Raw genomic sequence first — 57,671 nt, forward strand, 5'->3', positions numbered from 1 at the left:
TAACCGTTGTGCCGAGCGAAGGGCAGATTGACCATCTTATCGGTGAAATCAATAAAGAGGCAGATAAGGGAAATAAAGTGCTTGTCACTACCCTCACAAAAAAGATGGCAGAAGCTTTGACTGACTATCTGAAAAATGCAGGCATCAGAGTGAGGTATCTTCACAGCGAGGTGGACACCTTGGAGCGTCTTGAGATTATCAGGGATTTGAGAATGGATCAGTTTGATGTGCTGGTGGGTATCAATCTGCTGAGGGAAGGCTTGGATATTCCAGAGGTGAGTCTGGTGGCGATATTGGACGCGGATAAGCAAGGATTTTTGCGTAATGAAACTTCTTTGATTCAGACCGTGGGAAGAGCTGCGAGAAACGCTGAAGGTCGCGTTATCATGTATGCCGATGAAATAAGTCCTGCAATGAGGGCTGCAATTGATGAAACTAAGAGAAGAAGAGAGATACAGCAGAAATACAATAAGGAACACGGTATTACTCCAAAGACTATAAAGAAATCCGTAAGAGATGTCATAGAAGCTACAAAACCGGCGGAGGAGGATATGTCGGATAAGAAACCTGTTGAAATGACAAAGAAAGAGCTTATGGATTATGTAAAGAAGCTGGAAAAGGAAATGAAAAAAGCTGCTGCAGACCTGCAGTTTGAAAGAGCTGCTATGCTCAGAGATATGGTATTTGAGTATAGAGCAAAAATGTAAGGGGAAAGAAAGTAAATGCAAAAGGATTTGATAATAAAAGGAGCAAATGAAAATAACCTTAAAAATGTAGATTTGGTAATTCCAAGGGACAAATTTGTTGTGCTGACAGGACTTTCCGGCTCAGGTAAAAGTTCTCTAGCCTTTGATACTATTTATGCGGAAGGTCAGAGAAGATATGTGGAAAGCCTTTCCGCCTATGCAAGGCAGTTTCTAGGACAGATGGACAAACCGGATGTGGAATATATAGAAGGACTTTCGCCTGCCATATCAATCGACCAAAAGACTACAAGCAAGAATCCAAGATCGACGGTGGGAACCGTAACAGAGATTCACGATTATCTGAGATTGATGTATGCCCGCATCGGTGTTCCTCACTGTCCTGTGTGCGGCAGAGAAATAACATCCCAGTCCGTTGATCAGATTGTGGATGCCCTTATGGAGTACGGTGAAAAGACAAGACTGACTGTTTTGGCACCGGTAATAAGACAGCGTAAGGGAACCTATGAAAAGGTGTTTGAAAGAATCCAAAAGGAAGGATTTACAAGAGTTAGGGTTGACGGAGAAATGTATTCTCTGGATGAAGACGAGATAAAGCTTGAAAAGACTTTCAAACATACCATTGAAATAGTAACCGACAGAATTGTAGTAAGAGAAGGTGTTGAAGGCAGACTGGGTGAAGCCTGCGAACTGGCCATAAGTCACGGAGACGGTCTTGTCAATGTTATCATTTCTAAAGACGGAGAAACCGTTGAAAGGATGTTTTCAACTTCTTTGGCATGCCCGGAACATGGGGTGAGCATCGAAGAAATGGAGCCGAGAACGTTTTCCTTTAACAGCCCATTTGGCGCGTGCCCTGAATGTAATGGCCTTGGCTTCCTTCAGAGAATAGACCCGGATTTGCTCATAGAAGATGACAGCATGAGTATATATGACGGAGTGTTCGGAAATGCCTTTGCTTCAATGGATGACGGCAGATTTTACAGACAGATGATAGATGCGCTGACTGCAGAATACGGTGCAGATGTCTATATGCCTTTTAAGGACCTTCCAAAAAAACTTCAGAAGGAGCTTCTCTACGGAACTAACGGCAGGAAGATAAAATACGATTATGTCAGCAGAAGGACTGGCGCCCTTTCACATAGAAGCGATGAATTTGAAGGTGTAATTCCGAATCTTGAAAGGCGCTTTATGCAGACGGATTCGGAGTTTATGAAGGAAAGAATTAAAAAATATATGACTGAGGCGGAATGTCCAAAGTGCCACGGGAAAAGGCTCAAAGATGAGGTGCTTGCGGTGACTGTGGGTGGAATAAATATAGCTCAGCTGTCGGATATGTCTGTGGCAGAGGCCTATGACTTTATAGACAACCTTACGCTTTCTGAAAAAGATGCGGCCATAGCAAGGCAGATTGTAAAGGAAATAAAATCAAGGCTCAGCTTCCTTATTGATGTGGGGCTGGATTATTTGACACTTTCTCGAGCATCGGCAACATTGTCTGGAGGAGAATCTCAGCGAATACGACTGGCCACGCAGATTGGCTCAAGCCTTGTGGGTGTGCTTTATATACTTGACGAGCCTAGCATTGGCCTCCATCAAAAGGATAATGACAAGCTGCTGGCTTCCTTGCGAGACCTGACAGATATAGGCAATACTTTAATTGTTGTCGAGCACGATGAGGATACTATGTATGCTGCAGATTATATCGTGGATATAGGTCCGGGAGCGGGCACCGCCGGTGGTGAGGTGGTTGCCGTTGGAACGGCTGAGGACATTAAGAAATGTGAAAGATCGGTTACGGGACAATACCTTTCCGGCAAAAAAAGAATAGAGATTCCGGAGCACAGGCGTGAAGGAAACGGCAATTTTATTGAAATTAAAGGAGCTGCAGAAAACAATCTTAAATCCATAGATGTAAAAATTCCATTGGGGAAATTCGTTTGTGTAACCGGAGTATCAGGCTCTGGTAAATCCAGCTTGGTAAATGACATTCTCTATAGAGAACTCGCCAACAGACTTAATGGGGCAAAGTTAAGACCGGGAAAGCATAAAAAGATAACCGGTTCAGAACATCTGGATAAAGTGGTGGATGTAAATCAGGAGCCGATAGGAAGAACTCCGAGATCAAATCCTGCGACATATACAGGTGTCTTTACACATATTCGAGATCTTTTCGCCAAAGTACCGGAAGCTAAGATGCGAGGATACGACAAAGGCAGATTCAGCTTTAATGTAAAAGGCGGAAGATGCGAAGCCTGCAGCGGCGATGGTATTATCAAGATCGAGATGAATTTCCTGCCGGACGTATATGTTCCTTGCGAAGTATGTAAAGGAAAAAGATATAATAGGGAAACCCTTGAAGTGAAATACAAGGGTAAGAACATCTTTGAAGTTTTAGACATGACGGTATCTGAAGCCCTTGAATTTTTTGAGCATATTCCGGCAATAAACAGACAGCTGACAACCTTAGAAGAAGTAGGTCTGGGATATATCAAGCTGGGGCAGCCTTCAACGCAGCTGTCTGGAGGTGAAGCCCAGAGAATCAAGCTAGCTTCGGAACTTTCAAAGAAAAATACAGGGAACAATATATATATACTTGATGAGCCTACGACAGGATTGCATTTCGCAGATGTGGATAAGCTCAATCATGTGTTGGATAAGCTGGTTGATGCGGGAAATACCGTGGTTGTAATCGAGCATAATCTCGATGTTATAAAGAGAGCGGACCATATTATAGATTTAGGTCCGGACGGTGGTTTTAGAGGCGGAACTATTGTAGCTGAGGGTACTCCTGAGGAAATAGCTGCTTGCAAAGAATCCTATACAGGACAGTATCTTAAAAGGATATTAGCTCGAAAAGGTTGATTTTTCGGGATTTTGAGTTATACTGTTAGGGAGGTGTCTGTACACCTAATGAAAAGATGAGATTAGAGAACAGGAGTATTAAAAAATGATTGACAACAGAAATCTGACCATGCTGACAGACTTTTATGAAATAACCATGGCAAACGGTTATCTGGAATCCGGCATGGCAGAAGATATCGCTTACTTCGATATGTTTTTTAGAGAAATACCTGAAAACGGTGGATTTGCAATTCTCGGTGGCATAGATGAAGTGATATCATATCTTGAAAACCTGAAGTTTACAGATGAAGATATAACATATCTGAGAAATAAAAATATGTTCTCGGAGGCATTTTTAGATTATCTTAAAAACTTTAAGTTTAGTTGTGATGTATGGGCGGTGCCAGAAGGTACTGCAGTATTCCCGGGGGAACCTATTATTACAGTAAGAGGGCCGGTGGTACAGGCACAGTTCGTTGAAACGATGATACTGCTTTTGGTAAACCATCAGTCTCTTATAGCGACAAAAGCAAACAGAATCGTAAGAGCAGCCAAAGGAAGACCGGTAATGGAATTTGGAAGCAGGAGAGCCCAGGGCCCATCTGCTGCAATACTTGGAGCTAAAGCGGCATATATAGGTGGATGCGCCGGTACGGCATGTACAATAGCCGACAGAGATATCGGTGTGGCAGCTCTCGGAACAATGGCCCACAGCTGGGTGCAGATGTTCCCTAGCGAATATGAAGCCTTTAAAAAGTATTGTGAAATATATCCGGACAACAGTACGCTTCTCGTGGATACATATAATGTGCTTAAATCCGGAGTGCCAAACGCTATCAAGGTATTTAAAGAACTTAAGCCTAAATCAATGGGTATAAGAATAGACAGCGGAGATATTTCATATCTCACAAAGAAAGCAAGAAAGATGCTGGATGATGCGGGATTGCAGGACTGCAAGATCGTGGTTTCCAATTCTCTAGATGAATATCTGATACAGGATATTCTTCTTGAAGGAGCTTGCATCGACTCCTTTGGTGTAGGTGAAAGACTGATAACAGCTAAAGAACAGCCAGTATTCGGTGGCGTGTACAAGCTGGCAGCGGTGGAAAAGGACGGCAAGATGATTCCTAAAATCAAGGTATCTGAAAATGTCGAAAAGATTACAATACCAGGATTTAAAAAGCTATATAGACTTTACGATAAGGATACAAACAGGGCTATTGCCGATCTGATAACCCTTGTAGGGGAACCTAGACCTGAAGGGGACGGATATGAAATCTTTGACCCTCGCAATGTGTGGAAGAGAAAGAAAATATCCAATTTCGTAGCAAAGGATCTGAGAGTGCAGCTCTTTGACAAAGGCGAGTTAGTATACGAGAGACCTTCTGTGGAAGAGATAAAACAGCACTGCGCAGAGCAGGTAGATGCCCTTTGGGATGAAATGCTTAGATTTGAAAATCCACAGACATATTATGTGGATTTGAGCCATGATCTTTGGGAACTTAAAAAGAACATGATAGAAGAAACAGCAGCTATGAATGAAATTTAATATGTATATCAAGAAAGACGGATGCCATTTTGGTATCCGTCTTGTAATAAATCAGTTCTATTGTATTTTCTTTTGATGTCTTGATACATATATGGTGTAAATTATTGAGAAACACATAATAATAGCAATGCCACTCATATAATTAGGGAGTCTAGAAAACATAAGAATATTATAAAATGTTGTTCCTCCAGTAAAGAAGATTAAGCATTGTATAAATTCTATACAAATTGTTATTACTATGGGAAGAATGCCAACTTTATAATTGTATTTAATTATTTCTATTACTGTCCATATTATAAAAATGATTATCAATGCAGAAACAATATTTGCAATTATATTTAATAGTACAACTTTCTCATATCCATTGAAACTTACTTCAAAGGATTGTTGAAATCTATTATGTATTGATGAATACCAGAACATACATAATGGATAAATTATCATAGCTGCAATGAATAATATTATCATTGTACTCAGTTTATAGTTCTTTTTGCCCATCATTTCACCTCAATTCTTTTAATGGATATTATTGAATAAAATGACATATATCCAAATCTACTTGATAAGTGAACTGTGAATTTGGTGTAGTTCCGCCGTATGTCACTCTTGTACTTCCTCGTACACCGCCAGCTCCTCTAGTATTATAGTATCTGTCTATTGATGATGTATCTTTAGTTTTCAATGTAGTGATACTGCTAGTAGATAGAGGCCATTCCCTTACATATTCTATTATTCCACCATCATCAGGACTATACCCTGAAGATGTATAGTATGTGCCTACTCCATAGTATACAGCCTTTAAGCTTCTTACAGTTACGCCACCTGGCACGTATGTTAATTTTGATCCTATTTGGGTAATCTTTTTTGCTTCAATTCCATTAAATGTTTTGCTGGTATACCATACTTTTACATAACCAGTTACGCGTCCACATTGCGATTCATTGTATAATGAGCCACCCCCTGCTTTTGGATTAATACCCAACTTAGACATGCCTTCATTTGTTAGATAAATATCCGTAACTAATGTAGCAGTTTTTTCATTTACTCTTGGTTTACTAAGATCTTCAATTATGTAAACATTATATTTATCAATATATTTTTTTGAATCGTCCTCAAAATTAACAATAGCTTTAGCTTCTTTACTTGATATTTTTTTTATGGTTTTAGAATCAATTGATTCTTGCGATAAGCCACTATCCACGATTTTATCTAATAGTTTTGTTTCTATTGTTTCTTCTTTTTGAACATGTACTGTAGCATTAGTAGGAACAACTGTTATTGTAAAAATCATAATGACTGCTAACAAAATATTAATTTTTTTATTATTTTTCATTTTACTCACCTCTTTTCTATTATTAATAAATTGCCTTTTCTTCTTTATAACAGCATTTTGTTTCATTGGATTATTTTATATATCCTGTCATATTACTGCCTCTGCATTTGATATAAAATTGAGTAGATGCACTCATATTAGTTAATGTTAAGTATTCAGATGTTTTACTTTGTATTGTTCTTAGCAAATATACGTTAGATCCATTTTCACACATTATAGTTAAATCGTTTTTACCTTTGTTGTTAATAAATATTTGATAAGTTGTTTTTCCAAATAGTTTATAATCAGAATACCAATAAGTATTATTGTTGCTTCCGCAACTAAAAGTATATTTCCCTAAATTCTGTATATTCCATAATCTTGTTGGCTTTTCAGAACTTTTAATTTCGATCTCCGTCTCTGTAAGTGCAGCGCTTTTTATATTTTTTGTATTAGCAGTTGAAATAATTAATTGATAGTTCATTAATATACAACTGACAATAATGATGGTTACTAAAATTTTCCTTTTTAACATTGCTCTATTTCCTTTTAATAACAACTAATATATAATTCTGTTAAAGTATAATTATCATATTATTTATTTTGAAACAATGTTTTTATCTTAATTGGTAATGTTACGTTTCGTAACACACTGCAATAACAAGGTGCATAATGAATATAGGAAATAGAATACAAGAAGCCAGAAAACATCAAAATATGACTCAAGAAGATCTTGCGACAAAACTTAATGTAAGTAGAAGTACCATTGCAAGTTGGGAGTCAGGCAGAAATATTCCAGATGTTAATTCTCTGATTGAGTTATCGAAGGTTTTAAAAATACCATTTTCAAGCCTTTCAAAAGGGAAAAATGGCATAGCAAGAAAACGAATAATGAAGATTGGAATATGTTTATTTCTTGTTGCAATCGTTTGTTGTTCAAGCTATATCTGCTATCGAAAATATCAATTTTCAGATATAAGCGATCAAAATTATATTAAAGAGATAACCGTTGATAAAGATATTCTTACAATAGAAACAGACTTGCCGTTTTATAAAAGTTTAGCAGGGGCATCATTGAGTGCATCAATTCACAATCAAAATGCAATAGAGATTCATCTTATTTCAAAAATAGATTTAAGTTTATCTAATAATAATGCTATTACTTACTCAATTGATGAACTTACTAGTGACTTTGGATTAAATGAATTAGATGAAATATATATCATGTATCAAGATAAGATTTTGAAGAAATATGATTTATAGCTTAAAATGATTTTCTGGAAAATAAAAGCGTCGCAATAACGAAATTAAAAATGCAGGACTTTTGAAATATCCTGCATTTTTATGTTTGTATTGTATAGACAAATCTTATCTCTGACCGGATGCCTTAAGCACATTCTTAATCTTGTGCTGCACCATAGCTTTGATGGCATCTCTAGCAGGTCCAAGGTATTTTCTAGGGTCAAAGTCCGAAGGATTTTCCTGAAGATATTTTCTTACTTCTGCTGTCATTGCCAGTCTAAGGTCTGTATCGATATTTACCTTGCAGATACCATGCTTTGCAGCTTCTGTAATCATATCCTCTGGCACACCCTTAGCTCCTGGAATGCTGCCGCCATAAGCGTTACACTTATCAACAAATTCAGGAAGCACTGTTGACGCTCCATGAAGCACTAGCGGTGTATTAGGGATCATTTCGTGAATTTTTTTCAGTCTTTCAAAATCCAGGCTCGGATCTCCAGAGAATTTGTATGCGCCGTGGCTTGTACCTATGGCGATTGCCAGAGAGTCAACGCCTGTTCTTTCTACAAATTCTGCAGCTTCTTCTGGGTCGGTGTAAGTGGCAGCCTTCTGATCAACTTTGATGTTGTCCTCAACGCCGGCAAGCTTACCAAGTTCAGCTTCTACAACAACGCCGTGGGCGTGAGCATATTCAACAACTTCCTTTGTGAGACGGATATTTTCTTCGAATGGGTGCTTAGAACCGTCTATCATTACGGAAGTAAAGCCGTCGTCTACGCATTTTTTACAAATTTCAAAATCTTCGCCGTGGTCAAGATGCAGGCAGATGTCAAGGCCTGTATCAAGGATTGCTGCCTCTACCAGCTTCATCAGATATGCCGGTTTAGCATACTTTCTTGCTCCGGCGGATACCTGCAGTATAAGGGGAGCCTTTTCTTCGGCAGCGGCTTCCACGATACCCTGTATGATTTCCATGTTGTTTACATTAAAGGCACCTACGGCAAAGTCGCTCTTTAGGGCTTTTTCAAACATTTCCTTTGTAGTTACAAGAGCCATTTTAAACCTCCTATATTACTGTGCGTCTTCTTCTGTTGCGTTTTCATCGGAAGCTGCTTCATCGTCTGATTCCTCAGCAGCATTGTTATCAGTTGCAGCTTCGCTGTCTGTCTGTTCATCCTGCTGCTGTACGCTCTGAACGGCATCGGCCTGCTGTTGAGCTCTTTCGGCAGGGTATTTCATTATATCCATAACTCTGAAGGCTATAACAGTCAGAGCGATGGCAAGTATTACTATTGCCACTACGATATCATTTTTATTGTAAAGAAAATCTTTAAATCTTTCCATGTTATTCTCTCCTTTTCACCTCATAATATAATACCATAAAAATAACGCTGATTCCATGACAATATCTTTATTTTATAATATGTGTTAATCCTGTGAAATTTAGTGTATAATAAACTTTATGATAGAATTTCGCATAGAAAAAAATGATGCCGGGCAGCGACTGGACAGATTTCTTAGAAAATACCTGGTTAATGCTTCCCTGGGGCAGATATACAAAATGATAAGAAAGGATGTTAAGGTTGACGGAAAACGCGCTAAGGAGAAGGATATCCTTCAGGAAGGTGCAATCTTAAAACTCTATATATCCGATGATGAATTAGAAGCGCTCAAGGGAAAGAAAAAACGAGTCGCAGCAAAAAAACAATTTAAAATCGTATACGAGGATGACAATATGCTGATTGTATCCAAACCCTTTGGACTTCTCACCCACGGTGATGGCAGAGAAAAGAAAAATCACCTTGCCAATCAGGTGGTGGATTATCTTATCAGCACCGGAAAGTTTGACCCATCGGCATCGTCAACATTTACGCCAAGTCCTGTAAACAGGCTGGACAGAAACACCACAGGGCTTGTTATTTTTGGGAAAAATGCGGAATCCTTAAAAGAATTAAATAAGATGGTAAAGGATAGGGAAAGGATAGAAAAATACTATCTGACGGTAGTTTCGGGAGAAATGAAAAAGCCCATGGAACTGACCGGAGCCATTACCAAGGATGAAAAGAACAATACCGTAACCGTAGGCGATGAGGGTAAGAACATTGTGACTATAGCAAAGCCGTTAAAGACGGCGAAAGGGTACACGCTGATTGAAGTGGAGCTTGTAACAGGAAGAACTCATCAGATAAGAGCTCATTTGGCTCATAGCGGTTATCCGGTAATCGGTGATGCAAAATACGGTGACAGCAAGGTTAATGACGTTATAAAGAAAAAGTATGGACTGAGTACTCAGTTCCTTCACGCATACAGATTGATAATAGATGGAAAGATAATAACCGATAGACTTCCGGCAAGACTTGATAAAATAGTAAGAGATATATTTGGCGAATATTAAGGATATGTAATGAGAGCAGAAAGAAAGCAGACAGAAGCAGAAAACGCGGAAAAAGAAATAACGAAAACCGAGAAAAGTAAAAATAAGGATAAAAATAAAAAAAGCTTTGCAAAGGAGTTCCTAAAGGAAATCGTAATCGCTGCAGCTATAGCAGGTGCAATACTTTTTTTCGTGGGTCCTACAGCAGTTAGGGAACACAGTATGCAGCCTACGGTAAACGATGGCGATGTGTTGCTTTTAAGCAAGGCTTTATATAACGATCCTCAGGTGGGAGATATAATAGTTTTTAAAAGCGAGCTTGAGGATGATAACGGCAAGCCCATGAATCTTATTAAAAGGGTTATAGGCACGGGCGGCGATATAATAACGATTTCCAACGGCAAGCTGTACAGAAACGGGCAGGAAATTAAAGAAGATTATATATATGGAGAATGCACTGGAGAGGTATATAATTTTGAAGTGCCGGAAGGAAAGCTTTATGTGCTGGGAGATCATCGGGAAGTAAGCCGTGACAGCAGAGAACTGGGTGCCATCGATGAAAAGACCGTAATAGGCAAAGCCGTATTGCGTATATGGCCGCTAAGTGATTTTGGCGGATTAAACTGATAGTTAATTGATTTATTGATATAAATGAGAGAGAATGAGAAATGAAAGAGCGAGAAGAACTGCTTGATTCGGAAGAATTAGAAGAATTAAATGAAAATGACGGACAGAAGCTGAAGATAAAGGATGTCATTAAAGTTTTAATCATAGTCGTAGCTATCGTGCTGTTGATTGGATTCTTTGTAAAACCGATTATAGTGGAAGGCGCTTCCATGAACCCGACATTACAGGATGACGATTATCTGCTTATCAGCAGACAATCATACACATTCGGCGAGCCGGAAAGAGGCGATATTATAGTATTCCCTCACCATGAAAGCACTGAAGACAGCTTGTACATCAAGAGAGTTATTGCGATTCCAGGAGATCATCTGGAGATTCATGATGGCAATGTATATATAAACGGTGAACTTCAATATGAGGATTATATAAAAAGCGGAGCGATAACAGAAGGCTATGTAAATCTTGTAATACCTGAAGGCCAGGTTTTTGTCATGGGAGACAACAGAGAAAACAGCTCCGACAGCAGATATTTTGGCACGGTTAACATCGAAGAAGTGACCGGTGAGGTGTTCGTGAGACTGTGGCCGCTAAGTGAGATAGGAAGACCCTAATGAAGAAGGAAAGAAAACTTGTCGCCAATAATAAGAAGGCGAGGCATAAATATTTCATAGAGGATACATATGAAGCGGGAATTGTGTTGACTGGAACGGAAATTAAATCCGTGCGACAGGGCAAGGTTAACATCAAGGAAAGCTATGCCAAAATTATAAATGGCGAAGTGTTTATCATAGGAATGCATATAAGTCCCTATGAGCAAGGAAATATCTTCAATGTGGATCCTTTAAGGGAAAGAAAGCTATTGCTTAACAAAAGAGAGATAAAGAAAATAGAGACACAGACTTCAGAGAAGGGAAAGACCCTAGTACCTCTGAAGATGTATATAAATGAATCAGGACTGGCCAAAATGGAAATCGGTGTTGCACAGGGTAAAAAACTCTATGATAAGCGAGCCGATATAGCTCAAAAGGATGCCAAGCGCAGAATGGACAGAGCCATAAGGCGAGAATACTGATTGTAATCAAATATGGGGATGTAAAGGTTTCGACAGATATGCGGAAGCCGGATAAGCGAGCCGTAGATTGCGCTATATACGTAAAAAGGCGCACGTTAAATATAAACGCTAAAAATAACAACAAACTCGCATTTGCTGCCTAATTAACGCAGCGCGCGCGTCGACCCTCTCTCACCTGCAGGGGAGGATGTTCGGCGTCATTATGCAGGAAAACTCTGTGTGAATTCCCGGCAGCACAGGGGAATAACGGGATAGTTGAAAGGCGGGCTTGTCGCTGAGCCTTCCATGAGGCGAATTTAAAAAGACATCGACTGCGCTCGGAGAAATTCTTGTGAAAGTGTATTTGGACAGGGGTTCGACTCCCCTCATCTCCACCAAATAAGAACCGTGATTTTGATACAATGCGTATCAAGGTCACGGTTCTTATTTATTGCCTGTTTTATGGGGCTTTTCAGCTTTTCTGAACATTCGAACAGAAAACAATCCCTGCCATGACAGCTTCTGTGGCAGGAATTTTAGTATCTATACGGTTGTTGACCGTAAAGTAATCGTTATAAGATTGTTAATCGTTATTTTTGTGGGGGTAATCGTTATAATGTAGTCAAGCTCCTTCTTCAGTAATTCGGTCTCACCATATATGATTACAAAAAAGTTTCGGGAAATTTACAATTTAGTGCCGTAAAACCTTGAAAGAAAGCAACTTTTGTGATATGATAAATGTGTATAACTATATGTAAAGCGAGGTCTTGGCAATGGATAAGAAAAGGAGGACAATGCTAACAGCCAGCCAGCCAGCCAGCCAGCCAGCCAGCCAGCCAAGCATAATTCTGCCCTTTTTTCTTGTCAAGAGCAAAGTTGCATATTTCTTCAAGGCATATTCCGCCCGTTCTGAAACGGGCGGGGTGCGCCCGGTTTATTTGTCAGCCTTGTTGCCCTTGCAGCAAGGCGGTGAGGGGGGATAACAGTATTGTTTGTTGAAAATAATCCCGATATCCAAACGAAACCCCAGCCGGTATGGATTGCAGTTCCTTGCCGCTGCTATCCGCAAAAAGAAAACCCATTATTTGGCGTTTGCGACCATGAAAAAATGCGTTTCGGTCAGGCAAATCAATGGAGCCCGGAATGAAGGAGGAAGTTTTATGAGGAAAAAATCATTTAAAAGCGCATTGACGGTATTGTTATCGCTCATGATGATACTTGTTATGTTTCCTGCAAATGCTTTTGCTATGGATGGGGAAGGCACAAAGGAAAATCCCTACGAAATCGCAGCAGCGTCTGAGCTTTACGAATTTGCGACAAAAGTAAACGCAGGAGAAACTACCGCCTGCGCCGTGTTGACAGCGGATATTACCATAAGCATCGACACGAACTGGACGCCAATCGGAAATGACAGTAACCAATACAACGGCATCTTTGACGGCGGCGGACACACCATTACAGGACTTAGTGTGGACATACAATCCGATAATACTATATACGCCGGCTTATTCGGCTATATAGGCGAAGGCGGCACAATCAAAAATTTGAGCCTTGCGGACAGCAAAATCACTTGTTCAGGCAATCGTGTTTATGCCGGCGGTGTGTGCGGTTGGAATACTGGCACCATACAAAACTGCTACAACACAGGAGATGTCAGCGGCACAGGCACAAGCTCATACGGTTATGTTTATGCCGGCGGTGTGTGCGGTTGGAATACTGGCACCATACAAAACTGCTACAACACAGGAGATGTCAGCGGCACAGGCACAAGCTCATACGGTTATGTTTATGCTGGCGGCGTGTGCGGTTGGAATACTGGCACCATACAAAACTGTTATAACACAGGAGAAGTCAGCGGCGCAAGCACAAGCACATTTAATCCTGTTAATGCCGGCGGCGTGTGCGGTGATAATGCCGGCGGCACCATACAAAACTGCTACAACACAGGAGATGTCAGCGGAGAAGGCACACAATATGTTTTTGTCGGCGGTGTGTGCGGTACTAATGAGAACAGCGCCACCATAATAAACTGCTACAACACAAGAGATGTCAGCGGCACAAGCTCATACGGTTATGTTTATGCCGGCGGCGTGTGCGGTGCTAATGGGAACAGCGCCACCATAATAAACTGCTACAACACAGGAGATGTCAGCGGCACAAGCTCAAACGGTACTGTTTATGCCGGCGGCGTGTGCGGCTATAATAGAGGCGACACCACACAAAACTGCTATTGGCTTGCGGGCACAGCGGATTGCGGCATCGGCAACCTCCCAGGCGACACAAACGCTCAATCCAAAACCGCCGACGAGTTCGCCTCCGGCGAGGCGGCATGGCTGCTTAATAATGGCGCAGTAGACGGCACCCAAGCTTTTTACCAGACCTGCGGCGTAGGATTACCGCAGTTTTCGGGAGAAACCGTATACAAGGTTAAAAAATTCAAATGTCCATACGACAGTATAGGGACATATATATATAGCAATACGGATAAAAATGTGACAGGCGAGCACAGCTACGGCGAGCCGGAGTGGAACTGGTCAGAGGACGGAACGAGCTGTACGGTGACCTTTACCTGTAAAAACAACCCGGAACATAAGGAAACACCGCAGGTAAGCGTTACATCAGCAGTAAAAACTCCTGCAACCTGTACGGAAAGCGGCGTAACCACTTATACGGCGGCAGTTGAATTTAACGGTCAAACCTACACAGATACGAAGGAGGTATCCGTCCCGGCCACAGGTCACGAGCTGAAGAAGACAGATGCGAAAGAGCCGACCTGCACCGAGGACGGCAACAAGGAATACTGGACTTGCGACACCTGCGACAAGTATTTCAGCGATGAAAATGCCGAGACGGAAATCCAGCTTGCCGATACGGTGATAGAAGCCACCGGCCACAGCTATGATAACGGCAAATGCACCGTCTGCGGTGAAATTGATCCCGATTTCAAGGCGGTTATCATTGAGGGAGCAAACGGTACATGGCAGAAAGGCACAAAGGACGGCCTCTCCTTTACTTCCAACGCCACTTTTGCAGATTTCCAGAAGGTACAGGTAGACGGCAAAGACCTGGACGCTTCCAACTACACGGTCAAGGAAGGCAGCACCATAGTTACCCTGAAAGCGGAATATCTGGAAACCCTGTCGGTAGGTAAACACACGCTGGCAATCGTTTCCGAAACAGGAACAGCCGAAACAGAGTTTACCATCAAGGCTGCACCTGCCTCCGACGATACCCAGTCACCGCAGACCGGCGACAACAGCAACATGATGTTGTGGATTACACTCATGTTCATTGCAGTCTGCGGTTTGACTGGTGCTATGATTTACGGTCAAAAAAAGAAATATGTTAAATAATTTCTCGTTTAGTTAATGCTCCCATAATACAATGCACCCCTAAAGCCAAAGGGGTGCATTGTATCAAAATAAGGGTTATTTGCTAAATCAAAAGAACAGGAAGCATCGAACTATTCTTTTTTCGGAACGAGTTCGCGCTTATAAACGAGTATGGACGCTATATCTGGCGTCCTTTTTAGTTAAACAAATATAAACATAAAAGAAACAATCGTATTTAATCAAATTGAATCAAAATGCACTTATTTCACGCACAATTTCAATCGTAAAAAAATACGAAGAAATATATAATTAAACTTCAAGTTCATTGACAGCTGACCGTAAAGCGTATATATTGTTGTAGTCGGTTATTTCTCAGAACAAAAGGAGGTCATCATGAAGGTAAGACCCGAATATGATTTTAAAGTGATCGGCAATAACCTGAGAAAGCTGCGGATAAAAAACGGACTGACAGTTGAAGAAGTGCGACAGTATATGCAGCTTGGTACCGTTCAGTCAATCTACAAATGGGAGAGGGGCGAAGGATTGCCACAGGCGGACTCGCTTATAGCACTTCTCGAACTTTACGGTGAAAATAGAATAGATACGATAACAGAGGAAAGAGGAAATCTTTCCTCTTCTGACTTTTTGGAAATATTGCAGAAACATCTATTGAACTTTGTGTTAAATGACAAAAGCCTTTATTTGATTTAAACTGTAGATAGTCAGAAGATTGAACTTATTTGCGTCAACTCGGTGAAGACGATGTAACTCATCGGCCGAGGTGTGATGGAAGTTTAGTGAAATCCGTAAACGATAGCTTACGGAGGTAGCTATTCCCATACAGTGATGTATGGGGAGAAGACGGAAACCGTCAAGTTCAAGTTGCAGCACTGAATAATCTTGCGATAAAAGCTGATGCCCTCGCGGGACGGGCAATAGACGCTCCGGTGGAGAATAACCCTGTACGCCTTTTGCGTAGCGGTAAAATGAAACGGCAGGGAAGCTAATAACCGTCTTGGACATGAAGCCCGGAAACGGGATATAACGCGAGAAGCAGGCACAAGTAGCCCAAGTCCGCTCCATTACAGGAGCAAGTATTAAAAGTGATTATAACATAATGCCTAAATTCTGAAGTGGGTGAAAGTTGCGGGTATCATTCCCGTGTGGTCTAGGCGAAAGCGGTGTGAAAATGCCAGGGGTCGCTACCCGAAGCACAGAGTCACATCACCATTGAGCGAATATTATCAAGGGTTATTTGGCATCCCGAAGGGGAGACGCAATTTGTTTAATATCTGGCGATACAAAAGCTAATGGCCGTATAATAACGGTCTTTTTTTATTTACTTAGAAGTAGTAAAATACCTTTTGCGAGTATTATTTATAAATGACTAAGAGGCAAATTGATTTTATGACTGACAATAGAGACTTTTTAAGAACTGAGCCGGTGGGTAAGCTACTTTTGAAGCTGGCAATTCCGACGGTAACAGCTCAAGTCATAAATATGCTGTATAACATCGTTGACAGAGTATATATAGGACATATTCCAGAGGTGGGAGCTACGGCACTGACAGGTGTCGGTGTTTGCATGCCACTTATTATGATAGTTACGGCCTTTGCTGCTCTAGCGGGATTTGGAGGTGCGCCGAGGGCATCTATTTTTATGGGAAAGGGTGACAAGGATTCCGCAGAAAAAACCATGGGCAACAGCTTTACCGCTCTTTTGATTATCTCGGTGCTCTTGACTTGTGCCCTTTTGATATGGAACAGGGATTTTCTTATGGCCTTTGGTGCCAGTGAAAATACCATAGAATATGGCGTAAGTTACATGAATATCTATGCTCTGGGAACTATATTTGTACAGCTGACTTTAGGTATGAATGCCTTTATTACCGCTCAAGGCTTTGCAACAACGGGAATGTTGTCGGTGCTAATAGGTGCAGTAGCTAATATTATTCTAGACCCGATATTTATATTTGCCATGGGCATGGGTGTTAAGGGTGCAGCCCTTGCGACGGTTATTTCCCAGGCCATGTCATGTGCATGGGTTATAGTATTCCTGTCTGGAAAGAGAACTCATTTAAAGCTTAGGCTGATAAATATGAGACTTAAATACAGCATCATCATGCCGAGTTTAGCACTGGGGCTTTCCACCTTTGTAATGCAGGCCAGCGAAAGTGTGATTTCCGTATGCTTTAATTCGTCACTTCTTAAATATGGAGGCGATTTGGCGGTTGGAGCTATGACTATTCTCACAAGTGTGATGCAGTTTGCCATGCTGCCGTTACAGGGGTTTGGTCAGGGAGCACAGCCGATTATAAGCTACAATTACGGTGCTAAAGACCCAGAAAGAGTAAAAGCAGCTTTTAAAAAGCTGCTTAAAACAAGTCTGATTTATTCTATTTCTCTGTGGATATTAGTTATGGCCTTTCCGAGAATGTTTGCCGCAATGTTTACCACAGAGGAATTTCTTTTGGATTTTACTGAAACGGCCTTGAGAGTATATTTAGGTTGCATGTTTATGTTTGGCATTCAGATGGCATGCCAAATGACTTTTAACGCACTGGGAAATGCAAAGGCATCCATAGTGGTAGCGATAACACGTAAATTTGTTTTGCTGCTACCGCTGATTTATATAATGCCGATGCTGTTTTCCGGCGATAAAACCATGTCAGTTTACATGGCAGAGCCGGTTGCGGATTTTATAGCCGTTTCATTTACCGCAGTGCTATTTAGTTTTCAATTTCGCAAAACTGTCAGAAAGATTGAAACTATTTAAATTTCCACTGTCTGTCATCAAGTTCCTTAAGAGCCTTAACCACATACTCTACGATGGCATCGTTCATCATCTTGCCCTTTTCGGCAGTAGCCTTTGTGGCATCACCGGTCTGGGCGGTATTGGTAAGCTCTGAGAAATCCCATTTAACATCGAGGTATTCAGGAAGATCAGGTACAACAGAAGTTGCCTGGTCAGGTTCGCACCATTCGCCAAACAGGTAGTATGCGATGGATGTTTCGCCTTCTCCTGCGTGGCCGAGACCTCCCCATACTTCAAATGTTCCTTCAGGAAGCAAATCACCTGCTGCCACCCACCACTGGGTTAAGGCAGCTATTTTTGCGTCTGGGTAAACTTCTTTTATCTTTCTAGAAGCTATTTCAATAGGTGCGATATTACCGTCGTGACCGTTCATGATAAAGATTTCATCTATTCCCTGTCTTATGCAGGATTCGAGCATATCGTAGACAACCTGAGTAGTTGTATCGTAGCTTAAAGTGAGAGAAAAAGGAAATGAATCGTAGTGTCCGCTGTAACCTACCATAATAGGAGGTAAAACGAGCATTCCTTCAACTTTATCTGCAATCTGTTTGGAAAGTCTGTAAGATACAAGAGTGTCGCAGCCTTCAGCAATGTGCTGACCGTGAGCTTCGCAGGAACCTACTGCCAAAATTGCCTTGTTAAAATTACCTTCCTTCACCTGATGTGCCGTCATTTTATATAATTCGTTCATAGCCATATTAAGACCTCCTTTTGATACGCATAAAAGCTATATAATATAGTTCAATTATATAATGGAATTGACTGAAAATACAATGAATAATATAATTAGACCAGCGAGACGGTTGAAAGGAGAGGTTTATGGAAGACATTAAGAGAAAAGACTTAAAAGAGGAATCCTATTATCAGGACGGCGAGTATATGCTCGAACCGGTACCTCTTGATGCCAGAAGGTCCACAAGAAGCCAGTTCATGGTGTGGATAGGCTTCGGATATGCCGTTACAGGACTCATTGTGGGAGGTAATCTTGCAGGATATGGAGGCACGGACGGTATGCCGTTTTGGCCTGCGTTTTGGGCTATCGTATTGGGAATGGGTGCACTGTATGTGATGACATCTTTCTTGGGTGTAGCTGCTCAGAAAACAGGATATAATCTGGCGTTACTTTCAAGATTTTCATATGGAAGTAAAGGTGCAATAATACCCCTTGCGATAATGTCGATTTTAACATTGGGCTGGTTTGCAAGTATCGCAGGCATGGTTGGAGAGGTATGGAGTGAATGGATTGGAAATCCTTCCGGCATCACTGTAATTGATCCGGCTAAATTTGGAATGGAAGGCGTTGATCCTATAAGCCTTGAAGAGTTCCTAGCTTGTGCAATTTTCGGACTGATATTTACATATACTGCAGTTCGAGGTATGTCTGCCATTGAAAAGGTTGCCACTGTGTTTTCGCCGCTGATACTTATAGTTGCGGTTATTGCAGGAATAGTTTTTCTGCACAATTGCGGCGGTATAGGAGCATTTAACAGTGAAGCGGATAAACTGAGCGGAATGGGTATCGGTAATGGTATAACGATTGTTGTGGGAAGCTGGATTGCAGGAGCCATAATGGGCGTTGATATGTTCAGATTTAATAAATCTGTAAAAGCCGTATGGCTGTGTGCTGCAGCATGCTTTATACTCACAAATCCGATATTGAACTTTGTAGGATATATAGGTGTTGTTGCAACCGGAGAATTCAACTACGTGTTCTGGATGATAGCTTCAGGCGTACTTCTTGCAATTCTCGGTGTGGTAGTATGGACAACTGCACTGTGGACTACAGATAACTCTGAGCTGTACTGTAATGCACTGTATACAGGTCCTGCCCTTGATGCAATGGGCTTCAGAGCAAAGAGAAAGACCATAGTAATTATCGTAGGTATTTTAGGTACAATACTGGGAGCGGCAGCATTTTATCAGCTGTTCTTTGCTGATTTCATAAATGCATTGGGAGCTATAGCGCCACCTCTTGCGGCGCCGATCCTGGCAGACTTCTTTGTTGTAGGTCGCGAGAAAAAATATAACGCAGATTTCCTCAACAGACAGCCTGCAGTTAGATGGGCTGGAATAATATCCTTTATTGTAGGTGCGGTTATAGGATATGTGTTCCAGTATGTGACTACGCTTCCTTATGGACTTCCTTCAGGATTGTTTGCGTTGATTGTATCCTTTGTACTTTATATTCTCATTTACAAGATTACACCTGATGCAAAGAAGGATAAGGAACTGGTAGCGGAAAATAAATAGCAAATAGTAAGATTCAAAATTTAATTTGAGCATGAAAAAAGGGCTATATGCCCTTATTCATGCTCATTTTTTCTTTTGTGGTTTTGTACGGCTCAGGAAGCTGGTCGGCGGTCATGGCTTTAACATTTGCTTCGGTACCGTCTTTTACTGCCTGCTCGTAGTACCAGCATTTAAACTCCAACAGATCCAAAGTGGCCTGGAGATCTTCCATCTGCTTTTTAACTGCGGCTCTTCTGGACTGAAAAAGCTCTAGCCTTTCATGTATGGATTCGTCGCCTCTTGCTGCCATATCTATAAAGGCGCGGATTTCTTTAATTGAGAGCCCTGAACTTTTAAGACATTCTATAACCTTCAACCATTCGTAGTCCTTTTCTGAAAACATGCGGATTCCGCCGCTGGAGCGTTCAACGAAAGGAAGCAGACCTTCTTGATCGTAATAGCGCAATGTTGAAGCGGGAATATGCATTACCTTTGCCATTTCTCCTACAGTGTATAACATAATTTTCTCCTTACAAATAATTGAAAAATTGTTAACTTAAAGTTAAGTTTAAGTTGTATTACCTACTCAAACTTATTATAGATAGAATAAATCAAAAAATCAATTGAGCAATATGTTTTCTGTCAGAAGGTTTTAAAAATCCCCTAACGGTGGTATGATTATTATACATGAGTCAAACTATCGTTATAAGAGCATTTATTATTAAAGGGAGGCAGAAATGAAAAAAATGAAAAAAGTTATGTCACTGGCCATGGCAGCGGTAATTGCGTTGGCAGGCTTCGGATTGACAAGCTGCGGACAGGCTGATCCTGTGGATGTCAGCGTGATGGCCCTTAAAGGACCTACAGCCATGGGCATGGTAAAATTCATGGATGATGTTGATGCTGGCGATGTTACGGACAATAACTATGAATTTTCTATTGCAGCTTCAGCAGATGAAGTCACACCTGCTCTTACAAAGGGCGAAGTTGACATCGCGGCTCTTCCTGCAAATATGGCATCGATACTGTACAACAATACCGATGGGAATGTGCAGGTACTGGCTGTAAACACTCTCGGTGTACTTTATATATGCGAAACCGGTGACACTGTAAACAGCGTTGCAGACCTTAAAGGCAAAACAATTTATGCCAGCGGTAAGGGTGCAACTCCAGAGTATTCATTAAACTACATTCTGGAAAAGAACGGTCTTGAAATCGGAAAAGATGTACAGGTTGAGTGGAAGAGCGAACACTCCGAATGTGTAGCAGCACTTGCAAATGATGAAAACGGTATAGCATTGCTGCCTCAGCCTTTTGTAACTACAGCTCAGACTAAGAACCCTAACATTAGAGTGGCTCTGGACCTTACCGAAGAATGGGATAAGCTTCAGGAAGGTGAAGAAGCTCAGGGTACAATGATAACAGGAGTTATCGTAGCCAATAAGGAATTTGTTGAAAATAATCCTGATGCGGTGGAAGCATTCCTTTCCCACTATGAGGAATCCGTTAACTATGTAAATGAAAATACAGATGCTGCCGCAGAATTGGTAGGCAACTATGATATAGTTCCGGCACAGGTAGCAAAGGAAGCTCTGCCTGAATGTAACATCGTATACATCGCAGGAAGTGAAATGAAAGATAAACTTTCCGGATACCTTTCCGTGCTTATGGAACAGAATCCTAAGGCTATAGGAGGACAGCTGCCTGAAGATGATTTCTATTACGGACAGTAAGAAAAAGAAAAAAATGCGGCTGTGGGCCGTTATATTCTGGCTGCTTATATGGGAAGTGGCCAGCGTGGTAATCGGACAGGAGATACTGCTAGTATCTCCTGTTGATGTACTTATAAGACTGGGAGAGTTGATAATTACGGCGGAGTTCTGGCAATCTGTGGGATTTTCCATTGCAAAGATTGTTAGCGGATTTCTGTTGGCTTTGATACTAGGTACAGCAGCGGCTGCATTGGCAAGCAGATACAAAAGGTTTGCGGAGCTGCTTGAGCCTTTTATGCAGACGATAAAAGCGATTCCAGTCGCTTCCTTTGTTATCCTGGTGCTTATATGGATTTCATCGGCAAATCTTTCCATAGTGATTTCTTTTTTGATGGTCTTTCCGATTATTTATACCAATATGTATGAGGGTATAAGCAATATGGACAGACAGCTTTTGGAAATGGCAGATGTGTTCGGTATGAAGGGAAGGGAAAGATTTAAGTATATATATATTTCCCAGGTGCTGCCGTTTTTCAGAAGTGCGTGCTCTGTCACACTTGGGATGTGCTGGAAGGCAGGTGTGGCAGCCGAAGTAATAGGGCTTCCTGACAGAACCATAGGCGAAAATCTTTACGAAGCCAAGATTTTTCTCGATACGGCATCGCTGTTTGCGTGGACTGTGGTGATTATATGCATAAGCGTTTTGTTTGAAAAGATTTTTATGGGCCTTGTAAATAAAGGTGCTTCCCGCATAGAAAAATCTCTTTAACGAAGTATTGCAGTTAGCAGAGGTATGGAAAAATGATAAAAATAGACGAATTGAACAAAAGCTTCGGTGATACTGCCGTGTTTAAAGAGTTTTCTGCTGAATTTGAGGACGGAAGCGTAACATGTATCATGGGAAGTTCCGGAATTGGAAAGACGACACTGCTGCGCATACTAATGGGCCTTGAAGACTATGACGATGGACGTATTACAGGCATAGAAAATAAAACCATGGCGGCGGTATTTCAGGAGGACAGGCTTTGCGAAAACCTAACGGTGTCAGCTAATATACGCATGACCGGAGGCAAGGACGAAAAGGGAATATCGGAACAGGAAGTCGTTAAATATCTTGAAATCATCGGCATGAAAGATATGGCAGGTAAACAGGTCTCTGAACTTTCCGGAGGTATGAAGCGGAGAGTGGCAATACTTAGGGCTGTTCTTGCAGATAGGGATATTGTGTTTTTTGACGAGCCTTTAAAAGGTCTTGATCAAGAAACGGAAAAAAAGGTGATGGAGACTATAGTGCCGCTGTTAAGTGGTAAAACTGTACTCTGGGTGACCCATAGGGAAGATGAAGCAGCCTATTTTAAAAATGCAAATATGCTTAAATTGTAGAGGTAATTATGGATTATAATTCAATGCTTAAAACAGCAAAAGAGAATATGGAAAAATGCCATGTGTGCCCCGTATGCGATGGCAGAGCCTGTGCCGGAAAGGTGCCAGGCCCCGGAGGAAAGGGCAGTGGCAGCTCTGCAATCAGAAATTACAGTTGGTGGCGTGAGCATGTGAAAATACATATGGATGTGGTAACAGAATCCTTTGAACCTGAAATATATACAGAGTTATTTGGATGCAGTCTTTCCATGCCTATATTGCCAGCGCCGATAGGGATGATTGCTCTTAATTTTTCCGATAAGCTTGACGAATATACATATGCAAAGGCGGTAATTGAGGGTGCCGCCAAGGCCGGTACATTGGCGTTTACTGGCGGTGGAGCTGTGGATGAATGCTATTTTGATCCCATAAGAGCCATAGAGGAACTAGGAGTTCCTGCTGTACCTACACTTAAGCCTTGGAGAATGGAACTGGTGGAGGAACGAATTAAATTTGCAGAGCAGAAAGGCGCCACAGCTATAGCAATGGATATTGACAGTGCGGGACTGCCACATTCATCTGCTTCCGCAGAACCTATGGTAGCTAAAAGTGCAGATGATATAAAGAAAATGTGCAGTATGACAAAGCTGCCCTTTGTCGTAAAAGGCGTTATGACTGCTAAGAGTGCCAGAGCAGCGGCAGATGCCGGTGCCTATGCTATAGTTGTTTCAAATCACGGCGGCAGAGTTCTTGATGAAGGTCTTGCCACAGGTGAAGTTCTTGCTGAAATAAAACAGGTTGTAGGCAATAGATCAAAGATACTGATTGACGGAGGTATCAGAACCGGGGCAGATGTGTATAAGGCACTGGCTTTGGGGGCTGATGTGGTGCTTATAGGACGACCATGCGCAGTTGCGGCATTTGGAGGCGGTGCTGAAGGTGTTAAAATTTATCTTGAAAAAATTGCTGCTGAACTTAAAGATGTAATGAAGATGACAGGAACGCCGACTATTAAATCCATAAATCCGGAAACCATTAAAATTATAAAGTAGAAAAAACAGAAAAAGGATGATTTAAAACTACCTCATGTGGTAAAATTACTATAAGTTATTACAGATTGATAATGATAACTAATGTCAAAATAAATACGGAGGTAATAAAATGAGCAAATATGCAGGAACAAAAACTGAAAAAAATCTGATGGAAGCGTTCGCTGGTGAAAGCCAAGCAAGAAATAAGTATACATACTTTGCAAGCACAGCAAAGAAGGAAGGGTTTGAGCAGATTTCAGAAATCTTCCTTAAGACTGCTGATAATGAAAAGGAACATGCTAAACTCTGGTTCAAGGAACTGGAAGGCATCGGAGCAACTGCTGACAATCTGCTAGCAGCTGCAGAAGGCGAAAACTACGAATGGACAGATATGTATGATACATTCGCAAAGGAAGCTGAAGAAGAAGGATTCCCAGAGCTTGCAACAAAGTTCAGACTGGTTGCAGATATTGAAAGAGAACATGAAAAGAGATACAGAGCTCTTCTGGATAATGTAAAGAGCGAAAGAGTATTTGAAAAGGATGCTGAAACTGTTTGGGAATGCAGAAACTGCGGACACCTGTATGTAGGAAAGGCGGCTCCTAAGGTATGCCCAACTTGCCTGCATGCACAGAGCTACTTCGAAGTAAGAAAAGAAAATTACTAATTATGTGAAATACAATAAACCGGAGCAGTCGTAAAACCGCTCCGGTTTTTTATTTTATACTATAGCCCGCCCTTTATTTTTCGATAAGCTTGATAAATTCATCAACTTCTTCCTGAGTAGTGCTCCATGAAGTACAAAGTCTCATGGCGGCCTTGCCGTCTCCTACTTCTTCAAAATCGTCGTAGAGAACGCCTGCTTCATCCAGCTTCTTTACAACAGAAAGAGGGAAGATAGGGAAGATCATATTACTGCAAGGAGGCCACATAAATTCATATCCGTTGCCTGCAATAGCGCTTATCAGCTGCTGAGCAAGATCGTTACAATGCTGACCAAGTTCCAGATAAAGATCTCCATCAAACATGGCTTTGAACTGAACGCCGAGGAGTCTTCCCTTGGCGAGGACAGCACCTTTCTGCTTCATAATACGATTAAAGTCAGGCTTCATGCTGTCGTTGACAATTACTATGGCTTCGCCGAAAAGTACACCGCACTTTGTACCGCCGATGTAAAATACATCGCAAAGCTCAGGAAGATCTGTAAATTTCAAATCGTTATCTTTCTGAGTAAGAGCCATAGCAAGTCTTGCACCGTCCATGAATACGTACAGTCCGTGCTCATCGCATTTTTCTCTTAAAGCTTTAAGTTCAGCTTTGTTGTATGTAAGACCTGTTTCTGTGAGATTTGAGATGTAAATCATCTTAGGTCTTACCCAGTGAGCATTACAATGCTGCTTCATTACCTTATCTATATCAGCAGGTCTGAGTTTTCCGTCTTCTGTAGGAACATGGATAACCTTGTGACCGGTGGCTTCGATGGCGCCTGCTTCATGAACGCACACATGACCTGTTTCAGCGGAAATAACCGCTTCGTGAGGTCTTAATGTTGCTCCGATAACTGTCAAATTTGTCTGAGTGCCGGCCATAGTCAGATAAACCGCAGCGTCCGGACACCCTACCTTTGCTCGGATGGCATCTGCCGCTTGAGCAGTGTATTCGTCCATGCCGTAACCTACAGTGTTTTCCATATTTGTTGAAACCAGAGCTTCCAGCACTTTAGGATGAGCGCCGGAGCCGTAATCATTCTTGAAAAAAATCATAATAACCTCCTGCTTGTATTTGTGTTTTCCGCTGAAATTATAACATAATTGTAATGATATTGATATACATAAAAAGGTTGAAATGGAAAGTTGCTTATCATATAATATTATAGCAGTAAAATGTTTAAGGAAGGAGAATCCGTTTATGGCATTCACAGAAGAAATAGGTATTGACCTGGGTACGGCAAATGTACTCGTATATATAAAGGGAAAAGGCATCGTGCTGGAGGAACCATCAGTGGTAGCCGTTGATGAGGAAACAGACGAGATTTTGGCAGTCGGTCAGGAAGCCAAGGAAATGCTGGGAAGAACACCGGCTAATATTATTGCGCTTAGACCTCTTAGAGACGGCGTTATATCCGATTACGATGTAACGGAAAGAATGCTCAAGTACTTCATTAAAAAAACATGCGGAAGCGGCAGATTTTTTAGACCTAGAATAATGATTTGCGTTCCTTCCGGTGTAACAGAAGTTGAAAAGAGAGCGGTTCGTGAAGCGGCGGCACAGGCAGGTGGTAAAGATGTATTCCTGATGGAAGAGCCTCTTGCGGCAGCTATAGGTGCTGATATAGATATTTCAAGACCTGAAGGTACCTTCGTTATAGATATAGGCGGCGGTACATCGGATATAGCGGTTATTTCTCTTGGAGGCATCGTAGCCAGCACATCACTTAAGGTGGCAGGAGACAGGATGGACGAAGCCATAGTTAAGTACATGAGAAAGAAACATAAGCTCTACATCGGTGAGAGAATGGCAGAAACTCTCAAGAAGGAAATAGGAACTGCTTTCCCTCGTCCTGAAGAGGTATCTTACACATGTAGCGGTCGTGATCTGGTAACAGGTCTGCCAAGGGAAGTTGAAGTTACATCCAGCGAAATGATGGAAGCCCTAGAAGAGCCTTTGCAGCAGATTTGTGAAGCTACACATTCGGTTCTTGAAAAGACTCCACCTGAATTGGCAGCGGACATCAGTACCGGCGGTATAATAATTACTGGAGGAGGAGCTCTTCTGTACGGCATTGATGAGAGAATCAAGCAGAGAACGGGCATAAATGTAAAGATTGCTGAAAATCCTATGGATTGCGTAGCGATAGGTACTGGCAGAGCCCTTGAAAACATCGATGTACTTCAAAAAAGTGCAATTAACAGACGCAGAAGATTTAAATAGGATATTATCTATCAGGCTATCCCCTGGGGGATAGCCGATTTTTTCGGAGAGGATATTTTCGGAGACAAAATATGAAAAGAGAGTTGATAGCGACAACAACCTTCGGTCTGGAAGCAGTGGCAAGAAGGGAAATACAGGCACTGGGTTATGAAATAGTTAAAACCGAAGACGGCAAAGTAACATATATGGCCGATGAAAGGGGCATTGTACGAAGCAATCTGTGGCTCAGGACCCCGGATAGAATTCTCCTTAAGATGGCTGAATTTGAAGCGGCGGAATTTGAGGAGCTTTTTCAGCAGGTTAAAGGTATAGCATGGGAGGAGCTGATTCCTGTAGACGGACAGTTTACTGTTATCGGCACATCTGTAAAGTCAAAGCTTCACAGCGTTCCAGCGTGCCAAAAGACAGTTAAAAAGGCCATAGCGGACAGGCTCAGTGAGTTTTATGTTACAGATAAGCTACCTGAAACTGGAGCAGAGTATACGGTTAAGGTAACAATGTTAAAGGACAGGGCAACCATAACAGTCGATACAAGCGGAGAAGCTCTGCACAAAAGAGGATACAGAATAAATCCTGTGGCTGCACCTATCAAGGAAACCATGGCGGCAGCTTTAGTGATGCTTTCTTTCTGGAATAAGGACAGGCTGCTAGTAGACCCATGCTGCGGTAGCGGGACGATTCCAATAGAAGCAGCTATGATTGGACTGAATATAGCGCCAGGACTGGGCAGAAAATTTGCTTCCGAGGGATGGGATATAATCGACGAAAGTATATGGAAGGAAGAAAGGAAAAAGGCTTACGAGGAAATAGACAGCGAAGGGGAGCTGATGATAAGAGCATCGGACATAGATAAAAGAACCCTTGAAGCTGCCAGAGAAAATGCCGAAGAGGCGGGAGTAGATCATGTCATTGATTTTTCTGTAATGGATATAAAGGATATGGAGCCTGACGGTCAAAACGGCATAATCATCATGAATCCGCCTTACGGTCAGCGTATCGGAGATGAAGAGGCTATAGAAGCCATCAATGGCAAACTTAAGAAATTCTTTAAAGAAAATCCGGATTGGTCCCTGTTTATCATTACCCCGGACGAGGAGTTTGAAGACAAAGTTATGGGCAGAAAGGCGGACCGACGAAGGAAGTTGTTTAACGGCAGGCTTAAAACCTGTTATTACCAGTTCCACGGAAAGAGAGTTTTTTGAGGGAATTCCTTGAGTTTTTCAGCTAAAAATGGTATCATAATTGCATTGCATGTCAGAGGTTATTTATGGAAATAGAACTTAAATATCGGCTCGAAAATGAAGACATCGCAAAGCAGGTTGAAGAGGTTACGCTAAACTCCGATTATACGGTGGAGAGCAGCGACCAGCAGCTTGATATGAAAGCGGTGTATTTCGATACCGAAGACGGACTTTTACAGAAAAATCTCATTGCGTTCCGCATAAGAAAAGAAGGAACGCGCAACATAGCGACACTCAAGTGGGGAGGCAAGCAGGAAGGTTCTCTGCACGTGAGAGAAGAGTTAAATATATCAGTAGGTTCAGGAGAGATTCCGGTATCTCCTGATATTGATGTGTTTAGCCAAAGTGAAATCGGTGAAAAAATGATACAGATAATCGGTCACAAAAAGCTGATTCCTATCATGAACATCGATATAAAGAGGCATCAATGGCAAGCGGAAGACGAAAACACCGTCGTGGAGTTTTGCTTTGATGATGGAGAAATAAAAGTCGGTAGCCAGATTGAAAAGATAAGAGAAATGGAAATTGAACTTATCACCGGAGACGAGAATAAGCTTTTGATTTTGGGTGATCGACTGTCCGAAAAATACGGACTTCAACCGGAAAAAAGGAGCAAGTACGAAAGAGGGCTTGCGCTTTTAAACAAGATAAACAAGTAGGAGGAGTTTAGGAAAATGAAAGCGACATTGTTAGCAAAGGAAAACGGAGACGCGAAATTTACTATCGAATTTACCGCAGAAGAGTTTGAGGCGGCGAGAGTAAAGGCCTATCAGGAAAACAAGAATCAGTTTACAATCGACGGATTCAGAAAGGGCAAGGCTCCGAGAAGCATCATCGAAAAGAGATACGGAGATGTATTTGCTGAGGATGCCATTAACGATATGCTGGCAGACGGATATCCAAACGCTCTTGATGAACTGGATATCGAAGTTATCGATCAGCCAAGAATGGAATTTGGAAAAATCGAAAAGGATGCACCTTTCACAGTTACAGTTACTGTAGCCGTATATCCTGAAGTTGAAGTAAAGGATTACAAGGGTATTGAACTGGAAAAGGTTGATGCGGAAGTTACAGACGAGGATGTAAATACTGAAATCGAAAACCTCAGAAAGAGAAATGCTCGTATGGTAACCGTTGACAGAGAAGTTAAAGACGGCGACCACATCATTTTGGACTACAAGGGATTTGTAGGTGACGAACAGTTTGAAGGCGGTACAGCTGAAGGATATCCTCTGGTAATCGGTTCCGGAAGCTTCATCCCTGGATTTGAGGATCAGCTGATTGGTGCAAAGAAGGATGAAGAAGTTGAAGTTAAGGTTACATTCCCAGAAGAATACCATGCAGAAGAACTGGCAGGTAAAGAAGCTGTATTTAAGTGCGTTGTACACGAAGTAAAGGAAGAAGAACTGCCTGAACTGGATGATGAATTTGCAAAGGATGTAAGCGAATACGATACACTGGAAGAGCTTAAGAAGGAAACAAAGGAAGACCTGACAAAGAGAAAGTCAGCATGGGCTGAAAACCAGATGAAGGATAAGGCTGTTGAAATCGTATGCGAAAACAACGATATCGAAATTCCAGCTGTAATGATTGACGACGAAATTTCTCAGATGATCAGAGAACTGGATATGCAGCTTTCACAGCAGGGACTTTCCTTCCAGCAGTATCTGCAGTTCCTTGGTAAGGACATGATGGCATTCAGAGAAGAAGTTAAAGACGATGCTGAAAGAAGAGTTAAGATGAGAATGGTAATCAGAGCAATCGTTGATGCTGAAGCCATTGTTGCTACAGAAGAAGAAATCGAAAAGGAACTTGAACTTCTCGGAATTCAGTACGGTCTTGAAACAGACAAGGTAAAGGAAATGGTAGGCGAAAAGAATCTGGAATACATCGGACAGGATGTTAAGATGAAGAAGGCCGTTGACTTTATCTATGAAAACGCAAAAGTAAAATAGGAGATAATCTAATGGCTTTAATACCTTATGTTATAGAACAGACAGGCAGAGGCGAAAGAACCTATGACATCTATTCAAGACTTCTCAAGGACAGAATCATTTTTCTGGGAGGAGAAATTGACGATGATGTTGCAAATATCGTAGTAGCTCAGCTGCTGTTCTTGGAAGCCGAAGATCCTAAAAAAGACATATCAATATATATTAACAGCCCCGGCGGTTCTGTAACTGCCGGTTTGGCGATTTATGACACAATCCGATACATAAAGCCGGAGGTGTCAACGATATGTGTTGGCATGGCAGCCAGCATGGGAGCTTTCCTTCTGGCAGCCGGCGAAAAGGGAAAGAGATATGCGCTTCCAAATTCGGAAATAATGATACATCAGCCTCTTGGCGGAGCCCGTGGACAGGCGGAGGATATTAAGATTCACGCCGAACATATTCTTAAGACTAGGGCGAAGCTCAATGAGATTTTGGCTGAAAGAACAGGTCAGCCTCTTTCCGTAATAGAAAATGATACGGACAGAGATAATTTCATGACTGCTCAGCAGGCCTGTGAGTATGGTCTTATAGACCAGGTCATGAGTTCAAGATAGACAAGATAATTGGGAGAAATGTGATATATGACAAAATATAATGAATCCGGAGAGATACGCTGCTCATTTTGCGGCCGCCCGCAGAGTCAGGTTAAAAGACTCATCGCAGGCCCGGATGTGTACATCTGTAATGAGTGCGTTGAGCTCTGTCAGGATATCATAAACGAAGGCCTGGGCGATGCAAAAAGCGAGGAAAACAGCAAGTTTGAACTGCTTAAGCCTAAGGAAATCGTGGAAAAACTTTCAGACTATGTCATAGGACAGGAAGAAGCTAAAAAGGTTCTGGCGGTAGCTGTATACAATCACTATAAAAGAATAAACTCAATGGGTACGGCTCTTGAGGATGATGTAGAGCTTCAGAAGAGCAATATTCTCATGGTGGGACCTACAGGTTCTGGTAAGACTCTTTTAGCTCAGACTCTGGCAAGAATATTAAATGTGCCTTTCGCCATTGCTGATGCTACAGCCCTTACGGAAGCCGGATATGTGGGCGAGGATGTGGAAAACATTCTTTTAAAGCTTATTCAGGCAGCAGATTATGATATAGAAAAGGCTCAGAAGGGTATAATATACATAGACGAGATTGATAAGATTGCAAGAAAATCTGATAATCCGTCAATTACAAGGGATGTCAGCGGTGAAGGCGTTCAGCAGGCGCTCCTTAAGATTTTGGAAGGAACTGTTGCCAATGTTCCACCTCAGGGAGGCAGAAAGCATCCAAACCAGGAATTCATACCTTTTGACACCACAAATGTGATGTTTATATGCGGTGGTGCTTTCGACGGACTTGATAAAGTCATAAGAAAGAGAACCGGCGAAAAGGTGATAGGTTTTAATTCCGCTGTGGAAAGCTCCTCCCAGGAAGAAAAGGAGATTTTGAAGCTTCTTGAACCGGAGGATTTACTGGCGTATGGTTTGATTCCTGAAATGATAGGAAGACTTCCTGCCATTGTTGCGTTGGAGCAGCTGGATGAAGACGCTTTGGTTGAGATTATAACTAAACCTAAAAATGCTCTTCTTAAACAATACAAGGCACTGTTTGCCATGGACGGCGTAGAGCTCAAGGTGGATGAAGAGGCTATCAGAGAAATTGCTAAAAAAGCCATCGAGAGAAAGACAGGAGCCAGAGGGCTGCGTGGCATAATGGAAAATGTTATGACTGACATAATGTATGAAATACCGGGAAGAGATGACATTAAAGAATATGTCGTAACAAAGAATATGATAGACAGCAAAAATCCGGGGCGGCTTTCTTAAGTCGCCTTTTAAAAAAGAAATTGATTTTGATGAAAAAAAGAAAGAAAGGAGACGGGGAAGATGAATTATCCAATGATACCCTTAAGGGGACTGTCGATTTTTCCGCATATGGTTCTTCATTTTGACATAGGCAGAGAAAAATCAATAAATGCCCTGGAACAGGCCATGATAAGGGACCAGTATGTATTTCTCGCTTCTCAGAAGGATGAAAACACAGATCTGCCAACGGCAGATGACTTTTACCATGTGGGAACAGTGGCGAAGGTTAAGCAGATGCTTAAGTTGCCGGGAGACACAATTAGAGTTCTGGTAGAAGGCGTGGCCAGAGGTAAAATAATAGAAATGATACAGGACGACCCGTATTTTGAATGCGAGGTTGACGAAGATATAGAGCAGGATACTGCAGAAGAGGATCAGGAAAGGGAAGAAGCTCTTATAAGAATGACTCTTGCTGCCTTTGAAGAATATGCTGCTTTAAGTGAAAAGACTCCTAAGGAGGTATTTCACAGCGTAGCCGGAATCCAGAGAGGTGGAGCTTTAGCCGATGCCATCGCAGGGCATATGAAGCTAAGTGTTGAGGATAACCAAAAGGTTTTGGAGGCTTTAGAGCCTTGTGAAAGACTGGAGACGGTTTATACCCTTCTCGTAAGAGAGATTGAAATAATGGGCATCGAACTTGACATCAACAGAAAGGTCAAGGAGCAGATGAGCCAGAATCAGAGAGAATATTATCTTAAGGAGCAGATGCGTGCCATCCAGGGAGAGCTGGGCTTTGATGATGATTTAGACGATGAGATAATAAAATGGCATGAGCAGATGGACGAGCTGGAGCTTCCGGCGGACATATGCGAAAAGCTTGAAAAGGAGATAAACAGGCTTAACAGAATGCAGCCTACATCTGCGGAAGCCGGCGTCATCAGAACATATATAGAGACTATTCTTGCTCTGCCGTGGAATAAGCTAAGTGAAGAGCATATAGATTTAAAGGAAGCTGAAAAAATCCTGGATGAGGATCATTACGGCCTTGAAAAGGTAAAGGAAAGAGTGTTGGAATATCTGGCAGTTGTTGAGCTTTCCCATGAAATCAAGGGACCGATAATTTGTCTAGTGGGCCCTCCGGGAACAGGTAAGACATCTATTGCCAAATCTATAGCTAGAGCTACAGGAAGGGAATTTGTAAGAATGTCCCTTGGCGGTGTAAGAGATGAGGCTGAAATAAGAGGTCATAGACGTACATATATAGGGGCTATTCCGGGAAGGGTAATTAACAGCATAAAGGATGCGGGAACAAGAAACCCACTGTTCCTATTTGATGAAGTGGATAAGCTTGGTTCAGACTTTAAGGGCGACCCTTCATCAGCTTTGCTGGAAGTTTTAGACCCTGAACAAAATAAGGATTTTACGGATCATTATCTTGAAGTGCCTTTTGACCTTTCTAAGGTTATGTTTATAACAACGGCAAATTCCCTTAACACAATACCAGGGCCTCTGCTTGACCGTATGGAAGTTATCGAGGTTACGGGATATACAGAAGAAGAAAAACTGCAGATAGCAAAGAAATACCTCATTCCTAAAAAGACAAAAGAACACGGCCTTGAAAAGTCCCAGTTTAAGATGACAGACAAAGCAATTAGAGACCTTATTAACTATTACACCAGAGAATCCGGTGTTCGTAATCTGGAAAGAGAAATTGCTAATCTGGTGAGAAAGGTTGCAAGAAAGGTCGTAACTGACGGCATAGAAGGCTATAAGGTTGGCCCGAAGGATTTGGAAGAGCTTTTGGGCAAGAAGAGATATAGATACGATAAGATCAGCGGCAAGAGCGAAGTTGGCGTCGTTACAGGACTTGCATGGACTGTAGTTGGAGGCGATACTCTGTTTATAGAAACATCCGCGGTGCCGGGAACAGGCAAGCTTCAGCTGACAGGCCAGCTGGGTGATGTTATGCAGGAGTCGGCGAGAACGGGAATCAGCTATATTCGTTCCGTTGCACATAAGCACGGTATAGACGAGAACTTCTACAAGGAAAAGGACATTCATATTCATGTCCCTGAAGGAGCAGTTCCTAAGGATGGTCCTTCAGCCGGCGTCACAATGTGCGTTGCCATGATATCAACTCTTACGGGAATTCCTGTAAGAAAGGATGTGGCAATGACAGGTGAAGTGACATTGAGAGGTAATGTTCTTCCTGTGGGAGGCATTAAGGAAAAGGTGCTTGCGGCTCACAGAGCGGGAGTTAGAACAGTGCTACTACCTTTTGAAAATGAAAGGGATATAGACGAAATACCTGAAAATGTCAGAGAACAGATGAACTTTGTTCTTATAAAAAATGTTGACGAAGCTCTAAAGGAAGCCCTTGTAAAATAGCCTGATATAGGCCCGTAGGGTATAGAGGAAACTATTATGATAGAAATAAAAAAAGCCGAACTGGTGGCGGTGACTGCAGATCCTAAACAGTATCCGCCTGACGAACTGTATGAGATAGCATTTGCGGGAAGATCTAATGTTGGTAAATCGTCGCTTTTAAATCTTCTGACCAACAGAAAGAAGCTGGCAAGGGTATCTCAAAGTCCGGGTAAGACAAGAACTATAAATTTTTATGAAATTAACGACAGTTTTAGAATAGTCGATTTGCCCGGCTACGGTTACGCCAAGGTCTCCAAATCAGTTAGCGAAAGCTGGGGGAAGATGATGGAAAGATATTTTGAAACCAGACAGGGATTGCTTAAAGTAATACAACTGGTGGACATAAGGCATGAGCCTTCAAAGCAGGATGTACAGATGTATGACTATCTGAAGCATTACGGTCTTGATGGCATCGTTGTTGCCACAAAGGCTGATAAGATATCTAGAAATCAGTATCAGAAAAGCGAAAAGGTTATTAGACAGACTCTTGGAATGAAACCTGAGGATAAGGTTATACCAATATCTTCTCTCAAAAAAACAGGTCATGAAAAACTCCTTGAAGAAATAGAAAAAATACTAATAGACGGGAGCATGTAAATGGGCTTTTTTACAGGAATTAGAAGATGGATAAAGAGAATAGGCTCTCTTGGCAAAATGATGAAGGACAGAGATGTGTCTTTATGGAAAAAGATACTGCTGGTTTTTGCGGTAATTTATCTGTTTATTCCAATAGAACTTATTCCAGATTTTTTGCTTCCTGTGGGACTGGCCGATGATATAATATTATGGATATGTGTTTTGCAGATATTAAAAGCTACTTTGGATAAATTTGTTGGGCCTGATTTAAGCAGAACTGCCAAAAAGCGATACAAAGGTAAAAATATAATAGATGATGTTGAGTTTGAAATAAAGGAGGACGAAGGTGACCGGAAAAGTACTGATTAGCCAGGAACAGATTCAGGCAAAGGCGGACGAAATAGGGAAGCAGATTACCGAGGATTACAGCAAGCTAGACGAGCCATTGCTATTGGTAGGTATTTTAAGAGGCTCGGTGCCGTGGATGGCGGATCTGATGAAAAGAATTGATATTGAGGATATGACCATAGACTTTATGGCCTGTTCCAGTTACGGCGCTTCCACAAAGACATCGGGAACCGTGAAGATAATGAAGGATATTGAAGAAGATGTCATGGGCAAGAATGTTTTGATTGTCGAAGATATTATTGATTCTGGCATTACCCTGAATTATCTTAAGGGCTACTTGAAAAATAGAGGCGCTGCCAGTGTAAAAATCTGTGCTCTCTTGGATAAGCCAACTGGAAGACAGACGGATGTTCAAGGGGATTATGTGGGCTTTACCGTGGGCGATGTGTTTATCGTAGGCTACGGATTGGATTACAATCAGAAATACAGACAGCTTCCTTACATAAGTTGTTTGGATTAAATCAAGTTTTGTGGTAAACTTATATAGTTGATAAAGATTTAAGCATTTAGTATACAAATGAGGAGGATAACCATGGGTTACGAAGTAAAAATAGGACTTTCCAACAAGCACTTACATCTCAGCCAGGAGCATATTGAAGCTCTTTTCGGAAAGGGTCATGAACTGACTCCTACAAAGGATCTGGTTCAGCCGGGACAGTTTGCCTGCGAAGAAAAGGTTGATATCGTAGGACCTAAAAAGACTCTTACAGGAATCAGAGTTTTAGGACCTGCAAGAAAAGAAACTCAGGTTGAGCTTGCTCTTACAGACGCAAGAACAATCGGAATCAAGGTTCCAGTTAGAGAATCCGGTAAGCTGGAAGGCACACCTGGTTGTAAGCTGGTAGGACCTTGCGGAGAAGTTGAACTGGATCACGGTGTAATCGCAGCACTTAGACACGTTCATCTGTCAGCAGCTCAGGCTGAAGAAGCAGGCGTTAAGGATAAGGATGTTATCAGCATCAAGATTGGTGGCGAAAGAGGACTGGTATTTGACAATGTACTTGTTAGAGCCGGCGAAGGTCACGAAAGAGAAGTTCATCTTGACACAGACGAAGGAAACGCAGCAGGATGCGGTCCTGATGCAGTTTGCGAACTGATTGTAAAATAGGGTAACTGCAAAAACAAACGCGGATTTTTAAATGATCCGCGTTTTTTTGTGACTTTGTCACAGAATAAAATCTGTCAATGAAAGTAAAATAAGCATAAATTAAAGGGTAAAATTGTGTTAAACAGTCATAGCTCGCAGTTTGAGACGATCTAAAATTTTGACACCCTTTCGTGAAACTTCCACGATGCCCTCGCCGGCAAAATATTTGAGCATACGGGATACGACTTCTCTTGCCGAACCTATGTATCTTGCGATCTGTTCCTGTGTCATAGGTATGAGATCGCAGCCGGTGCGGGATATTTCATCGGATAGGAAGATAGCAAGCCTTTTATCCATACTCATAAAGAGTATCTGCTGCATTGTCCACATAACATCGGAAAAACGGTTTACAGCAGTTTCCAGCGAAAAAATACGGACTTCCGGCTGGCGTTCAGCTACAGCAGCAAAAGCAGGCCCGGATATGACAATGCACTGACTGTCTTCTTCGGCATCGACAAATACATCAAATGTAATAGACTGCAGGACACAGGATGCTGACAGCATGCACATATCTCCAGGATAAAGGCGGTACAGAGTAACTTCCTTTCCGTCTTCGGAAATCATATAGGCTCTCAGGCAGCCGGAACGCACAAGAATGACACCGGAGCATTCATCGCTGTCATGGATATGATAACCTTTGGTGTAAGTAGCTGCCGTGGAATTGTCAAGTATATATGCACGTTCAGTTTTGGAAATCACATTCCAGAACGGAAACGCTTTTATATAAACAGATTCAAATTCAGTCAGGTTAAATACAGCTTGTGACATAACAGGCTCTCCTTTCAGAAAAGAGGTGCGATAATGAAAATAATAATAATCGGTGGAGTTGCAGGCGGCGCTACAGCTGCCACAAGACTTAGAAGACTCAATGAAAAAGCTGAAATAATAATTCTTGAAAGAGGCGGATTTGTTTCTTTTGCCAACTGCGGCCTTCCGTACTATATCGGTGGAACGATAACAGAAAAGGAAAAGCTTACAGTGGAGACTCCTAAGGGATTCAGGGATAAATTCAATATCGATGTTCGCGTGGAAAATGAAGTTATTTCCATAGACCCTGAAAGAAAAATTTTAAAAGTAAATGAACTTGCCACCGGCAGAGAATATGAAGAAAGCTATGATGAGCTTCTTCTTTCTCCGGGAGCGGAACCTGTCAGACCTCCTCTTGAAGGTATTGATCGTGAAAATGTATTCACTTTGAGAAATATACCAGATACGATGCGTATGGATACTTTCATTAAAATGAACAATCCAGCTACCGCTGTTGTAGTAGGAGGAGGAAATATAGGTGTTGAAATGGCCGAAAATCTTACCGAAAAAGGCATTAAGGTGACTATCGTTGAAATGGCCGACCATCTAATCGCTCCTTTGGATCCAGATATGGCATCTGATGTACATAATTATATCAGAGCTAAAGGCATCAGGCTATATCTTGGAAGCGGCGTAACTGCAATAGGTGAAGGCAAGGTATTAACAGATAAGGAAGAAATTCCTGCAGATATGGTGCTTATGTCTGTCGGTACAAAACCTGAAACTGCTCTGGCTCAAAGCTGTGGAGTTGAGGTTAATGCCAAAGGCAGCATCATAGTAGACGAAAGAATGCATACAAGCGTGCCTCATATATATGCTGTTGGAGATGCAGTTGAGGTTGAGCATTTTGTAACAGAAGAACCGACTTCAATACAGCTGGCAGGTCCTGCAAACAAGCAGGGAAGAATAGCTGCAGATAATATCGCAGGCTATGACAGTATATACACAGGTTCGCAAGGCTCGGCCATTCTTAAAGTGTTCGATATGACCGTAGCTTCTACAGGTCTCAGTGAAAAGCAGGCTAAGTCGGCTGGAATTGATTATGATAAGGTTTATACTTTCCTTGCACCTCATGCTTCATATTATCCGGGAGGAACAAATATGTCCATGAAAGTGATATGGGATAAGAAAACGGAAAAAATAATCGGAGCTCAGATTGTCGGATACGAAGGTGTGGACAAACGCATGGATGTTCTGGCGACTGCTATGAGATTCGGAGGAAAGGTAACTGACCTTACAAAACTTGAACTCTGCTATGCTCCTCCTTTTGGAAGTGCAAAAGATCCTGTCAACATTGTAGGATATGCAGCGGAAAATATTATCAGCGGTAAGGTAAAACAATACTTCTGGGATGATGTTGCAGATCTTCCAAGAGATGGGAGTGTCAGTCTTATAGATATAAGAACTCCAGAAGAAACTGCCGGTGGAATGATTGATGGATATGTTAATATACCTTGGGTTGAAATAAGAAAGCGCCTTGATGAGATCCCGAAGGATAAACCGGTGTACCTTAGCTGTACAAGCGGTCTCAAAAGTTATAATGTTTCGAGAATTTTAACAGGTCTCGGATATGATTGCTATAATCTTGCAGGAGGTTACAGACTGTACAGCAGTATAATGAAAGATAAATAAATTTTTTTAAACCGCGACTAAATTTGTAAAGTCGCGGTTAAAATTTTGTGCGATGTGGTATATATTATCAATATAAATGTGAAAATTTTAACTAAAAATGTGAATAACATGTCGGTTTTATCAGGAGGTAAAAATATGAAGACACTTGAACTTAAGAAAGGCTTTTACTGGGCCGGTATACTCGACCCTAATCTGAGAGTCTTCGATATCATAATGGAAACGAAGTTCGGCACAACATATAATTCCTATGTGCTTAAGGGCTCTGAAAAGACAGCTCTCTTTGAAACGGCTAAGGAAAAGTTTATGGGCGATTATATGGCAAAGCTCAAGGAAGTGGTGGATATAAAGGATATTGACTATATCATAGTGGACCATACTGAGCCTGACCATGCCGGTTCTGCAAAATATCTTTTGGAGGGAAATCCGGCAATTAAGCTGGTGGGAAGCGCAACAGCCATCAATTTCATGAAGGAAATATGCAACATGGAATTTAATTCCGTGATTGTAAAGGATGGAGATACTCTTTCCTTAGGAGATAAAACTTTGAAATTCATCGGAGCTCAAAATCTCCACTGGCCAGACAGCATGTATACTTATATAGTTGAGGATAAGACCTTGGTTACATGTGATTCCTTCGGTTCCCACTACAGTTTGGATGCGGTACTGGCTTCCAAGATTGTAAATCGCGACGATTATATGGAAGCACTGAGATACTATTACGATAATATAATCGGACCATTTAAGCCGTATGTGCTTAAGGCCATTGATAAAATCAGAGACCTCGACATAGATATGATATGTCCAGGTCATGGCCCAGTGCTTGATAGCAATCCGTGGGAAATCGTGGATATATATGAAAAATGGTCAACAGAGGTCAATCCTAATGCCAGAAAAACCGTAGTAATCCCTTATGTTTCTGCATATGGATACACAGGAATGTTGGCCGACAAAATAGAGGAAGGCATTAGAGCCGCAGGTGATATTGAAGTTAGAAAGTACGACCTGGTAACTGCCAATCTTGATACGGTTATGGGAGATATATACTGGGCTGATGGAATACTTTTGGGAACTCCGACAATTCTTGGGGAAGCTCTTAAACCGATATGGGATATAACCACTTCAATCTTTCCGGGAACTCACGGCGGTAAATTTGCATCTGCCTTTGGTTCCTATGGATGGAGCGGTGAAGGCGTGCCAAATATAATTGCAAGACTCAAGCAGCTGCGCATGAAGGTTTACGGTGAAGGATTCAGAGTGAGATTTAAACCAAGTGAAGCTCAGCTGGAGGATGCCTTTGATTTTGGATTTGGATTTGGTTCCAGTGTCCTTGCAGGAAAGATTATAGAAAAGGAAGAACTGGCAGCTCCGGTTGTAAGAGAGTGGAAGTGCCTTGTATGCGGAGAAATTGTAAGAGGTACGCAGCCGCCTGAAGCATGTCCAGTATGTGGCGTGGGACCTGATAAATTCGTTCCAGTGGAAACTAAAGAAATCAAATTCCAATCCCAGGAAGCGGAAAACATCGTAATTATCGGTGGTGGTATCGCAGGTCTTTCTGCAGCTGAAGCGGCTAGAAAGAGAAATCCTGTATGCAGCATTGAAATAATTTCTGACGAAGAAGTATTTTGCTATAACAGACCGATGCTGACAAAGGGCATACTTTCCGAATTTGATGCGCTTAACTTCTTTACAAAACAGCTCGACTGGTATGAAGAAAATAGGATAAAGACAACACTGGGAGTTAAGGTGACTGCCATAGACAGAGAGAATAAGCAGATTGCTTTGGACAACGGAGAAACCAGAAAATACGATAAGCTCATATATGCAGCCGGTGCGGAATGTAATAGACCGCCAATCAAAGGCGCCGATAAGGAAGGCGTTGAAGTGATAAGAAAGCTGGCGGATGCTAATAAGATTAGAGAAAGCCTTGGCGGCGTTAATAATGTAGCCGTTATAGGCGGAGGTATCTTAGGCCTTGAAGCGGCATGGGAATTTATGAGAGCCGGAAAGAAGGTTACAATTATTGAAGCTGCTCCTGCGATAATGGGAAGACAGTTGGACGCAAAAGGCTCAGCCCTTCTTAAAGCAGCGGCAATTAAAGCAGGCGCTGTGGTTTCTGAAGGTGCAGGTGTTGATGAAATTACAGGTGAAGGCAGTGCTGACGGTGTAAAAACTTCAGACGGAACAGTATACCCTGCTGATCTCGTTATAATTTCTGCCGGCATCAGACCTAATGCAGACCTTGCAAAGGAAGCTGGTCTTGACGGTGATAGATTTGTGGAAGTTGACGATACAATGAGAACTTCAGATCCTTCAATATTTGCCTGCGGAGATACTGCAGCAATGAACGGTGTAAGCATAGGCATATGGGCTCAAGCTGACGGCATGGGTAAGGTTGCCGGTGCAAATGCTGTGGGTGATAGCGAAACCTACAGTCATGTAACTCCTTCTAATACATTTACAGGATTTAATACTGCTGTATTTTCCATAGGAGATGTGGGACACGGTAGCGACGGACACTATAAGGAAATAGAAATATCAGAAGAATCCAAAGGCTTTTACAGAAAAATGTTCTTCCTGAACGGAAGATTCTGCGGTGGTATCCTCATAGGAAATACTTCAAAATCCGTTGAGATGATGAAGGCATATGACAAGAAGGCGGCCGTAAAAGACGAAGTGATACTTTCGCTGATGGCTGAATAATAGAGTAATGATAAAAATAAGCAAAAAGCGGGGTGGTTTAAAGCTACCTTGCTTTTTTGCTGGTTATTAAATGAAATTACTGGTACTTGTTTCTGTACTAGAGATAATACGAGAAATAAACCACCTTGCCGCTAACAAGATGGTTTGATTTGAACAATTAAGTTATCGGCCAACCATTTATCATGGTGGCTCTTTTTTTTCTAAGTAAAGTATATATTGCAATTACTAGAAAGTCAAAGTAAAATTTTGACAAGGAGGCGATTATATGAACAGACTGATTGGATTGCAGAGCCTAATGCTTGAGGAAATAGAAAAACATGTAAAGCTTGTGCCTCAAAGAGATGAACCCGCTGAGTGGGAAAGGGTACATATAGCAAGTTGTGCTGCCATAGGGCATATACTTGCCGAGAAGCGTGGTGTAGATGCAGAGCTTGCAGCCTGTGCTTGCGCAGCACATGATTATGGCAGAATAGTAACTGGTAAGCAAGAAGATCACGCACAGGCAGGGTATGAGCCGGTGAAGGAACTTCTCAAAAGAGATGGTAGATTTACCGATGAAGAAATAGAAATAATTGCAATAGCAGTTAAAAACCATAGCAAAAAATCAGAAATTGGAAGCCCGATTGAGGAAATCGTCAAAGATGCCGATGTGCTGGATATGTATCAGCACGGATATGAGCTTCCAAGGGAAGAACAGAAAAAGAGACTTAAAACCATGTTGAGCGAATAAAAAATTTATTCGCTCACTATTTTTATTGATGCACTTGCACCGATTCTGTCGGCTCCGGCGTTAATCATTGCTAGTGCAGTTTCTCTGTCCCGTATACCACCAGATGCTTTTACTTTAGCTTTATCTTTAACCAACTCCTTCATCATTGACACATCATCGGTTGTTGCACCGCCTGTGGAAAATCCTGTGGATGTTTTTACAAAATCCGCTCCGGCATCTACTGCCAGTAGACAGGCAACAGTTTTTTCAGTGTCGTTGAGCAGGCAGGTTTCGATTATGACCTTGAGTATACCGCCCTTAGAATGGACGGCTTTGGCAACCTGGCTGATGTCTTCTTTGACTTTATCGTCGCAACCGGCCTTTAGCAGACCTACATTTATAACCATATCTATTTCAGTGGCTCCATTGTCGCAGGCTTCGGATGCTTCGTAAACCTTTGCGGAGGTTGTTGATGCTCCCAAAGGAAATCCGCATACCGCTGCAACCTTAACGGAATTTGCATTTAGTTCTTTAAGGGTATCTGCAGCTAATTTAACATACGGCGGATTGACACATACGGAATAAAAGTTGTATTGGGCAGCTTCTTGACAAAGCCTTTTGATATCATCGGGAGTTGCTTCCGGTTTAAGCAGTGTATGATCTATATATCTGTTGAGATTTTCCATTTTGACCTCCATAAATTTATAGAAAAGTGATATTTAGCACATAATATCTTATAAAAGTGTGATTTCGATTGAATTTATCTTTGATTAAGTTTAAAATTAGAGTAACAGAGATATATTATTAAAGCAATGTTTTAAAGGAAATTATAATAATATGGAACGACAGATTATAAATAAACTGATTAAGTGGAAGGAATACCCTTTTCGAAAGCCCCTTATTTTAACCGGCATAAGACAGGTGGGCAAAACATGGACTCTTAAAGAATTTGGACGGCTCCACTATGATAATACTGCGTATTTTAATTTTGGAGAAAATGAAAATTACAAGCAGTTTTTTGAAGGAACAAAAGACATTAAACGCATGCTGCAAAATTTGATGATGGCAAGCGGGCAGCGTATAGAGCCGGAAAGAACCCTTGTAATATTTGATGAGATTCAGGATTTTCCTCAGGTGTTTGAGACCCTGGAATATTTCTGCGATAACGGCAAGGAATATCATATTGTATGTGCGGGAAACCTTTTTAAATCAGATATGGCGGCTGATAGTGAAATGATTTCTATAGATAAGGTTGAAATATTGGAGCTTTATCCGATGAACTTCAAAGAATTTCTCATAGCCAACGGCGATGATAACTTAGCTGCATTTATCGAAAACATAAATATACTTGAGCCCATAGCGGAAGCCTTCTATAATCCGCTTCTCGAAAAGCTTAAGATGTACTTTATAACCGGCGGTATGCCTCAATCTGTATTAAGCTGGACTCAGGAAAGAGATGTGCCTGCAATGGAAACCGCCTTGAAAAATATAATAGAAGGATACGAAAGCGATTTTATAAAAAAGGCAGAAGGCAAAGATGCTTCTAAAATGCTGCAGATATGGCAGTCGATTCCTTTGCAGCTTTCAAAAAACAACAGGAAGTTTACATATAAAGGGGTAAAGGAAGGAGCAAGGGCCAGAGAATATGAAGGTGCGCTTAACTGCATGGCTGATCTTGGAACTGTAAATAGGGTATATAAAGTAGATGAACCGGAGATGCCTTTGTCGGGAAAAGAGATTTCATCTTCCTTTAAAATTTATTTGCCGGATGTGGGAATTCTCAGGAAAATGTATCAGATGACATCGGCAGCCTTTGGAGAAGGAGACAGGCTTTTTACGGAATTTAACGGAGCCCTTTCAGAAGGCTATCTGTTGGAAGCTTTGATGCCCCAGTTTGAAAAAATGCCAAGATACTGGTCTACCAACAATCCCTTTCATAAGGTGGATTTCATCGTTAAATACGAGGGTGAGCTAGTACCAATAGAGGTGAGCGGAACTACCGGTGGACAGTCAAAGAGTCTTAAAAAGTACAAAGAGCTTTCCCCTGACGAAACGCCTTTAACGGTAAGGTTTTCCCTGGACAATCTTAAACTGGACAGAGATAAGTTAAATGTGCCGCTATTTATGGCTGATGAAGCGGCAAGACTGATTGGGCTGGCTTTGGACTTTGGAAAGGGCCTTAGTTTGTTGGATATTTTGTAAAGAGAATATTTTAAAAGGGTATGGAAAAATGTCTAAAAAAGAAAATAAAGAAATAACAATTCGTTCTAGTGCGGCAGAATATTTGACTTATGTGGCTTCTGTTGGAGACCAACAGGATAGTATTGAAATGCGATATGAGGATGAAAATATATGGCTGACGCAGAAGATGATGGCGACACTTTATGATGTAAGCGTTGCTGCAATCAATCAGCATGTAAAGAAAATCTACGAAGATTCCGAGTTGGAACCTGACTCAACTATTAAGAAATACTTAATAGTTCAAAAAGAGGGAACTCGTCAAGTTAGTAGAGAGGTATCACATTATAATCTTCAAATGATTATAGCAGTTGGGTTTAAAGTGAACAATGAACGAGCAGTACAGTTCCGCAAGTGGGCTAATGGCATCGTAAAGGACTATGCCATCAAAGGTTGGGTTATGGATGATGAAAGGTTAAAGCGTGGAACTTATCTGACCGAAAAATATTTTGACGAACAGTTAGAACGAATTAGGGAAATTCGTGCAAGTGAACGAAAATTCTATCAGAAAATAACTGATCTCTATGCAACAGCAATAGACTATGATAAGAATTCGGCAGCGACAAAGAGATTTTATGCAACAGTTCAAAATAAAATGCATTATGCAGTTCATGGGCATACGGCGGCGGAACTGATTGTAGAGAGAGCTGACCATACGAAAGAGCACATGGGTTTAACAACATGGTCGGACGCACCTGATGGCAAAATAAAGAAAAGCGATGTAACAGTTGCAAAGAACTATTTATCAGAGGAAGAAATGGGCCAGCTCAATAGAATGGTTTCTGCATATCTGGATTTTGCTGAGACTATGACATTGCGTCATATCCCGTTGACGATGCAGGATTGGGAGACAAGACTCAATAGATTTATTGAAATGTTTGAATATGGCATATTACAAGATGCCGGAAAAGTATCTGCAGAAATAGCTAAGCTGCATGCTGAAACTGAATTTGAAAAGTATCGCATAATCCAAGATCGTCTTTTTATGTCAGATTTTGATAGATATATGCTTGAGCTTGAAGAACAAGCTAAAAATTTAAAAAATGATAAATAAAAATTTCGACTCATTTGTGGAGGACACTACAATGAAACTCAAAAACATATTGATAGTAGTAAAAGACATCGAAAAATCAAAACAGTTTTATCACGACCTATTCGGTCTAAATCCTGTGCTGGATAACGACGGCAACCTTATAATGACCGAAGGTCTTGTGCTTCAGGATGAAAAGATATGGCAAGAGTTCTTGAGAAAGGACATAACCTACAAGAACAATGCCTGTGAGCTCTATTTTGAAGAAGACAACATCGAGGCTTTCGTAGAGAAATTAGAAAAGCTATATCCTGACATAGAATATGTAAATCGTCTTATGACCCACAGCTGGGGCCAGAAAGTTATAAGGTTTTATGATTTGGACGGAAATTTAATTGAAGTCGGAACAGCTATGTAATTATTTTTGTAAAAGATATATAATGAAAAAAGATAGTGTAGTGTAGATTATATATTGCAATCTTTGTTCGGAGGATAACAATGGCAACAACAGATTTAAAATTTTTTACGAATGAACCAGATAGAGACTTGTATAGCAGATTTTCAGCAATATTGAAAAGTAATACACAATTTTTTGATGTATTAGTTGGATATTTTAGATCCAGTGGTTTCTTTAAATTGTATGATGCTATGAAAGACGTAGAAAGAATACGCATTTTAGTAGGTCTTAATGTTGATAAATACACTGTTGATATCATTGATTCAGCTAATAATGAATTAGAGTATTCGACTATTCCTACAATTGAAGGTAAAAAAATAATAGGACAAGAAGTAGAAAGAGAATTTGAACATACAAATCCTTCGGAAAATGTAGAGAAAGGTGTTCAGGTATTTATTGAATGGCTTAAATCGGGCAAGTTAGAAATGCGAATGTATACTAAAGCACCAGTGCATGCTAAGGTTTATATAATGCGCAAGGATCCAACTAAAGTCTTTGATATGTATGGAAGTGTAATAACAGGTTCTAGCAATTTTTCTGAGGCTGGGTTAGTAAATAATTTAGAATTTAATGTTGAGTTAAAAGATAAAATTGATGTTGAGTTTGCATTGAAAAATTTTGAAGAGTTATGGGCTGAGTCCGTTGAAATAAGCGAAACATATATTGAGTCTGTTGAGCAAAATACATGGATGAGAAATGATATTACTCCATATCAATTATATTTAAAAACTTTATATGAATTCTTTAAAGAAGAAATTAACTCTGACAAAGAAAGTTATCAAACTCTTTTACCGGAAGGTTTTATGAAACTTCAGTATCAAATGGATGCTGTAACCCAAGCTAGACAAAAATTAGATGCGTATAATGGAGTTTTTATTTCTGATGTTGTTGGATTGGGTAAAACATATATTTGTGCTATGCTTGCAAATTCATTCAATAGGAATTCGTATAAATTGTTTATATGTCCACCTGTATTGCAAGATTATTGGAAGAATGTGTTGCAGGAATTTGATGTTTCAAGATGGGATGTTGTTTCTTTAGGACAACTTGACAAGGTGATAGAGAACGGAAAAGTAAGCAAGTATTCATATGTATTTGTGGATGAAGCGCATAGATTTAGAAATAGTGACACTAATGCTTTTACTAGTCTTCATCAAATATGCAAAGGTAAAAAAGTTGTCTTGATATCCGCTACTCCGATAAATAACTATACTAGCGATATTGAAAATCAATTGTATTTATTTCAAGCGAAAAAGAATGGTACTATTAATGGAATAAAAAATCTTGAAGGATTTTTTGCCGACTTAAAATCAAAACTTAATAAGAAAGTTAAAGGTTCTAATGAATATATGAAGCAACTTCGAGATAATTCCGAAGTTATTCGAGATAAAATACTAAGAGAAGTTATGGTTCGCCGTACGAGAAACGAAATCGTAGAATATTATGGTGAAGATTTGGAAAAGCAAGGATTGACTTTTCCTAAAGTAGGTAATCCTGAAAAAATTACATATGTTTTTGATGAGTTAATTGACGATGCTTTTAACCAAACAATTGATATTATAAAGAATTTCAATTATGCCAGATATACACCATTATTGTATCTCAATGATACGAAAAAATACTCTACAATGCTTGTATCTCAGACAAATATGGGCGGATTTATGAAAGGTGTTTTGGTTAAACGATTAGAAAGTAGTTTTTATGCTTTTCGTAAAACACTGGATAGATTTTTAGAATCGTATGATAAATTCATTGAAATGGCAGATACTGGGAAGATTTTTATTTCTAAAAAGGTAAATGTGTATGATTTGTTAGACGATGGAGATACTTCTAAACTAATGGAATTAGTTGAAAATGAAGATGTTTTAGAATTTGATATGAAAGAATTCAAGAGTCAATTCATTAGAGATTTGGAACAAGATAGATCGCAATTAAAAGCATTACGTAGTATTTGGGCCAATATTGATAATGATCCTAAATTAGAAGAACTTAAAAATAATCTGATAAAAAATCCAATTATCAAAGGCAATAAAGCAATAATTTTTACAGAATCTAAAGAAACTGCAGAGTACTTATATGAAGAATTAAAAGAAATCTACGGTAGCAGAATTGTTTATTATAGTGGAGAAAGTTCACCAAAGCTAAAATCTGATATTGAAGATAGTTTTAATCCTCAAAAGGAAATGAATAACAATGATAAATATGATCTCCTTATTACAACTGATGTGTTAGCGGAAGGAATCAATTTGCATAGATCAAACATATTAATTAATTATGATTTACCTTGGAATCCAACTAGAATAATGCAAAGAGTGGGAAGAGTAAATAGAGTGGGTACAAAGTTTGACCAAATCTATGTGTTTAATTTCTTTCCAACAGCACAGAGTAAAGCACAAATGCCATTAGAGGATAGAATATTAGAAAAACTACAGGCTTTTCATGACACTTTAGGTGAAGATATTAAATTCTTGTCGGAAGACGAAGAAGTATCATCGCAAAGATTGTTTTCAGAATTGACCGGAGAGATGAAAGAAGACGAAAGCACGAATCCAGAATTGGAGTATCTAAAAGTTATTCGTGATGTGCGTGATAATGATCCGGATTTATTTGAAACTATTAAAAAGATGCCAAAGAAATCAAAGACTGGCAAAAAAGAAGAATCCGTTGATACTACATCAACAATTACCTTCTTAAGGAAGGGAGCATACAAGTCGTTCTTTATCAGTGATGGTATTAACTCTGAACAAATACCGTTTATTAAAGCCATAGAGAAGATTAAGGCAAGTCCAAACGATGAAAAAATACAGGTTGCTAGTGGATATTACAGGCAATTTGAACAAAATAGTAAAGCATTTGACGAGATTCTTACAGAAGAATCTAATGTAACAATTGAGAAAACGGGGGTTTCTGGCAATGATGCTGTTGTGGTTAAATTGTTAAAAGCTATGGCTAAAGAAAAGAGCTTTACTGATGATCAAGAGGAACTAATTAAAAAATGGATTACCCTATGGGAAAATGGCGAGATACCTTCTAAAATATCCAAGGATATAGTAAAGAAGAGTAGGAATATAGGCGAAGGGGGCTTATTAGAATTCTTCTTTGAAATTAAAAATATTATTCCATCAGTATATTTAGAAGATAAACAAGATATAAAAGCGATAATAGATGGAGAAAAGCAAATTGTTCTTTCATGTTATTTAGAAAAGGATGAAAAAAATGAAGCTTGAAATAAAAAGAATTGAAGAAATACTTACTAGTACGTATGAAAATAAGGCATATGTGGAATTAATAAAAATACTGTTTCCTAAAATGGAAAGTGTAAATGCTGATAAATTCAGTAAAACATATTCTTCTTTTTCGTCACATATTGAGGGCTCTAGCCATGTAGGAAATATTAAAACAAAAGATGATAAGAAGATATTAGTGCTAAGTGTTCAATTAAAAAAAGAGCGCTATGTAGAAAACGCAAGAAGTGTCCAAAGAAGTTTTGCAAAACACTTAATTGATAATGGGAGTGCTGATGCGGCTATTATAGCATTTTACACTCCAAATGAATCTAAGTGGAGATTGTCTTTTGTGAGACTCGATTACGAGATAAAAATAGAAAATGGTAGATTAAAAACTCAAGAAAAAATTACACCTGCCAAGAGGTATTCTTACTTGGTTGGTGAAAATGAACCATGTCATACTGCCATCAGTAGAATATCAGGCTTTATTACTGCTGAGCACTTTGAAAATGGTTTTGAACTAGATGAGTTAGAGGAAGTATTTAGTGTTGAGAGAGTTACTAAAGAATTCTTTAATCTTTATTGTGAAAAATATTATCAACTTCAGGAATTTCTGGATAGCTGCGAAGATTTTGTAGATGAATCTGAAAGATGTGGCTTCACTTCTGAACAATTTGCTAAAAAATTAATGGGACAGATAGTATTTTTGTACTTTTTACAGAAGAAAGGTTGGCTTGGGGTAAATACATGGCCAACAACATTGACTGAAAGCGAATACAAAGATGTTTATTATACGAAAGGTGCACATGGGAAAATAATAAAAGAGTATTTACCTAAAATGTATGGAAACATTAATGGTGAGTATTGTTTGTCGTCAAAAGCTTTTGATAATGTTGACAATGAAACAGAAGAAATAATTGCTATGCATATGCCAAGAAAGAAAACTTGGGGTGATGGTTCTCAAACTTTTCTAAGGACATTGTTCGAATTTTCCAAGAAACATGGCGGACACTTTTATGAAAATTACTTAGAACCATTATTTTATGATGCGCTTAATAGAAATAGAGGTGAAATGGGTTATTGTACTGCACTTCATTGTCGAGTTCCATTTTTGTCCGGTGGCTTGTTTGAGGCTTTAGACGGCTATGATTGGAAGGCGAATACGTTTGATATTCCGGATGAAATTTTCTCAAATAGAAAAGATGATAATGATAGAGAAGGGGATGGAATATTAGATATATTTGACAGGTTTAACTTTACAATTAGTGAAGATGAACCAATGGAAAGAGAAGTGGCAATAGATCCAGAAATGCTCGGGAAAGTATTCGAAAATCTGCTTGAAATAAAGGACAGAAAATCGAAAGGGGCATTTTATACACCACGTGAGATTGTACACTTTATGTGTCAAGAAAGTTTAATACAATATTTGATAGATAATTTGCATGTTAGTGATGAAGCCGTTCGAAATTTTATATTGTATGGAGAATATATTAGAGATCATGACGCGCAGAAAGATTGTCCTGAAGACGAAATGTTGATATCAGATGAACTGTATAACAGGAGTTTAGGCATAAATAAATTAAATGAAATGGATGAGTTATTATCTAATATTAAAATTGCCGATCCAGCTGTTGGCTCTGGAGCATTTCCGTTGGGAATGTTAAATGAGATAGTAAAAGCAAGACAAAATATTAGCAGATATATGGCTATGGATATGAATCCTAATTCGGCACGATTTATGTATGCTACCGATCGATCTGCATATTCGCTAAAATATGAAACTATAAAAAATTGTATTTTTGCTACAGATATTGAACCTTCTGCAGTTGATATTACACAGTTAAGACTATGGCTGTCATTGGTTATAGATGATGAAATAAATCCGAACGCTCAAACCATTGCGGAAGGACATAAAGATCCGTTACCATTACCTAATTTAGAATGTAATATTTTATGTGGAAACTCATTAATTGATAAATTGGATGGAGAAAATTTGATTAATGGATCTGAAATCCTTGGCAATATTGGTGATGAAACACAAATTGATTTTGTCCAAACTTTAGGTGAATATGATGCAATATTAGACAAGTTTATTAAAAAACAGGAAGAACTATTTAAATGTAAGGATTCAAATGAAAAGAAAGCGATAAAAAGAGAAATTGAAGATTTGAAAAATTTGGTTGTACATAAACAGTTATATAGTTCGGAAGAATTATTTGAGAAATATTTAGAAACAGAAAAAATGACTTCTAAACCATATGTGCTATGGCAACTAGACTTTGCAAGAGTGTTTAAAGAGAAAAGAGGATTCGATATTGTAATTGGGAACCCTCCTTATATTCAATTACAAAAAACCATCAACGAGGAAACAAAAGAAAAGTTAGGAGATGCATATTCTAATCTAGGATTTGAAACTTTTACTAAAACAGGGGATATTTATTGTTTGTTTTATGAAAAGGGCTATCATTTATTGCATAATAATGGAATACTAACATTTATTACTAGTAATAAATGGATGAGAGCTGGTTATGGTAAAGCTTTAAGAGAGTTTTTATCAAAAAAAACTAATCCGATACTTCTGATTGATTTTGCTGGTAGAAAAATTTTTGAATCTGCCACTGTTGATGTGAATATTTTAATGTATTCAAAAGAACAAAATATGAATCATACATTTGCGTGTAAAGTTGATCAAGATTGCGGAAATAATTTGAGCGTTTTTGTTCAGCAGAACCAGCGCGCAATATCTTATTCTGCTTCCAATAGTTGGGTTATTATTTCATCTATTGAAGCGCAGATAAAGAAGAAAATCGAAGAGATTGGAACTCCCCTAGAAAAATGGAACATCAATATAAATAGAGGAGTATTAACGGGATACAATGAAGCGTTCATTATTTCTACCGAAAAGAAAAATGAGATTGTTTCTGCTGACCCAAAGTCTGCTGAAATAATTCGACCTATTCTGCGTGGCAGAGACATTAATTATTATGCATGTACATTTGCGGGATTATGGTTAATTAATACACATAATGGTATTAAAGAAAAGAATATACCTCCTATTAACATTGATGACTATCCAGCAATAAAGAAACATCTGGATAAATATCAAGAAAAACTTTTCAAACGAGCAGATCAAGGTATAACACCGTACAATTTGAGAAACTGCGTTTATATGGACGAATTTTTTAAGCAAAAAATCATTTACCCTAATATGACAAAATATATGCCATTTGTACTTGATGATGAACAATATATGACAAACCAAAAGTGTTTCATTATCACTGGTGAGCACTTACCATTTTTGACTGCTTTTTTCAATTCTTCACTTTTCAAATATTGTTTTCGCAACTCTTTTCCAGAATTGCAAGGCGGGACTCGTGAATTAAGCAAAATATTTTTTGAAAAAATACCTGTTATAAGGATTGATGAGCAACTGAATCAATCCTTTGCAAACGCTGTCAAAAATATTCAAAAAGAATATACTGATGAAAAAGCAAAAGAAATTGATGAAATGATATTTGACCTCTATGAATTATCATCAGCAGAACGTGACGAAATTGGATTTATAGAAATCAAATAGTACATTTATCTATAATTACGAGTCACATAATCTTCAATAAAGGCTCTTTCTTCAGTATTAATGCCATATAATGAGTACACATAGTTTTCAAGCCTTGCTTCAATCGAATGATAATCAACATTATTATTTATGTGATTTATGATTTCATATAATAAATTTTCAACGAATTGTTTTTGTTCCGCAGTTGGTTTTGGTACTAAAATTGGATTCATTGCTTGAACACTTACAATTAAATCGCCAGTTCCCGTTTTGGGTGCATTAGAGAATAAATAATTTCCCATAGTAGTATTAAGAATAGCTGTAATATACGGTACATCTACACCGGTTGCAATGCATGTGCTATCTAACGGAACCATGCCTTTATCATCTAAGCTAAATCGTAGCAGAGAACCAATGCGCTTCCATATCATTTTTTGCTTGGAAAAATCGTCCCAATATTTAATGCTATCTTGAGTTTCAAACCATTTGTTATTGGTCTTTTTTCGAGATTTAATTATTTTACCGTCTACTATCTTTTTTTCTCCAGTCTGAGATAGTCGATCATAACCGAAAGATAACAAATATTCTTTAACTGCAGGATAGTCATCAATACAATATTCCAGGCTAGGAAAAGTTGAAATTAACCAAAGTCCTGCGAAATTCGAATGATATTTCTGAATATCTCTGCCTCGTAAAATAGGTCGAATTATTTCAGCAGACTTTGGGTCTTTTCGTATTAGTTCATCTTTAATAGGTTCTGAAATAATAAAAGCTTCATTAAGACCTGTTTTTATTCCATAGTTGATGCTGATATCCCATTTTTCTAATGGAATCCCTTTTTCTTCGACTTTAGTTCTGATAGAATGCTCTATTTCGCTGAGTATTATCCAGCTATCGTCATAACTAAATTGGGTATACATGTTATTCTGCTGAACAAAAACGCTCAATTTAATTGTTCGAATAGAAGAGAGGAGTTGGCAGAATGAATTATGGTTATATTCGCGTAAGCAGTGATAAGCAAACAGTAGAAAATCAGCGATTTGAGATTTGCAGTTTTTGCAATAGAGAAAATATTAGAGTGGATGGTTGGATAGAAGAAACTGTCAGCGGAACTAAAAATTATGATAAGAGAGAACTCGGAAAGCTACTTTCCCAAGTAAAAGAAAATGACTTGATAATATGTTCAGAATTATCAAGACTTGGCAGAAATTTGTTTATGATCATGGAAATCCTCAATCAATGCATGGCAAAAGAATGTAGAGTTTGGACGATAAAGGACGGATATAGATTAGGAGATGATATACAGAGTAAAGTCTTGGCATTTGCTTTTGGATTATCAGCAGAAATAGAGAGAAATTTGATTAGTCAAAGAACCAAAGAAGCATTAGCCCGAAAGCGAGCAGAGGGTGTTATTCTTGGTAGACCCAAAGGTAGAAAATCTTCGCATGTTAAATTGTCTGGCAAAGAAACAATAATAAAAGAGCTTAGGATTCAAGGTGTGACAATAAAAGAAATTGCTAAGATATATAAAGTCAATAGGAACACTGTAAGTAAGTTTATTAAAGAACATATAGAAGAAAAAGAATAATCTATCGACAAACCAATAATAGTATATTATAATTTAGTAAATTACAATATACTAAATCGTATTAAACTAAATTATATTATATTAAACTTCAGAGCATCACGATAGATAGGAGGCTAGTCATATGTTTATAGGCAGAGAGAAGGAATTAAAAACATTAGAAAATCTTTATGCCATGGACAACTTTCAATTTGCCGTAATTTATGGCAGGCGCCGTGTAGGCAAAACCGCTTTGATAAATGAGTTTACTAAAGATAAGGACACAATATTTTTCACGGGCGTAGAGACTAATGCAAAACAAAATCTGGAAAATTTTTCGAATGCGATAATGGAATATGCTACAGGAATTATGGCAAATTCATTATTTGCATCGTTTCAGTCTGCGTTAGAGTATGTGTTTGAATTAGCAAAATCCAAGAGGATAGTATTGGTTATTGATGAGTATCCTTATGTTGCCCGTTCGTCAAAAAGTCTTGCTTCGACACTACAATTGCTTATAGATAAAAATAAAGATAAATCAAAATTGTTTTTAATTCTTTGTGGATCATCTATGTCATATATGGAAGATCAAGTTTTAGCATATAAAGCGCCGCTATATGGCAGAAGAACTGCGCAACTTAAAATAACCCCGTTTAATTTTTTTGAAACATGCAGATACCTGAAAGGTTTTTCTGGTATTGATAAAGCAATCGCTTATGGAGTAATAGGTGGAACTCCTCAGTATCTATTGCAGCTAGATGACAGTCTTTCGATTGAAGCTAATATAAAAAATACATATTTGAATCCGGCGTCTTTTATATTTGAAGAGCCAAATAATCTTCTTAAACAGGAGGTAAGAGAACCGGCAATTTATAATGCGATTATTACTGCTATTGCAAATGGCGCTTCCAAAATGAGTGAGATATCAAATAAAGTAGGAGAAGCCACAAGCATTTGTTCTTCGTATATTAAAAACCTTATTGCTTTGGGAATAGTAAAAAAAGAAGCCCCTTATGGAGAAAAATCTAATCGCAAGACTATATATTCCATAGAAGACAATATGTTTAGATTTTGGTATAGATTTGTTCCTGAAAACTCTTCGATTATTTCTCATGGAGCGGTGGAACTTGCCTATAGTCGTATAGAACCTGAACTTTCATCATATATGGGTAGTGTTTTTGAAGAAATATGCAAACAGTATCTGTGGAAGCTTTTAGTTGAAGGAAAGTCACCTGTAATATTTAGCGAATTGGGACGCTGGTGGGGTACAAATCCAAAAACAAAGGCTCAAGAAGAAATTGATATAATGGGCTTGTACAAGAATAAAGCTTTGTTTGCAGAGTGTAAATGGACAAATGAAAATGTTGATGTTGGTGTTCTTGAAAAATTGATTGAACGGAGTAGTTTATTCCATTATGAGGAAAAATATTATTATCTGTTTTCTAAAACGGGTTTTACAAAAGGCTGTGTTGATAAAGCTAAACAAATTGGAAATGTAGCACTGGTTAAGTACAACGACATTCTATAAATTTCATCAATATTTCCGTCGCAAATATAGATAATTATAGACATAATTTATACACCCTCCGGCCTGTCGTAAATATTGTAAATATGCAGCGATTGTCCTTGTAAATTTCCGTGGTTATGGTAGAATATTTAAGATAAAAGGCCACGAAGACAACAGATAATGTCAGCCGGGCAATAACAATACATACAAAATCTGTAAACAGCTGAAAAAACAAGGTCTTTTTTTAAAAAATAAAGGACCTTTTTATTAGGTCGGAAAGGGACAAAATGAACAAAAACAGTTTGCTGAGAATTCGCGATTTATCCAAAGACGAATTGATGGGCATCCTGGAGGATGCGCAGGGTTTTGAAGTTTTACATAAAGATTGGCAATTACCTGAGAGTAAGTTAGTTGCTAATCTTTTTTTTGAGCCAAGCACAAGAACTCACTATTCCTTTGCTTCGGCAGAGTTGCAGCTGGGATGTAAGGTCGAAGACTTTACCGCAGAGGGCAGCAGCGTAGAAAAGGGAGAAACCCTTTACGATACAGTAAAGACCTTTGAAAGCATAGGTTATGAAGCCGTTGTAATAAGGCATAAAAAGGATGAATACTTTACTGAACTGGAAAATATAAATATTCCGATTCTCAATGCTGGAGACGGAGCAGGTAATCACCCTACCCAGTGCCTTTTGGATCTTTTGACTATATATCAGGAGTTTGGAAAATTTGAAGGCATTAAGCTGGCAATTATCGGAGATATTTCCCATTCCAGAGTTGCATCTTCCAATAAAGAGGCTATGGAACTTCTGGGCGGTGAATGTGTATTTTCCGGTCCGAAGGAATGGCAGAGGGAAGGCTGGCCGTATATGCCGATTGATGAAGCGGTAAAATGGGCTGATGTTGTAATGATGCTCAGGATTCAGAAGGAACGTCATGCCAGCGCTATGTCCATGACAGATGCAGAGTATTTGGCAAAATACGGACTCACGAAGGAAAGAGCAAAAACAATGAAGGAACATGCTATCATAATGCATCCGGCACCGGTAAACAGAAATGTTGAAATAGATACGGATTTGGTGGAAGCGCAAAATAGCAGGATATTTAAGCAGATGGCCAACGGAGTTCTGGTGAGAAAGGCAGTAATAAAGAGAGCCTTCGGAGTTAAGGAATTTTAAGACTGCCGCATTAAGGCACAGGAGAAGCTTATGAAACTGATAAAAGGAGCAACAGCTCTTTTAGACGGACAACTAAAAAAAGCGGATATTCTCTTTGATGAAAAAGGCATTTCAAAAATAGCGGAAAACATCAGCGAAGATGTGAATGAAATAATTGACGGAACCGGTTTAACAGCACTGCCGGGCCTCATAGACGTTCATGTTCATCTCAGAGAACCGGGAAACGAACACAAGGAAACAATTAAAACCGGAACTATGGCTGCTGCTGCCGGAGGATTTACAACGGTAATGGCAATGCCTAATGTGGTACCGTTTCCCGATGATTTGGAAACCGTAAGAGAATATAAAAAGCTTATAGATAAAAACGCTGTC

51 protein-coding genes and 1 other RNA gene (2 of these 52 cut by a window edge) are annotated in these 57,671 nt (G+C 39.9%); 42 read left to right on the forward strand and 10 right to left on the reverse strand.

The features are described 5' to 3' along the window. The 3 genes from uvrB to INF20_RS02940 all read left to right on the forward strand — a co-directional run. Window positions 1–707, forward strand: the final stretch of a protein-coding gene (gene uvrB / locus INF20_RS02930; protein WP_226384898.1) for an excinuclease ABC subunit UvrB. It extends 1,261 nt beyond the left edge of the window; 707 of the gene's 1,968 nt are visible here — the last part of the coding sequence; the start codon falls outside the window, past its left edge; it ends in the stop codon at window positions 705–707. 15 nt (window positions 708–722) lie between these two features. After that, a complete protein-coding gene (uvrA, locus tag INF20_RS02935) occupies window positions 723–3,569 on the forward strand; it encodes an excinuclease ABC subunit UvrA (RefSeq protein ID WP_226384899.1) in 2,847 nt (948 codons plus the stop codon). A gap of 85 nt (window positions 3,570–3,654) precedes the next feature. Further along, complete coding sequence (locus tag INF20_RS02940) at window positions 3,655–5,097, forward strand: nicotinate phosphoribosyltransferase (RefSeq protein WP_226384900.1); 1,443 nt, start codon at window positions 3,655–3,657, stop codon at window positions 5,095–5,097. Between the two features lie 526 nt (window positions 5,098–5,623). Here the strand turns inward: INF20_RS02940 and INF20_RS02945 are convergent. Next, a complete protein-coding gene (locus tag INF20_RS02945; RefSeq protein ID WP_226384901.1) occupies window positions 5,624–6,430 on the reverse strand; it encodes a hypothetical protein in 807 nt (268 codons plus the stop codon). A gap of 70 nt (window positions 6,431–6,500) precedes the next feature. Further along, window positions 6,501–6,944, reverse strand: a complete 444-nt coding sequence (locus INF20_RS02950; protein WP_226384902.1) for a hypothetical protein — start codon at window positions 6,942–6,944, stop codon at window positions 6,501–6,503. Between the two features lie 137 nt (window positions 6,945–7,081). Between INF20_RS02950 and INF20_RS02955 the strand changes: the two genes are divergently transcribed. After that, window positions 7,082–7,672 (forward strand): helix-turn-helix domain-containing protein, encoded by a 591-nt coding sequence (locus INF20_RS02955; protein WP_226384903.1) that lies wholly within the window; start codon window positions 7,082–7,084, stop codon window positions 7,670–7,672. 105 nt (window positions 7,673–7,777) lie between these two features. On the opposite strand, the gene fba is transcribed toward INF20_RS02955, so the two are convergent. Together fba and INF20_RS02965 are read right to left on the reverse strand one after the other, a co-directional pair. After that, entirely contained in the window at window positions 7,778–8,707 is a 930-nt protein-coding gene (gene fba / locus INF20_RS02960) for a class II fructose-1,6-bisphosphate aldolase (RefSeq protein WP_226384904.1), read from the reverse strand. Between the two features lie 15 nt (window positions 8,708–8,722). After that, window positions 8,723–8,995 (reverse strand): hypothetical protein, encoded by a 273-nt coding sequence (locus INF20_RS02965; protein WP_226384905.1) that lies wholly within the window; start codon window positions 8,993–8,995, stop codon window positions 8,723–8,725. A gap of 118 nt (window positions 8,996–9,113) precedes the next feature. Between INF20_RS02965 and INF20_RS02970 the strand changes: the two genes are divergently transcribed. The 9 genes from INF20_RS02970 to INF20_RS03010 all read left to right on the forward strand — a co-directional run bounded on the left by INF20_RS02970 (window position 9,114) and on the right by INF20_RS03010 (window position 17,810). Continuing rightward, a complete protein-coding gene (locus INF20_RS02970; protein ID WP_226384906.1) occupies window positions 9,114–10,046 on the forward strand; it encodes an RluA family pseudouridine synthase in 933 nt (310 codons plus the stop codon). Window positions 10,047–10,055: 9 nt separating this feature from the next. Next, window positions 10,056–10,652, forward strand: a complete 597-nt coding sequence (gene lepB, locus INF20_RS02975) for a signal peptidase I (RefSeq protein WP_226384907.1) — start codon at window positions 10,056–10,058, stop codon at window positions 10,650–10,652. Between the two features lie 41 nt (window positions 10,653–10,693). Then, window positions 10,694–11,263 (forward strand): signal peptidase I, encoded by a 570-nt coding sequence (gene lepB / locus INF20_RS02980; RefSeq protein ID WP_226384908.1) that lies wholly within the window; start codon window positions 10,694–10,696, stop codon window positions 11,261–11,263. After that, window positions 11,263–11,724 (forward strand): SsrA-binding protein SmpB, encoded by a 462-nt coding sequence (gene smpB / locus INF20_RS02985; RefSeq protein WP_226384909.1) that lies wholly within the window; start codon window positions 11,263–11,265, stop codon window positions 11,722–11,724. Before lepB (INF20_RS02980) ends, smpB begins: the two co-directional genes overlap by 1 nt. A 14-nt stretch (window positions 11,725–11,738) precedes the next feature. After that, window positions 11,739–12,101: a transfer-messenger RNA gene (gene ssrA / locus INF20_RS02990) on the forward strand. A 375-nt stretch (window positions 12,102–12,476) separates the two neighbouring features. Further along, complete coding sequence (locus INF20_RS02995) at window positions 12,477–12,686, forward strand: hypothetical protein (RefSeq protein WP_226384910.1); 210 nt, start codon at window positions 12,477–12,479, stop codon at window positions 12,684–12,686. A gap of 177 nt (window positions 12,687–12,863) precedes the next feature. After that, window positions 12,864–15,056: a GLUG motif-containing protein gene (locus INF20_RS03000; protein ID WP_226384911.1), complete on the forward strand. Its 2,193-nt coding sequence runs from the start codon at window positions 12,864–12,866 to the stop codon at window positions 15,054–15,056. A 372-nt stretch (window positions 15,057–15,428) separates the two neighbouring features. Then, the gene (locus INF20_RS03005) at window positions 15,429–15,746 is read left to right on the forward strand and encodes a helix-turn-helix domain-containing protein (protein ID WP_226384912.1); all 318 of its coding nucleotides are present in this window, start codon (window positions 15,429–15,431) and stop codon (window positions 15,744–15,746) included. 696 nt (window positions 15,747–16,442) lie between these two features. Continuing rightward, window positions 16,443–17,810, forward strand: a complete 1,368-nt coding sequence (locus INF20_RS03010) for an MATE family efflux transporter (protein WP_226384913.1) — start codon at window positions 16,443–16,445, stop codon at window positions 17,808–17,810. On the opposite strand, the gene INF20_RS03015 is transcribed toward INF20_RS03010, so the two are convergent. Continuing rightward, window positions 17,803–18,546 carry a creatininase family protein gene (locus INF20_RS03015; RefSeq protein WP_226384914.1) on the reverse strand — a complete coding sequence of 248 codons (744 nt, stop codon included), beginning with the start codon at window positions 18,544–18,546 and terminating at the stop codon, window positions 17,803–17,805. The two genes, INF20_RS03010 and INF20_RS03015, sit on opposite strands and share 8 nt — an antisense overlap. 122 nt (window positions 18,547–18,668) lie before the next feature. On the opposite strand from INF20_RS03015, the gene INF20_RS03020 reads away from it, so the two are divergent. Next, window positions 18,669–20,099 carry a purine-cytosine permease family protein gene (locus tag INF20_RS03020; protein WP_226384915.1) on the forward strand — a complete coding sequence of 477 codons (1,431 nt, stop codon included), beginning with the start codon at window positions 18,669–18,671 and terminating at the stop codon, window positions 20,097–20,099. A gap of 43 nt (window positions 20,100–20,142) precedes the next feature. Here the strand turns inward: INF20_RS03020 and INF20_RS03025 are convergent, their stop codons facing one another. Further along, a complete protein-coding gene (locus tag INF20_RS03025; protein ID WP_226384916.1) occupies window positions 20,143–20,598 on the reverse strand; it encodes a MerR family transcriptional regulator in 456 nt (151 codons plus the stop codon). Window positions 20,599–20,815: 217 nt separating this feature from the next. On the opposite strand from INF20_RS03025, the gene INF20_RS03030 reads away from it, so the two are divergent. The 5 genes from INF20_RS03030 (at window position 20,816) to rbr (ending at window position 24,850) form a co-directional block, all read left to right on the forward strand. Next, a complete protein-coding gene (locus INF20_RS03030) occupies window positions 20,816–21,811 on the forward strand; it encodes an ABC transporter substrate-binding protein (protein WP_449757708.1) in 996 nt (331 codons plus the stop codon). Beyond that, the gene (locus tag INF20_RS03035; protein ID WP_226384917.1) at window positions 21,789–22,559 is read left to right on the forward strand and encodes an ABC transporter permease; all 771 of its coding nucleotides are present in this window, start codon (window positions 21,789–21,791) and stop codon (window positions 22,557–22,559) included. The genes INF20_RS03030 and INF20_RS03035 overlap by 23 nt, the downstream gene beginning before the upstream one ends. A gap of 32 nt (window positions 22,560–22,591) precedes the next feature. Next, window positions 22,592–23,173, forward strand: coding sequence for an ATP-binding cassette domain-containing protein (locus INF20_RS03040; RefSeq protein WP_226384918.1), 582 nt, complete (start codon window positions 22,592–22,594; stop codon window positions 23,171–23,173). An 8-nt stretch (window positions 23,174–23,181) separates the two neighbouring features. Then, window positions 23,182–24,204 (forward strand): alpha-hydroxy-acid oxidizing protein, encoded by a 1,023-nt coding sequence (locus INF20_RS03045; RefSeq protein ID WP_226384919.1) that lies wholly within the window; start codon window positions 23,182–23,184, stop codon window positions 24,202–24,204. A 109-nt stretch (window positions 24,205–24,313) separates the two neighbouring features. Continuing rightward, window positions 24,314–24,850 carry a rubrerythrin gene (rbr, locus tag INF20_RS03050; RefSeq protein WP_226384920.1) on the forward strand — a complete coding sequence of 179 codons (537 nt, stop codon included), beginning with the start codon at window positions 24,314–24,316 and terminating at the stop codon, window positions 24,848–24,850. Between the two features lie 73 nt (window positions 24,851–24,923). On the opposite strand, the gene INF20_RS03055 is transcribed toward rbr, so the two are convergent. Further along, window positions 24,924–25,946 (reverse strand): threonine aldolase family protein, encoded by a 1,023-nt coding sequence (locus INF20_RS03055; RefSeq protein ID WP_226384921.1) that lies wholly within the window; start codon window positions 25,944–25,946, stop codon window positions 24,924–24,926. Window positions 25,947–26,091: 145 nt separating this feature from the next. Between INF20_RS03055 and mreB the strand changes: the two genes are divergently transcribed. The 11 genes from mreB (at window position 26,092) to INF20_RS03110 (ending at window position 36,658) form a co-directional block, all read left to right on the forward strand. Continuing rightward, entirely contained in the window at window positions 26,092–27,114 is a 1,023-nt protein-coding gene (mreB, locus tag INF20_RS03060) for a rod shape-determining protein (protein ID WP_226384922.1), read from the forward strand. 71 nt (window positions 27,115–27,185) lie between these two features. Further along, a complete protein-coding gene (locus INF20_RS03065; RefSeq protein ID WP_226384923.1) occupies window positions 27,186–28,316 on the forward strand; it encodes a THUMP domain-containing class I SAM-dependent RNA methyltransferase in 1,131 nt (376 codons plus the stop codon). A gap of 65 nt (window positions 28,317–28,381) precedes the next feature. Next, window positions 28,382–29,014 (forward strand): CYTH domain-containing protein, encoded by a 633-nt coding sequence (locus INF20_RS03070; protein ID WP_226384924.1) that lies wholly within the window; start codon window positions 28,382–28,384, stop codon window positions 29,012–29,014. A 15-nt stretch (window positions 29,015–29,029) separates the two neighbouring features. Further along, the gene (gene tig, locus INF20_RS03075) at window positions 29,030–30,310 is read left to right on the forward strand and encodes a trigger factor (protein WP_226384925.1); all 1,281 of its coding nucleotides are present in this window, start codon (window positions 29,030–29,032) and stop codon (window positions 30,308–30,310) included. Window positions 30,311–30,321: 11 nt separating this feature from the next. Further along, window positions 30,322–30,903 carry an ATP-dependent Clp endopeptidase proteolytic subunit ClpP gene (gene clpP / locus INF20_RS03080; RefSeq protein ID WP_226384926.1) on the forward strand — a complete coding sequence of 194 codons (582 nt, stop codon included), beginning with the start codon at window positions 30,322–30,324 and terminating at the stop codon, window positions 30,901–30,903. A gap of 27 nt (window positions 30,904–30,930) precedes the next feature. Continuing rightward, window positions 30,931–32,160, forward strand: a complete 1,230-nt coding sequence (gene clpX, locus INF20_RS03085; protein WP_226384927.1) for an ATP-dependent Clp protease ATP-binding subunit ClpX — start codon at window positions 30,931–30,933, stop codon at window positions 32,158–32,160. Window positions 32,161–32,220: 60 nt separating this feature from the next. Continuing rightward, entirely contained in the window at window positions 32,221–34,527 is a 2,307-nt protein-coding gene (gene lon, locus INF20_RS03090) for an endopeptidase La (protein WP_226384928.1), read from the forward strand. A 39-nt stretch (window positions 34,528–34,566) separates the two neighbouring features. Continuing rightward, entirely contained in the window at window positions 34,567–35,163 is a 597-nt protein-coding gene (gene yihA / locus INF20_RS03095; RefSeq protein WP_226384971.1) for a ribosome biogenesis GTP-binding protein YihA/YsxC, read from the forward strand. Beyond that, window positions 35,164–35,511: a YkvA family protein gene (locus INF20_RS03100; RefSeq protein ID WP_226384929.1), complete on the forward strand. Its 348-nt coding sequence runs from the start codon at window positions 35,164–35,166 to the stop codon at window positions 35,509–35,511. It begins immediately after the preceding gene. Then, window positions 35,489–36,010: a hypoxanthine phosphoribosyltransferase gene (hpt, locus tag INF20_RS03105; protein WP_226384930.1), complete on the forward strand. Its 522-nt coding sequence runs from the start codon at window positions 35,489–35,491 to the stop codon at window positions 36,008–36,010. The genes INF20_RS03100 and hpt overlap by 23 nt, the downstream gene beginning before the upstream one ends. A gap of 72 nt (window positions 36,011–36,082) precedes the next feature. Beyond that, complete coding sequence (locus tag INF20_RS03110; RefSeq protein ID WP_226384931.1) at window positions 36,083–36,658, forward strand: PduL/EutD family phosphate acyltransferase; 576 nt, start codon at window positions 36,083–36,085, stop codon at window positions 36,656–36,658. A 117-nt stretch (window positions 36,659–36,775) separates the two neighbouring features. Here the strand turns inward: INF20_RS03110 and INF20_RS03115 are convergent, their stop codons facing one another. Then, window positions 36,776–37,465, reverse strand: coding sequence for a Crp/Fnr family transcriptional regulator (locus INF20_RS03115; RefSeq protein WP_226384932.1), 690 nt, complete (start codon window positions 37,463–37,465; stop codon window positions 36,776–36,778). 33 nt (window positions 37,466–37,498) lie between these two features. Here INF20_RS03115 and INF20_RS03120 point away from each other — a divergent pair, with 33 nt between their 5' ends. From INF20_RS03120 to INF20_RS03130, 3 genes are all read left to right on the forward strand, one after another. Continuing rightward, complete coding sequence (locus INF20_RS03120) at window positions 37,499–39,136, forward strand: FAD-dependent oxidoreductase (protein WP_226384933.1); 1,638 nt, start codon at window positions 37,499–37,501, stop codon at window positions 39,134–39,136. A 135-nt stretch (window positions 39,137–39,271) separates the two neighbouring features. Beyond that, complete coding sequence (locus INF20_RS03125) at window positions 39,272–41,836, forward strand: FAD-dependent oxidoreductase (protein WP_226384934.1); 2,565 nt, start codon at window positions 39,272–39,274, stop codon at window positions 41,834–41,836. 265 nt (window positions 41,837–42,101) lie between these two features. Then, window positions 42,102–42,566 carry an HD domain-containing protein gene (locus INF20_RS03130; RefSeq protein ID WP_226384935.1) on the forward strand — a complete coding sequence of 155 codons (465 nt, stop codon included), beginning with the start codon at window positions 42,102–42,104 and terminating at the stop codon, window positions 42,564–42,566. Between the two features lie 5 nt (window positions 42,567–42,571). Here INF20_RS03130 and deoC read toward each other — a convergent pair whose 3' ends face one another. Beyond that, window positions 42,572–43,231 (reverse strand): deoxyribose-phosphate aldolase, encoded by a 660-nt coding sequence (deoC, locus tag INF20_RS03135; RefSeq protein WP_226384936.1) that lies wholly within the window; start codon window positions 43,229–43,231, stop codon window positions 42,572–42,574. Window positions 43,232–43,382: 151 nt separating this feature from the next. Between deoC and INF20_RS03140 the strand changes: the two genes are divergently transcribed. The 5 genes from INF20_RS03140 (at window position 43,383) to INF20_RS03160 (ending at window position 53,074) form a co-directional block, all read left to right on the forward strand. Continuing rightward, window positions 43,383–44,747: an ATP-binding protein gene (locus INF20_RS03140; protein WP_226384937.1), complete on the forward strand. Its 1,365-nt coding sequence runs from the start codon at window positions 43,383–43,385 to the stop codon at window positions 44,745–44,747. Between the two features lie 28 nt (window positions 44,748–44,775). Further along, window positions 44,776–45,837 carry a virulence RhuM family protein gene (locus INF20_RS03145; protein ID WP_226384938.1) on the forward strand — a complete coding sequence of 354 codons (1,062 nt, stop codon included), beginning with the start codon at window positions 44,776–44,778 and terminating at the stop codon, window positions 45,835–45,837. Window positions 45,838–45,868: 31 nt separating this feature from the next. After that, on the forward strand, window positions 45,869–46,231 hold the full coding sequence (locus INF20_RS03150; RefSeq protein WP_226384939.1) for a VOC family protein: 363 nt from the start codon (window positions 45,869–45,871) through the stop codon (window positions 46,229–46,231). An 80-nt stretch (window positions 46,232–46,311) separates the two neighbouring features. After that, window positions 46,312–49,497: a helicase-related protein gene (locus INF20_RS03155; RefSeq protein WP_226384940.1), complete on the forward strand. Its 3,186-nt coding sequence runs from the start codon at window positions 46,312–46,314 to the stop codon at window positions 49,495–49,497. Beyond that, window positions 49,487–53,074, forward strand: coding sequence for an Eco57I restriction-modification methylase domain-containing protein (locus INF20_RS03160; protein ID WP_226384941.1), 3,588 nt, complete (start codon window positions 49,487–49,489; stop codon window positions 53,072–53,074). Before INF20_RS03155 ends, INF20_RS03160 begins: the two co-directional genes overlap by 11 nt. 5 nt (window positions 53,075–53,079) lie before the next feature. On the opposite strand, the gene INF20_RS03165 is transcribed toward INF20_RS03160, so the two are convergent. Continuing rightward, window positions 53,080–53,973: a DNA methyltransferase family protein gene (locus INF20_RS03165; RefSeq protein ID WP_226384942.1), complete on the reverse strand. Its 894-nt coding sequence runs from the start codon at window positions 53,971–53,973 to the stop codon at window positions 53,080–53,082. 62 nt (window positions 53,974–54,035) lie between these two features. Between INF20_RS03165 and INF20_RS03170 the strand changes: the two genes are divergently transcribed. The 4 genes from INF20_RS03170 to INF20_RS03185 form a co-directional block, all read left to right on the forward strand. After that, window positions 54,036–54,641 (forward strand): master DNA invertase Mpi family serine-type recombinase, encoded by a 606-nt coding sequence (locus INF20_RS03170; protein ID WP_226384943.1) that lies wholly within the window; start codon window positions 54,036–54,038, stop codon window positions 54,639–54,641. Window positions 54,642–54,762: 121 nt separating this feature from the next. Then, a complete protein-coding gene (locus INF20_RS03175; protein WP_226384944.1) occupies window positions 54,763–56,145 on the forward strand; it encodes an ATP-binding protein in 1,383 nt (460 codons plus the stop codon). Window positions 56,146–56,411: 266 nt separating this feature from the next. After that, window positions 56,412–57,299, forward strand: coding sequence for an aspartate carbamoyltransferase catalytic subunit (locus INF20_RS03180; protein WP_226384945.1), 888 nt, complete (start codon window positions 56,412–56,414; stop codon window positions 57,297–57,299). A gap of 30 nt (window positions 57,300–57,329) precedes the next feature. After that, window positions 57,330–57,671, forward strand: the 5' end (the start) of a protein-coding gene (locus tag INF20_RS03185; protein ID WP_226384946.1) for a dihydroorotase. Its footprint extends 930 nt past the window's final position; 342 of the gene's 1,272 nt are visible here — the first part of the coding sequence; it begins with the start codon at window positions 57,330–57,332; its stop codon lies beyond the right edge, outside the window.

It is taken from the genome of Gallibacter intestinalis, assembly GCF_014982745.1.
Lineage (GTDB): Bacteria > Bacillota > Clostridia > Peptostreptococcales > Anaerovoracaceae > Gallibacter > Gallibacter intestinalis.

Excerpts from the sequence above, each read along its gene's own strand:
- uvrA (WP_226384899.1), top strand. The coding sequence starts at position 723 with ATGCAAAAGGATTTGATAATAAAAGGAGCAAATGAAAATAACCTTAAA.
- INF20_RS02940 (WP_226384900.1), top strand. The coding sequence starts at position 3,655 with ATGATTGACAACAGAAATCTGACCATGCTGACAGACTTTTATGAAATA.
- INF20_RS02945 (WP_226384901.1), bottom strand. The coding sequence starts at position 6,430 with ATGAAAAATAATAAAAAAATTAATATTTTGTTAGCAGTCATTATGATT.
- INF20_RS02950 (WP_226384902.1), bottom strand. The coding sequence starts at position 6,944 with ATGTTAAAAAGGAAAATTTTAGTAACCATCATTATTGTCAGTTGTATA.
- INF20_RS02955 (WP_226384903.1), top strand. The coding sequence starts at position 7,082 with ATGAATATAGGAAATAGAATACAAGAAGCCAGAAAACATCAAAATATG.
- fba (WP_226384904.1), bottom strand. The coding sequence starts at position 8,707 with ATGGCTCTTGTAACTACAAAGGAAATGTTTGAAAAAGCCCTAAAGAGC.
- INF20_RS02965 (WP_226384905.1), bottom strand. The coding sequence starts at position 8,995 with ATGGAAAGATTTAAAGATTTTCTTTACAATAAAAATGATATCGTAGTG.
- INF20_RS02970 (WP_226384906.1), top strand. The coding sequence starts at position 9,114 with ATGATAGAATTTCGCATAGAAAAAAATGATGCCGGGCAGCGACTGGAC.
- lepB (WP_226384907.1), top strand. The coding sequence starts at position 10,056 with ATGAGAGCAGAAAGAAAGCAGACAGAAGCAGAAAACGCGGAAAAAGAA.
- lepB (WP_226384908.1), top strand. The coding sequence starts at position 10,694 with ATGAAAGAGCGAGAAGAACTGCTTGATTCGGAAGAATTAGAAGAATTA.
- smpB (WP_226384909.1), top strand. The coding sequence starts at position 11,263 with ATGAAGAAGGAAAGAAAACTTGTCGCCAATAATAAGAAGGCGAGGCAT.
- INF20_RS02995 (WP_226384910.1), top strand. The coding sequence starts at position 12,477 with ATGGATAAGAAAAGGAGGACAATGCTAACAGCCAGCCAGCCAGCCAGC.
- INF20_RS03000 (WP_226384911.1), top strand. The coding sequence starts at position 12,864 with ATGAGGAAAAAATCATTTAAAAGCGCATTGACGGTATTGTTATCGCTC.
- INF20_RS03005 (WP_226384912.1), top strand. The coding sequence starts at position 15,429 with ATGAAGGTAAGACCCGAATATGATTTTAAAGTGATCGGCAATAACCTG.
- INF20_RS03010 (WP_226384913.1), top strand. The coding sequence starts at position 16,443 with ATGACTGACAATAGAGACTTTTTAAGAACTGAGCCGGTGGGTAAGCTA.
- INF20_RS03015 (WP_226384914.1), bottom strand. The coding sequence starts at position 18,546 with ATGGCTATGAACGAATTATATAAAATGACGGCACATCAGGTGAAGGAA.
- INF20_RS03020 (WP_226384915.1), top strand. The coding sequence starts at position 18,669 with ATGGAAGACATTAAGAGAAAAGACTTAAAAGAGGAATCCTATTATCAG.
- INF20_RS03025 (WP_226384916.1), bottom strand. The coding sequence starts at position 20,598 with ATGTTATACACTGTAGGAGAAATGGCAAAGGTAATGCATATTCCCGCT.
- INF20_RS03030 (WP_449757708.1), top strand. The coding sequence starts at position 20,816 with ATGAAAAAAATGAAAAAAGTTATGTCACTGGCCATGGCAGCGGTAATT.
- INF20_RS03035 (WP_226384917.1), top strand. The coding sequence starts at position 21,789 with ATGATTTCTATTACGGACAGTAAGAAAAAGAAAAAAATGCGGCTGTGG.
- INF20_RS03040 (WP_226384918.1), top strand. The coding sequence starts at position 22,592 with ATGATAAAAATAGACGAATTGAACAAAAGCTTCGGTGATACTGCCGTG.
- INF20_RS03045 (WP_226384919.1), top strand. The coding sequence starts at position 23,182 with ATGGATTATAATTCAATGCTTAAAACAGCAAAAGAGAATATGGAAAAA.
- rbr (WP_226384920.1), top strand. The coding sequence starts at position 24,314 with ATGAGCAAATATGCAGGAACAAAAACTGAAAAAAATCTGATGGAAGCG.
- INF20_RS03055 (WP_226384921.1), bottom strand. The coding sequence starts at position 25,946 with ATGATTTTTTTCAAGAATGATTACGGCTCCGGCGCTCATCCTAAAGTG.
- mreB (WP_226384922.1), top strand. The coding sequence starts at position 26,092 with ATGGCATTCACAGAAGAAATAGGTATTGACCTGGGTACGGCAAATGTA.
- INF20_RS03065 (WP_226384923.1), top strand. The coding sequence starts at position 27,186 with ATGAAAAGAGAGTTGATAGCGACAACAACCTTCGGTCTGGAAGCAGTG.
- INF20_RS03070 (WP_226384924.1), top strand. The coding sequence starts at position 28,382 with ATGGAAATAGAACTTAAATATCGGCTCGAAAATGAAGACATCGCAAAG.
- tig (WP_226384925.1), top strand. The coding sequence starts at position 29,030 with ATGAAAGCGACATTGTTAGCAAAGGAAAACGGAGACGCGAAATTTACT.
- clpP (WP_226384926.1), top strand. The coding sequence starts at position 30,322 with ATGGCTTTAATACCTTATGTTATAGAACAGACAGGCAGAGGCGAAAGA.
- clpX (WP_226384927.1), top strand. The coding sequence starts at position 30,931 with ATGACAAAATATAATGAATCCGGAGAGATACGCTGCTCATTTTGCGGC.
- lon (WP_226384928.1), top strand. The coding sequence starts at position 32,221 with ATGAATTATCCAATGATACCCTTAAGGGGACTGTCGATTTTTCCGCAT.
- INF20_RS03100 (WP_226384929.1), top strand. The coding sequence starts at position 35,164 with ATGGGCTTTTTTACAGGAATTAGAAGATGGATAAAGAGAATAGGCTCT.
- INF20_RS03110 (WP_226384931.1), top strand. The coding sequence starts at position 36,083 with ATGGGTTACGAAGTAAAAATAGGACTTTCCAACAAGCACTTACATCTC.
- INF20_RS03115 (WP_226384932.1), bottom strand. The coding sequence starts at position 37,465 with ATGTCACAAGCTGTATTTAACCTGACTGAATTTGAATCTGTTTATATA.
- INF20_RS03120 (WP_226384933.1), top strand. The coding sequence starts at position 37,499 with ATGAAAATAATAATAATCGGTGGAGTTGCAGGCGGCGCTACAGCTGCC.
- INF20_RS03125 (WP_226384934.1), top strand. The coding sequence starts at position 39,272 with ATGAAGACACTTGAACTTAAGAAAGGCTTTTACTGGGCCGGTATACTC.
- INF20_RS03130 (WP_226384935.1), top strand. The coding sequence starts at position 42,102 with ATGAACAGACTGATTGGATTGCAGAGCCTAATGCTTGAGGAAATAGAA.
- deoC (WP_226384936.1), bottom strand. The coding sequence starts at position 43,231 with ATGGAAAATCTCAACAGATATATAGATCATACACTGCTTAAACCGGAA.
- INF20_RS03140 (WP_226384937.1), top strand. The coding sequence starts at position 43,383 with ATGGAACGACAGATTATAAATAAACTGATTAAGTGGAAGGAATACCCT.
- INF20_RS03145 (WP_226384938.1), top strand. The coding sequence starts at position 44,776 with ATGTCTAAAAAAGAAAATAAAGAAATAACAATTCGTTCTAGTGCGGCA.
- INF20_RS03150 (WP_226384939.1), top strand. The coding sequence starts at position 45,869 with ATGAAACTCAAAAACATATTGATAGTAGTAAAAGACATCGAAAAATCA.
- INF20_RS03155 (WP_226384940.1), top strand. The coding sequence starts at position 46,312 with ATGGCAACAACAGATTTAAAATTTTTTACGAATGAACCAGATAGAGAC.
- INF20_RS03160 (WP_226384941.1), top strand. The coding sequence starts at position 49,487 with ATGAAGCTTGAAATAAAAAGAATTGAAGAAATACTTACTAGTACGTAT.
- INF20_RS03165 (WP_226384942.1), bottom strand. The coding sequence starts at position 53,973 with ATGTATACCCAATTTAGTTATGACGATAGCTGGATAATACTCAGCGAA.
- INF20_RS03170 (WP_226384943.1), top strand. The coding sequence starts at position 54,036 with ATGAATTATGGTTATATTCGCGTAAGCAGTGATAAGCAAACAGTAGAA.
- INF20_RS03175 (WP_226384944.1), top strand. The coding sequence starts at position 54,763 with ATGTTTATAGGCAGAGAGAAGGAATTAAAAACATTAGAAAATCTTTAT.
- INF20_RS03180 (WP_226384945.1), top strand. The coding sequence starts at position 56,412 with ATGAACAAAAACAGTTTGCTGAGAATTCGCGATTTATCCAAAGACGAA.